The organism is Parashewanella sp. 2304DJ23-3 (assembly GCF_056591695.1).
Map to the genome: position 1 here is coordinate 288,235 of NZ_JBWQOH010000003.1, position 57,671 is coordinate 345,905.

The 57,671-nt window shown below is 37.8% G+C and carries 48 protein-coding genes and 2 tRNA genes (2 of these 50 only partly in view); 12 read left to right on the top strand and 38 right to left on the bottom strand.

The window, feature by feature from the left end; all coding sequences use genetic code 11:
• The 13 genes from AC1EU2_RS09335 to AC1EU2_RS09395 form a co-directional block, all read right to left on the bottom strand.
• Window positions 1–335: the 5' portion of an efflux RND transporter permease subunit gene (locus AC1EU2_RS09335; protein ID WP_480297998.1), read on the bottom strand. Its footprint begins 1,972 nt before the window's first position; 335 of the gene's 2,307 nt are visible here — the first part of the coding sequence; the start codon lies at window positions 333–335; its stop codon lies beyond the left edge, outside the window.
• A 15-nt stretch (window positions 336–350) separates the two neighbouring features.
• On the bottom strand, window positions 351–1,337 hold the full coding sequence (locus AC1EU2_RS09340; RefSeq protein WP_480298000.1) for a WD40/YVTN/BNR-like repeat-containing protein: 987 nt from the start codon (window positions 1,335–1,337) through the stop codon (window positions 351–353).
• Between the two features lie 82 nt (window positions 1,338–1,419).
• Window positions 1,420–2,784 carry a DUF1329 domain-containing protein gene (locus AC1EU2_RS09345; protein WP_480298002.1) on the bottom strand — a complete coding sequence of 455 codons (1,365 nt, stop codon included), beginning with the start codon at window positions 2,782–2,784 and terminating at the stop codon, window positions 1,420–1,422.
• Between the two features lie 12 nt (window positions 2,785–2,796).
• Window positions 2,797–4,845, bottom strand: a complete 2,049-nt coding sequence (locus tag AC1EU2_RS09350) for a DUF1302 domain-containing protein (RefSeq protein WP_480298003.1) — start codon at window positions 4,843–4,845, stop codon at window positions 2,797–2,799.
• Window positions 4,846–5,165: 320 nt separating this feature from the next.
• Window positions 5,166–5,381: a DUF2835 domain-containing protein gene (locus tag AC1EU2_RS09355; protein ID WP_480298005.1), complete on the bottom strand. Its 216-nt coding sequence runs from the start codon at window positions 5,379–5,381 to the stop codon at window positions 5,166–5,168.
• A gap of 59 nt (window positions 5,382–5,440) precedes the next feature.
• The gene (gene pepN, locus AC1EU2_RS09360; RefSeq protein WP_480298007.1) at window positions 5,441–7,999 is read right to left on the bottom strand and encodes an aminopeptidase N; all 2,559 of its coding nucleotides are present in this window, start codon (window positions 7,997–7,999) and stop codon (window positions 5,441–5,443) included.
• A gap of 84 nt (window positions 8,000–8,083) precedes the next feature.
• A complete protein-coding gene (gene prc, locus AC1EU2_RS09365) occupies window positions 8,084–10,129 on the bottom strand; it encodes a carboxy terminal-processing peptidase (RefSeq protein ID WP_480298009.1) in 2,046 nt (681 codons plus the stop codon).
• 110 nt (window positions 10,130–10,239) lie between these two features.
• On the bottom strand, window positions 10,240–10,914 hold the full coding sequence (gene proQ, locus AC1EU2_RS09370) for an RNA chaperone ProQ (protein WP_480298011.1): 675 nt from the start codon (window positions 10,912–10,914) through the stop codon (window positions 10,240–10,242).
• Between the two features lie 258 nt (window positions 10,915–11,172).
• Window positions 11,173–11,631, bottom strand: coding sequence for a GAF domain-containing protein (locus AC1EU2_RS09375; protein WP_480298013.1), 459 nt, complete (start codon window positions 11,629–11,631; stop codon window positions 11,173–11,175).
• A 45-nt stretch (window positions 11,632–11,676) separates the two neighbouring features.
• Entirely contained in the window at window positions 11,677–11,958 is a 282-nt protein-coding gene (locus tag AC1EU2_RS09380) for a YebG family protein (RefSeq protein ID WP_480298014.1), read from the bottom strand.
• A 197-nt stretch (window positions 11,959–12,155) separates the two neighbouring features.
• The gene (locus tag AC1EU2_RS09385) at window positions 12,156–12,743 is read right to left on the bottom strand and encodes a YceI family protein (protein ID WP_480298016.1); all 588 of its coding nucleotides are present in this window, start codon (window positions 12,741–12,743) and stop codon (window positions 12,156–12,158) included.
• A 232-nt stretch (window positions 12,744–12,975) separates the two neighbouring features.
• Window positions 12,976–13,602 carry a DUF2987 domain-containing protein gene (locus AC1EU2_RS09390; protein ID WP_480298018.1) on the bottom strand — a complete coding sequence of 209 codons (627 nt, stop codon included), beginning with the start codon at window positions 13,600–13,602 and terminating at the stop codon, window positions 12,976–12,978.
• Window positions 13,602–14,408 (bottom strand): glucosaminidase domain-containing protein, encoded by an 807-nt coding sequence (locus AC1EU2_RS09395; protein WP_480298129.1) that lies wholly within the window; start codon window positions 14,406–14,408, stop codon window positions 13,602–13,604. Before AC1EU2_RS09395 ends, AC1EU2_RS09390 begins: the two co-directional genes overlap by 1 nt.
• A gap of 180 nt (window positions 14,409–14,588) precedes the next feature.
• On the opposite strand from AC1EU2_RS09395, the gene AC1EU2_RS09400 reads away from it, so the two are divergent.
• The 3 genes from AC1EU2_RS09400 to AC1EU2_RS09410 all read left to right on the top strand — a co-directional run bounded on the left by AC1EU2_RS09400 (window position 14,589) and on the right by AC1EU2_RS09410 (window position 17,515).
• Complete coding sequence (locus AC1EU2_RS09400; RefSeq protein ID WP_480298019.1) at window positions 14,589–15,494, top strand: gluconeogenesis factor YvcK family protein; 906 nt, start codon at window positions 14,589–14,591, stop codon at window positions 15,492–15,494.
• A 73-nt stretch (window positions 15,495–15,567) separates the two neighbouring features.
• Entirely contained in the window at window positions 15,568–17,106 is a 1,539-nt protein-coding gene (locus AC1EU2_RS09405) for a S41 family peptidase (RefSeq protein WP_480298020.1), read from the top strand.
• Between the two features lie 40 nt (window positions 17,107–17,146).
• Entirely contained in the window at window positions 17,147–17,515 is a 369-nt protein-coding gene (locus tag AC1EU2_RS09410; RefSeq protein ID WP_480298021.1) for a hypothetical protein, read from the top strand.
• Window positions 17,516–17,570: 55 nt separating this feature from the next.
• On the opposite strand, the gene rmf is transcribed toward AC1EU2_RS09410, so the two are convergent.
• From rmf to AC1EU2_RS09425, 3 genes are all read right to left on the bottom strand, one after another.
• Complete coding sequence (rmf, locus tag AC1EU2_RS09415; RefSeq protein ID WP_480298022.1) at window positions 17,571–17,747, bottom strand: ribosome modulation factor; 177 nt, start codon at window positions 17,745–17,747, stop codon at window positions 17,571–17,573.
• 249 nt (window positions 17,748–17,996) lie between these two features.
• Window positions 17,997–19,565 (bottom strand): methyl-accepting chemotaxis protein, encoded by a 1,569-nt coding sequence (locus tag AC1EU2_RS09420; RefSeq protein ID WP_480298023.1) that lies wholly within the window; start codon window positions 19,563–19,565, stop codon window positions 17,997–17,999.
• A gap of 375 nt (window positions 19,566–19,940) precedes the next feature.
• The gene (locus tag AC1EU2_RS09425; protein ID WP_480298024.1) at window positions 19,941–21,329 is read right to left on the bottom strand and encodes a Na+/H+ antiporter NhaC family protein; all 1,389 of its coding nucleotides are present in this window, start codon (window positions 21,327–21,329) and stop codon (window positions 19,941–19,943) included.
• A 218-nt stretch (window positions 21,330–21,547) separates the two neighbouring features.
• Here AC1EU2_RS09425 and dacB point away from each other — a divergent pair, with 218 nt between their 5' ends.
• On the top strand, window positions 21,548–22,984 hold the full coding sequence (dacB, locus tag AC1EU2_RS09430) for a D-alanyl-D-alanine carboxypeptidase/D-alanyl-D-alanine endopeptidase (protein ID WP_480298025.1): 1,437 nt from the start codon (window positions 21,548–21,550) through the stop codon (window positions 22,982–22,984).
• On the opposite strand, the gene AC1EU2_RS09435 is transcribed toward dacB, so the two are convergent.
• Together AC1EU2_RS09435 and AC1EU2_RS09440 are read right to left on the bottom strand one after the other, a co-directional pair.
• Window positions 22,981–24,732 carry an acyl-CoA dehydrogenase family protein gene (locus AC1EU2_RS09435; RefSeq protein WP_480298026.1) on the bottom strand — a complete coding sequence of 584 codons (1,752 nt, stop codon included), beginning with the start codon at window positions 24,730–24,732 and terminating at the stop codon, window positions 22,981–22,983. The genes dacB and AC1EU2_RS09435 overlap by 4 nt on opposite strands.
• A 218-nt stretch (window positions 24,733–24,950) precedes the next feature.
• Window positions 24,951–25,556 (bottom strand): riboflavin synthase subunit alpha, encoded by a 606-nt coding sequence (locus AC1EU2_RS09440; RefSeq protein ID WP_480298027.1) that lies wholly within the window; start codon window positions 25,554–25,556, stop codon window positions 24,951–24,953.
• Between the two features lie 29 nt (window positions 25,557–25,585).
• On the opposite strand from AC1EU2_RS09440, the gene AC1EU2_RS09445 reads away from it, so the two are divergent.
• Together AC1EU2_RS09445 and AC1EU2_RS09450 are read left to right on the top strand one after the other, a co-directional pair.
• Window positions 25,586–26,941: an MATE family efflux transporter gene (locus tag AC1EU2_RS09445; RefSeq protein WP_480298028.1), complete on the top strand. Its 1,356-nt coding sequence runs from the start codon at window positions 25,586–25,588 to the stop codon at window positions 26,939–26,941.
• 121 nt (window positions 26,942–27,062) lie between these two features.
• Window positions 27,063–27,139 (top strand) — tRNA-Val (locus tag AC1EU2_RS09450).
• 652 nt (window positions 27,140–27,791) lie between these two features.
• Here the strand turns inward: AC1EU2_RS09450 and AC1EU2_RS09455 are convergent.
• From AC1EU2_RS09455 to AC1EU2_RS09475, 5 genes are all read right to left on the bottom strand, one after another.
• Window positions 27,792–27,965, bottom strand: a complete 174-nt coding sequence (locus AC1EU2_RS09455; RefSeq protein WP_480298029.1) for a DUF1848 family protein — start codon at window positions 27,963–27,965, stop codon at window positions 27,792–27,794.
• Window positions 27,966–28,145: 180 nt separating this feature from the next.
• Window positions 28,146–28,973: an EamA family transporter gene (locus AC1EU2_RS09460; RefSeq protein WP_480298030.1), complete on the bottom strand. Its 828-nt coding sequence runs from the start codon at window positions 28,971–28,973 to the stop codon at window positions 28,146–28,148.
• Complete coding sequence (locus AC1EU2_RS09465; RefSeq protein WP_480298031.1) at window positions 28,970–30,196, bottom strand: ATP-grasp domain-containing protein; 1,227 nt, start codon at window positions 30,194–30,196, stop codon at window positions 28,970–28,972. The genes AC1EU2_RS09460 and AC1EU2_RS09465 overlap by 4 nt, the downstream gene beginning before the upstream one ends.
• A gap of 13 nt (window positions 30,197–30,209) precedes the next feature.
• Window positions 30,210–31,469, bottom strand: coding sequence for an MFS transporter (locus AC1EU2_RS09470; RefSeq protein WP_480298032.1), 1,260 nt, complete (start codon window positions 31,467–31,469; stop codon window positions 30,210–30,212).
• Window positions 31,470–32,668: 1,199 nt separating this feature from the next.
• Complete coding sequence (locus tag AC1EU2_RS09475) at window positions 32,669–33,448, bottom strand: S1 family peptidase (RefSeq protein WP_480298033.1); 780 nt, start codon at window positions 33,446–33,448, stop codon at window positions 32,669–32,671.
• A 222-nt stretch (window positions 33,449–33,670) separates the two neighbouring features.
• Here AC1EU2_RS09475 and AC1EU2_RS09480 point away from each other — a divergent pair, with 222 nt between their 5' ends.
• From AC1EU2_RS09480 to AC1EU2_RS09490, 3 genes are all read left to right on the top strand, one after another.
• The gene (locus AC1EU2_RS09480) at window positions 33,671–33,859 is read left to right on the top strand and encodes a type II toxin-antitoxin system Phd/YefM family antitoxin (RefSeq protein WP_480298034.1); all 189 of its coding nucleotides are present in this window, start codon (window positions 33,671–33,673) and stop codon (window positions 33,857–33,859) included.
• A 416-nt stretch (window positions 33,860–34,275) separates the two neighbouring features.
• Window positions 34,276–34,359 (top strand) — tRNA-OTHER (locus AC1EU2_RS09485).
• A gap of 232 nt (window positions 34,360–34,591) precedes the next feature.
• On the top strand, window positions 34,592–35,944 hold the full coding sequence (locus AC1EU2_RS09490) for a DEAD/DEAH box helicase (protein ID WP_480298035.1): 1,353 nt from the start codon (window positions 34,592–34,594) through the stop codon (window positions 35,942–35,944).
• Between the two features lie 97 nt (window positions 35,945–36,041).
• Here AC1EU2_RS09490 and AC1EU2_RS09495 read toward each other — a convergent pair whose 3' ends face one another.
• The 7 genes from AC1EU2_RS09495 to creD all read right to left on the bottom strand — a co-directional run bounded on the left by AC1EU2_RS09495 (window position 36,042) and on the right by creD (window position 41,741).
• Window positions 36,042–37,586, bottom strand: a complete 1,545-nt coding sequence (locus tag AC1EU2_RS09495) for a hypothetical protein (RefSeq protein ID WP_480298036.1) — start codon at window positions 37,584–37,586, stop codon at window positions 36,042–36,044.
• Between the two features lies 1 nt (window position 37,587).
• Window positions 37,588–38,490 carry an ABC transporter ATP-binding protein gene (locus AC1EU2_RS09500; RefSeq protein ID WP_480298037.1) on the bottom strand — a complete coding sequence of 301 codons (903 nt, stop codon included), beginning with the start codon at window positions 38,488–38,490 and terminating at the stop codon, window positions 37,588–37,590.
• A 338-nt stretch (window positions 38,491–38,828) separates the two neighbouring features.
• A complete protein-coding gene (locus AC1EU2_RS09505) occupies window positions 38,829–39,047 on the bottom strand; it encodes a hypothetical protein (RefSeq protein WP_480298038.1) in 219 nt (72 codons plus the stop codon).
• Between the two features lie 51 nt (window positions 39,048–39,098).
• A complete protein-coding gene (locus AC1EU2_RS09510) occupies window positions 39,099–39,227 on the bottom strand; it encodes a hypothetical protein (protein ID WP_480298039.1) in 129 nt (42 codons plus the stop codon).
• Window positions 39,228–39,448: 221 nt separating this feature from the next.
• The gene (locus tag AC1EU2_RS09515; RefSeq protein WP_480298040.1) at window positions 39,449–39,745 is read right to left on the bottom strand and encodes a hypothetical protein; all 297 of its coding nucleotides are present in this window, start codon (window positions 39,743–39,745) and stop codon (window positions 39,449–39,451) included.
• A gap of 1 nt (window position 39,746) precedes the next feature.
• On the bottom strand, window positions 39,747–40,079 hold the full coding sequence (locus tag AC1EU2_RS09520) for a hypothetical protein (protein WP_480298041.1): 333 nt from the start codon (window positions 40,077–40,079) through the stop codon (window positions 39,747–39,749).
• A 303-nt stretch (window positions 40,080–40,382) separates the two neighbouring features.
• Window positions 40,383–41,741 carry a cell envelope integrity protein CreD gene (gene creD, locus AC1EU2_RS09525; RefSeq protein WP_480298042.1) on the bottom strand — a complete coding sequence of 453 codons (1,359 nt, stop codon included), beginning with the start codon at window positions 41,739–41,741 and terminating at the stop codon, window positions 40,383–40,385.
• A gap of 201 nt (window positions 41,742–41,942) precedes the next feature.
• Here creD and AC1EU2_RS09530 point away from each other — a divergent pair, with 201 nt between their 5' ends.
• Window positions 41,943–44,606, top strand: a complete 2,664-nt coding sequence (locus AC1EU2_RS09530; RefSeq protein ID WP_480298043.1) for a hypothetical protein — start codon at window positions 41,943–41,945, stop codon at window positions 44,604–44,606.
• Between the two features lie 56 nt (window positions 44,607–44,662).
• Here AC1EU2_RS09530 and creC read toward each other — a convergent pair whose 3' ends face one another.
• From creC to AC1EU2_RS09545, 3 genes are all read right to left on the bottom strand, one after another.
• Window positions 44,663–46,123 carry a two-component system sensor histidine kinase CreC gene (gene creC / locus AC1EU2_RS09535; protein ID WP_480298044.1) on the bottom strand — a complete coding sequence of 487 codons (1,461 nt, stop codon included), beginning with the start codon at window positions 46,121–46,123 and terminating at the stop codon, window positions 44,663–44,665.
• 5 nt (window positions 46,124–46,128) lie between these two features.
• The gene (locus AC1EU2_RS09540; protein ID WP_480298045.1) at window positions 46,129–46,833 is read right to left on the bottom strand and encodes a response regulator; all 705 of its coding nucleotides are present in this window, start codon (window positions 46,831–46,833) and stop codon (window positions 46,129–46,131) included.
• Window positions 46,834–47,060: 227 nt separating this feature from the next.
• Window positions 47,061–47,972, bottom strand: coding sequence for a helix-turn-helix domain-containing protein (locus AC1EU2_RS09545; protein WP_480298046.1), 912 nt, complete (start codon window positions 47,970–47,972; stop codon window positions 47,061–47,063).
• Between the two features lie 114 nt (window positions 47,973–48,086).
• Between AC1EU2_RS09545 and exaC the strand changes: the two genes are divergently transcribed.
• A complete protein-coding gene (exaC, locus tag AC1EU2_RS09550; protein ID WP_480298047.1) occupies window positions 48,087–49,607 on the top strand; it encodes an acetaldehyde dehydrogenase ExaC in 1,521 nt (506 codons plus the stop codon).
• Between the two features lie 148 nt (window positions 49,608–49,755).
• On the opposite strand, the gene AC1EU2_RS09555 is transcribed toward exaC, so the two are convergent.
• Window positions 49,756–50,022 carry a hypothetical protein gene (locus AC1EU2_RS09555; RefSeq protein ID WP_480298048.1) on the bottom strand — a complete coding sequence of 89 codons (267 nt, stop codon included), beginning with the start codon at window positions 50,020–50,022 and terminating at the stop codon, window positions 49,756–49,758.
• A gap of 159 nt (window positions 50,023–50,181) precedes the next feature.
• On the opposite strand from AC1EU2_RS09555, the gene AC1EU2_RS09560 reads away from it, so the two are divergent.
• A complete protein-coding gene (locus AC1EU2_RS09560) occupies window positions 50,182–50,361 on the top strand; it encodes a DUF6435 family protein (RefSeq protein WP_480298049.1) in 180 nt (59 codons plus the stop codon).
• A gap of 89 nt (window positions 50,362–50,450) precedes the next feature.
• Here AC1EU2_RS09560 and AC1EU2_RS09565 read toward each other — a convergent pair whose 3' ends face one another.
• The 4 genes from AC1EU2_RS09565 to AC1EU2_RS09580 form a co-directional block, all read right to left on the bottom strand.
• The gene (locus AC1EU2_RS09565; RefSeq protein ID WP_480298050.1) at window positions 50,451–50,978 is read right to left on the bottom strand and encodes a hypothetical protein; all 528 of its coding nucleotides are present in this window, start codon (window positions 50,976–50,978) and stop codon (window positions 50,451–50,453) included.
• Window positions 50,979–51,321: 343 nt separating this feature from the next.
• On the bottom strand, window positions 51,322–52,560 hold the full coding sequence (locus AC1EU2_RS09570; protein ID WP_480298051.1) for a DUF1570 domain-containing protein: 1,239 nt from the start codon (window positions 52,558–52,560) through the stop codon (window positions 51,322–51,324).
• Window positions 52,529–53,260 (bottom strand): penicillin-insensitive murein endopeptidase, encoded by a 732-nt coding sequence (locus AC1EU2_RS09575; RefSeq protein WP_480298052.1) that lies wholly within the window; start codon window positions 53,258–53,260, stop codon window positions 52,529–52,531. The genes AC1EU2_RS09570 and AC1EU2_RS09575 overlap by 32 nt, the downstream gene beginning before the upstream one ends.
• A gap of 130 nt (window positions 53,261–53,390) precedes the next feature.
• Window positions 53,391–57,671 carry the 3' portion of a beta strand repeat-containing protein gene (locus tag AC1EU2_RS09580; protein WP_480298053.1) on the bottom strand. 459 nt of this gene lie beyond the right edge of the window, so the window shows 4,281 of its 4,740 coding nt (coding positions 460–4,740); its start codon lies beyond the right edge, outside the window; it ends in the stop codon at window positions 53,391–53,393.

Here is a 57,671-nt window from a genome sequence, read left to right on the forward strand (position 1 = left end):
AGTGATTTGACTTGAGCCCGATCGATACCTGGTATAAAAAATAATTGGTCGTGAACATCTTTTAGTGTTTTAAAGAAGTGTTCATTGAACACTTCCCCACTCACATCCTCTACTGCAACCATTACAGAATTTGCACCACCAAAATCTTTTTGATGCTTCAAGTAGGTCTGCATATAAGTATGTTGTAGTGGAATGTTTTTGGTAAAAGCAGCATCCATTTTGAGCAGGCTTGCCTGATAGCCCAAAAATAATGAAGCAAGGATAAAAAATGAAATTACCCAACCACGGTGACGAAAAAGGAAAGTTTCAACACCATTTACAAATTTTTCTAACATGAAACGTCCCTATTTTTATTTTTCTAAGACTGTTAAGCCATTAGTGCCAGCAAGCCAAATATTGCCATCTAACTCAGATACACTCAGTAGGTTCACACCTTTAATTTGTTTTAAAAGTTTCACATCATCATTAAGTCCTACTGAGTAAACAACACCAGAATTTCCAACAAGTAAAAGACCATTATCTTTTTTAAGAATACTGTGAATGGTTGAATCATTTGGTAATGCAACTTTTGTCCACTTAGAGAATATTTTATCCGTTTTGAATAAATTTCCTCTTAAACCAGCCACATAAATGTGGTCACCTGTTTCAATCGCACTGAACATCGAACCTTCATATGGAAAGTCAATTTGTTGAAATGAATGACCAAAATCATCAGAAATAGCAATTGTTCCGAGTTCCCCAACGATTAATAACCGACCGTCTTTTAACAGTGAAGTCTTATTAAAATGTGGAAGTAATGACCCTTTCTCTATTTCATAGCCTTCAGGATCAACGTCTTTCAATTCTTCTAAATAAGCTTGGTCATCAGGATGAAGAAGCTCTAGATGAAACTCTTCTCGCCAATTGTTTCCACCATCTTTAGTTCGATAGAAAAGGCCATAGGCACCGACGGCAATACCATGCTTCTCATCAAAAAAAGTGATATCTAGAAACGGTTTTTCAATACTCTGAGATTCAGATTGAGTTAACCACGTCTTACCACCGTCAGTTGTCTTTATAATCGTTGCATCATGGCCAACAGCCCATCCAAGTTGTGCATTCAACATGGTTGAATTTGTGAGGTTTACTGAAACAGGAGACTGAACCTGTTTCCAGCCATTTTCATACATAAAAATATGACCACGCTCTCCGACAGCAACATTTCGATCAATATCAGTGACAAGAGAAGACAAAGCTTTGGGTTGAATTTGAGGGTTTGCGATGGAGAGTGTACTAGTAAAGAGGAAACAGAAACTCAAGCCAAAACCGACTTTTTTAAAAAAGTCATTGTTATTCATATAAATACTACCTTGAATATTGAAATTATAATTATGGGTAGAATATGCCACTCTTCAATAGCAAAGAGTGGCATTTTAACAATTAGCGAATACCGCGACGACGTAGCGCTGACGGAGTAAAATCAGCATCAGTTAGCTTTGCATCGAAGTTGTACATACGACCTTCGTTATCTAATCCCATTGCAATATAACGACGAGATTGAAGATCATGGAATACTTCTAATGTACTCCACTGTGCAGGAACTTCGTAATAGTTCAAACCATGAGCAACGGCAACACGATATAATTGATCTCGGTTGTCATAAAGATCAGCCGCAGAAATTTGCCAAGAATCTTCATCTATATAGAACACGCGAGTTTTATACAAGTGAGAAACGCCTGGTTTCAGTGTCGCTTTTACTTCCCAAACACGATGTTTTTCCCAACGTACATATTCAGGGTTAATATGACCAGGTTTCAAAATTTGGTCATAAGTTAACTTGTCTGAATGAAGACGGTAATCATTGTAAGGAATATAGATTTCTTTTTTCCCAACAAGATCCCAGTTGTAACGCTCAGGTGAACCGTTGAACATATCGAAATCATCGGTCGTTCTTAAGCCGTCAGTTAATGTACCCGGGGTATCAAAAGCAACATTTGGCGCTTTGCGAACACGGCGTTGACCAGTGTTATACGTCCATGCTTGACGAGGCTCTTTTTGCTGATCCATGGTTTCTTTTACAAGCAATGCTGTACCTGCACGACGTGCTGGTTGTGTTACAACTTGCTTGAAATAGAACAATACATTATTTTCAGCCAGTTTCTCTGCGGTTTCATCAGGTCGAGTGTATTTGAAGTGAATTTCTTCGTCATACTCCACAAGGTTGTATGAACCGCCAGCAGTAGGTGCAGCTTGAGCACGAGAAGTTTCGATATCAACACCACGGAAACGCAAAATGTGATTCCAAACGGCTTCCAAACCATTTTGTGGGATCGGGAATGGAACACCAATTGCTGCGCCTTTTAAACCGTTTCCGCCATCGATTAATTCAGCACGTGTAGCATTAGCTTTCGTTGCGTCATAAACGTATTGAGGTGCAGCAGCACTTCGGCGAGTTTGGTAAACATTCATTTTGTATGTATCAGGATACAATTCAAATAATGCGTTTTGACCTGCAGTTAAAAAATCTTTGTACTTAGCTTTATTCGCATTTGTAATAGTGAATTCAATCTTATCATTCGGAAATGGATCGATATGATGATCACCTTTCTTAAAACCAGCTACAGGTTTAGTGATACCACCAGTCCATTTTGGAATTGAACCATCAGCATTACCTGCAACCTCACCACCAATTGGAGTTAATGTTGTGCCCAACTTCTTCGCTTCATCAGGTGAAACTTTTGCCAATGCTGCTGGAGTAGTTAAAGCCAACATAACAGCTAATGACAATAGGTTTTTCGTTTTCATTAGTATCATCCTTTAAATCGAATACTTAATGTTGAAAGATACATAATCACGATCTTCCAGTGCATTTGTTGTACCTACACCACCAAAGAAGTTGTTGTAGGAGATATCAGCTCCCCACTTGCTTTGATAATCAAAGTTAATCCCAACGGCAACTGATTTCTTACCTTCGGTAAATAAGAATAATGGGTCCGGCGTAATACCTTTAACGTCGTGTGAAAAAATGACTCGAGGAGACATGTTCACACCAGCAAATACATTGTTAAAGTCAGCTTTCGCTACAAAACGGTAACCCCAAGCGAAATCCGTTGGAAATGGATTAGTTTCTGGACCGTTATGTAAACCATTTAATAAAAGATCAGGAATTCCACCACCAGAGCGAGCTGTACCAGGTCCATTTAAGCGAAGTTCATCAGGATCCGGCATATCATGAATCCAAATACCACCGAATTCAGCGAGTGCTACAAGGTTATCCATGCCGAAAGCACGGCCAAACGAGTGCGTTAACGTAAACTGTGCTTGAGTAGTATCACTACGAATAAAGCCTTCAGCATATTCACCTGGACCTACGTCTTTAACATTTCGATTATATTGAGAAATGCCGCCTAATTCAGGACGGTGACCTGCTTTTGCCAATTGCTCAGGCATTGCAGCAAACAGTAATTCTACGTCATCAATTTGCAGCGGTTCATCTTGACGATGAGAAATTTCACCCGCTAAAGAGGTATCACCAATCAGAGTGTTAAAACTCAAGCCGTAAAGCTTAATATCATCAGGAAAAACAATTTGAGCTTTAGAAAACGTCTGTAAATTAAGCAGAGTATCGCGATCAATATTGCCTGCATTTCTGCCCAGAACAGCTAGATCGGATACTATGGCACCAGAACCAAAGTCAGCCGTTTTACCGCTAATTAGCGGGCGACGACTATTGTACTTCATGAAGTAGAAACCGAATTCAGTGTCATGAAGCTCAGGCGCATACCAACTTAATTTAATACCATACTGACCATCGTCAGAGGCTTTTCCATGGTCATCAACCAATGTAACTTTTGTTGTGTATGCTAGCGCAAGAGGACCGAGTTGCTCTGCTGGGACTTGCCCGCTAGCAATCATTCCACCAAGTTTGTTGTACTCTTGAAGCAAGAAATCAAGGCTGATATCTGGGTTGCCACTGAAGCCTAATTGAGCATTATTCAGGTAGCCGCCATAGCCAACAAAGTCATTGGTTCCAAAAAGAGAACCTGGCGTAGGGATCCAAATTGGTTCCCAATCATATTGATAGAATGCTTCTACAGAAACTTCGTCTGTAATACCTAAAGAAGCCCAAACCATTCCTTGTGGTCTAAAGGCTTCTTTAAGTTCTGCACCTGGTTGATTCAAAATGTTTAAATCAACAGGGTTGATTACACCAATACCATGTGGAATTAGTGTACTTTCACCCCAAGAAATAACTTGGTTACCAACTCGCACAGATAATGGGTTTTTGCCATCATTTAAATCAAAGTTACCGTAAACAAAAGCATCAAGTAGGCGAACATCTTTACACTGTACTTTTTCAGCTTGCTTATCTTCACAAGCATCATACTTTTTGCCTGTTAACGGATCCGCATAATCAAAACCTTTATCATTTAATTTGCGGTCATAGAAATATAAACCACGAGCAAATAAACCAAAGTTTTTATACTCTAGTGATAATTCATGCAAACCTTTAAAGATTTCTGAAAAAGTTTCACCACTCGTGTGAAGTTGATTACTTAAATCATTGTTAGTTGAATACGAACCAGAATTGGCCCAAATATCAGTACTTTGATGAATTGTATTTCCAAAAGCAGTATAGTTCGCCCAATTATAATTAGGCTGGTTTGCCTTACCGATTTGGTCTTTCCAATTTCTATCTGAAACTCGCCAACTTGCACCAGCGGTCCAAGTGGAATCGAATGTTCCAGATACTTCTCCCCAATCAAAAGAGGCTGCGTTAACGTTTGACAATAGTCCTAGAGACATTGCCGAAGCCACCCCCATGGCTAACGCAGATCGGCGAAAGCCGCGTTGAGTCTTGTTCATTGTTGTCATTCTCCATAACCTGCAAAATTTCCATTTGATAACCTCCACTTGTAATTCTTATGGTAAAAGTATCAAACAGGTGAACACATTGTTACAGGAATAAAGGGTGTTGGGCAAGACATAGAGACGATAAAAACGTTTTTATTTTTTCTTTATAAAACAAAGAGGAAATACATTTTCATACGTATGTTTGAATAGGTTGCATTCTTGTAAAGCACAATGCCATAAGACATATAACTATTTATTTTTAAAAGGAAATAAATAACACAGATCAGACCAGATATTTTTTAACATACGTCGTTGCGTTTAAAGTATTTACTCTAAAGCTTTTCAATTTTTTGTAACTTTCCATTATCATCTATCTGTATTTTGAAATTACCTACAATGCCTTGAGGGGTCAAAAAGGGCTTAAAATGATAAGCGTTAATGTGCAATATGCGCCCATATTGTTCACGAACCTCTACCCTTTTAGCTACTCCTTGATAGTAAGGCAAGAAGTTATCGTAACTAACTGAAAGTCTGAAATAAAATTCCATAGTAAAACTATTTTTGTTGAAATACTCGCCATTCGTTAATTAAATGGCGAGCTAAGACTTTATGCTAAAGCTTTTGTGACCTTCTCAAATAAATCTTTAGATAAATTTGGTAGATCGGCCAGCTCTTGCAACCCTTGTTTAATCATTGATTGACGCTGCTCATCAAACTTTGAGAACTGAATCATTGGCGTAATAATTCTGGCCGCTAATTGTGGGTTAATGTCATTCAACTTCTTTAATATCTCCGTTAAATAACGGTAGCCTTCACCATTGGCATTATGAAATTGCTCAGTGTTAGCCGCAGCAAACGTACCTATCAAGGATCTCACTCGGTTCGGATTTTGGAAACTAAATGCAGAGTGTGAAGCCAGTTCTTTCAAACGTTCGATGACATTATCAGCTTTATTCGTCGCTTCAAGCATAAACCACTTATCCATTACTAAAGGAGTTTGGTTCCATTTAGCTTCAAAAGCTGCCATCAGATGACTTCGACATGCAAGTTGTGAAATATTTGCAGCTTTAAGTGCGCCTAATGCATCAGTCATATTTTCAGCGCCATAAAACTGCTGTTCAACTAACACTTCATATTGCTCACCAATTCGACTCACCCAATTTAAACATGCATTTTTAAGTGATCTAGAGGCCGGTTCATCAGTAAGCTTAAGTAAATGATATCGAGCATTTAACTCGTCTTCACAATAAGCAGCAATTTCATCAATAACAAATTCACGTGCAGTAACTAGCTTATCTAAATCAACTGTTATCGCTTGTTCGACAAGTTCATTCGTTGTTGGAACCGTTAATATTTCCGCGACTAACGCAGGATCTAATTGACTATCAAGCAACGTTCCTTTAAATGCATCAAGAATAACCTGATTGACTTGCATACTAGCGTGGTTTTGAAGTGCCTCTACATTGCTCCAAACAGCATTGCTGAAAATTGAAACTGAAGCTTCCCAGCGTGCAACTTCACTACTCGCATAACGCATTAAGTTGACGAGATGGTCAAGTTCGAATTCAAAATCAAGTTTCACTGGTGCAGAGAAATTTTGAAGCAATGAAACGGTTGGTTTTGCTTTGATATTGCTGAATACAAAAGTTTGGTTATTTTCTGTGAAATTAAGAACCTCACTCACTAGAGATTCACCTGACTCCGAGATAAGCTCGACATCAAAGGGAATATGCATCGGTAAGTCATTGTTTCCAGGAATCACTTGTCGTTCTTGTTTTAAATGCAGTTTGTATTCTTGTGCCTTCGCATCAAACTCTTCAACTACTGAAACTGACGGTGTACCCGCTTGGCTATACCAATTCCGGAATTGCTTAAGGTCAACACGACTTGCGTCCTCCATAGCACTTACAAAATCATCACAGGTAACCGCTTGGCCATCATGACGCTCAAAATACAGAGCAATGCCTTTCTGGAAGTTTTCTTCTCCAAGTAAGGTATGCATCATACGAATAACTTCAGCACCTTTGTTATAAACTGTAACAGTATAAAAGTTATTCATTTCAATTACAGCTTCGGGACGAATTGGATGTGCCATCGGTCCAGCATCTTCTGCGAACTGATGATTCCTGATAACTTTAATTGCATGAATCCTGTTTACGGCCCTAGAGCCAAGATCTGAGCTAAACTCTTGGTCACGGAAAACCGTAAGTCCCTCTTTTAAACTCAACTGAAACCAATCACGACAAGTTACACGATTGCCCGTCCAGTTATGAAAATATTCATGACCAATGACAGATTCAATACCATGAAAGTCATCATCTGTAGCTGATTCTTTATCTGCTAAAACATACTTAGTATTAAAGACATTTAGCCCTTTATTTTCCATTGCACCCATATTGAAAAAGTCTACGGCAACGATCATATAAATGTCTAAGTCATACTCTAAATTAAAGCGTTCTTCGTCCCACTTCATGGACTTCTTAAGAGATTCCATAGCATGGTTAGCTTTATTTATATTACCTTTATCAACAAAAACTTGAAGCTCAACTTCACGTTCACTTCGTGTGATAAAAGTATCTTCGAGTAGGTCAAAATCACCCGCAACAAGTGCGAATAAGTAGCTTGGCTTTGGAAATGGATCTTGCCAACTAGCAAAGTGTCGACCATTTTCTAGATCGCCTTTTTCTAACAAGTTTCCATTACTTAGCAGATAAGGAAATTGTGCTTTATCTGCTTCAATTCGTACATCAAACTTTGCAAGCACATCGGGACGATCAAGGTAATACGTAATACGACGGAAACCTTCTGCTTCACATTGTGTGCAATATGCACCGTCTGACATATATAAACCTTCAAGCGCTGTATTCGCCTCAGGTTCAATCTCAGTAACGATTTCTAATAAAAAATCGTCAACGTCTGCTGAAATATGTAAACGGTTTTCTTCAAGCTTATGCTCAACATCTTTGCCATCAATTTTAACACTCACAAGTGAAAGCGATTCACCATCAAGCACTAAAGTGGCAGCTTCATTTTCTACGCGTTTGACCTTGCTTGATGCTGTAATCGTAGTAACTGGAGTATTAAGCTCAAATTTTAAGGCTATGTGTTCTACGGTATATTCTGGTGCACTATAGTCCTTAAGTAGTTTTGCTTCACGTTGTGACATAGTGGTCCTCTTAGGTATTTTTTAATTTTATCTTTCAGACAAAAAACGCGCAAAATGCGCGTTTTTTTTATATATTTGTTGGATTTACTTTTTCTTAGTTAAGCCAACTAAATCTAAAGTTATATCCGCTGTTTGCTCAAGAAGTACATCAGGTAACTCTTCTTTATCTTTAAGTTTAGATAACTCATCGAGGTCTTTTACTGGCTTTTGACCTTTTGCAATACGACGTTCATTAGCACGTTGTAACGCTTTATCATCTTCTTCTTTTTGCAATGCTTTGCGTTTTGATAGGTCCAAAGAAACGCTTTTTTCGTCTCGTAGTTTACGATACTCTTTAATGTCATCTCTGATATAACCAAACTCAACATTATTTTTGATACGTGCATCATAATCTTTGGTCAGTTCAGAAATTATCATCGGCGTAATATCGTTGAACTTATGATATTTAGCCGCTGGAACTTTATCCCATGGTAACGCATTATCTTCTTCAGATTCACCAAATTCACCAGGTTTCAGTGCACTTGGAAACATGATGTCTGGAGTGACGCCTTTCAACTGAGTGCTACCACCATTGATACGATAAAACTTAGCAATCGTGTACTGCACACTGCCTAACGGTTTATCATACAAATCATAAATGCGTTGTAATGGTTTATGCTGCTGTACAGTACCTTTACCAAATGTTGACTCACCGACAATTAAAGCTCGTCCATAATCTTGCATAGCGGCCGCAAAAATTTCTGATGCAGAAGCACTATAACGATCAACCATTACTGTTAATGGTCCTGAATAGGTAACACTGCCATCGTTATCACGATTTTGAACAACTTGGCCATTGGCATAGCGAACTTGTACTGCGGGACCCATATCTATGAACAGACCAGTCAGTAATGTTGCTTCAGTCAATGCGCCACCACCATTACCTCTCAAGTCGATGATAATGCCTTCAACGTTTTCTTTCTTAAGCTTGGCAATTTCTTTCGTTACATCTTTTGAAAGGTTTACATAAAAACCAGGAATTTCAATAACGCCTACTTTTCGTTTTTCGTACGCACCAACATCACCTTCAATAACTTTAGAGCTAGCTGCTCTATCTTCTAAACGAATTTTGTCACGAGTGATAACCACTTCAACGGGTTTAGCACTTGAACCTGCTTTTTTCTTGAGTACTTGTAAAGTAACTTTTGTCCCTTTAGGACCTTTGATGAGATCGACAACGTCATCTAAACGCCAGCCAATAATATCAACAATTTTCTCTCCAGCCTGACCAACACCAATGATTTTATCGCCCGCTTCTAATTCTTCACTTTTAGCCGCTGGACCACCTTTTACAAGGCTACGAATCATAGTGTAATCATCTTCAGCTTGTAATACGGCTCCAATACCTTCAAGGCTCAAGTTCATTTCTTGTTGGAAGCGTTCTGCATTTCTTGGTGACAGGTAACTTGTGTGTGGCTCGATTGAACGCGCAAATGAATTCATCAAAATTTGGAAGACATCTTCACTATTAGTTTGAGTCAAACGTTTAAGGGCGTTGTTGTATCGTTTAGATAAGATCTCAACAATTTCGCTCCATTTTTTATCCGTCAATTTTAGATTTAAAGCATCATATTTAACACGCTGACGCCATAACTCATGAATCTCTGCTTCAGATTTTGGCCAGCTAGCGTGCTCACGATCGTAATCGTATTTATCACCAACTTTATTGAAGTCAAACGGTTTATCATTATCAAGCAGGCTTAAAGCGTAAACAAAACCTTGATAGCGACGTTTTTGAACAAGATCATAAATCTTGTAAGCTTCATTTAGATTGCCACTGGTGAGCATTTTATCAAAATCATCTTGATACTGCTTTAACCCATCAACATCAGCTTGTGTGAGGATATTGCGTCGAAAATCTAAGAGTTTCAAATAACGATTAAAAATTTGCTCTGAAAAAGATGTATCAAGATCAAACTTGTGATAATGAGAGCGTGTGAATAAATCAGTGATTCGTTTACTTGAGACTTTATGTTGAGGTTCTTGCTGTAGATGGGGTAGCTCGTTGATTTGAATTTTTGGCTCGACTGCCAGGGCGTTGAATCCAAATACAAGTGTAGCCAACGCTGTGGCCAGTTTTAATTTTCGCATCAACAAGTTGCTCCTTACTTTTGATAATTTTTATAAGCTGTTTGCAAATATTGACTTAAGTATATATCGCAAACAGCTTATCTGCTCAAGCTTTTCCGCTATGAGTGATTTTAAAGTAAAATATGTTCAGGCTTAACTTTAACGCTTAAACCACTATCCAGCTGGACCATAATTTCACCTTTATTGATATCCGCGATAACGCCAGTTACAGGTGACTTACCAAGTTTAATGTTTACACGTTGGTCTTTACTAAGTTGTGACAACTCAGCTTGAACAAGTTTAGAAACATCGATTGCTGGTTTTGCAGGCTTTTTATCCTTAGATTGCACTTGCTTGAAGTTGCGATCTTTGCGCTGACGATTTGCGGCAGGCTTTTTAGCGAACTTTCTTTCAGTTTTTGGCTTATCACCGCGCTCTGCAGCTAACTTGGCTTCTTTTTCTTGACGGCGTTGCTTAGCACGTTCTTGGCTTTCTTTAAGCGTTTTTTGAGCATGTTCAATGTGCTCTGCTTCAAGTTCACCGCAAGGGTTACCGTCTAAGTCGACTCGAACTGCGCCTTCTTTGATACTCTTTAGATAGCGCCAGCTGCTGGTGTAACGTCTTAAAGCAACGCGTAATTGCGTCTTACTTACTTTAGGATCTTCAGCAAGCTTATCTGCTAAATCTTGAAATAGGCCGATTTTTAAAGGCTTAGCTTCTCCTTCAGCAACAAAGCACTGAGGAAAAATTTCATATAAATACGCCAAAATAGCATTAGTGTCGGTCAACTTTTCTGTTGATTCCATTATTACTTCCACATTTACTAGGACATCGGCCGTGAAAAGATTTGGTTTACGGCTCAGTCGTTTATCTTCGTCTAAATAATTAGACGTACAATTTTGATATGCTTCTTACAAAAACAGTAACAAACATAAACTAACAAAGTTAGATTTATCAAGCGACACTAAAGCAAAGCATAGCGCGAGTTCAAGCCGCAAGCAGCCGCCTATTATAAAGCCAGAGCTTATAATTGCGACCTCGAATTGAAAAAAAATGTTCGATAATTAGCCGAATAGACACTTTTCGAATGAAGACACGACCATTTCTAAGCCATTTTTATCTTCTTTATCGAACCTTGAGAGGACTGGACTATCAATATCCAAAACAGCAATCACCTTTCCGTTTTTATGGACAGGTACTACGATTTCAGAATTACTGGCCGAATCGCAAGCAATGTGACCTGCAAATTGATGTACATCGTCAACCAGTTGTGTTTCATCATTTGCAGCAGCTGTACCACATACGCCACGACCAAGCGGGATTCTAACGCAAGCTACTTTTCCTTGAAAAGGGCCTAAAACCAGCTGTTCATCACGCTGAATGTAAAAACCTACCCAATTGATTTGTTCAAGATTCTCATTTAACAGCGCAGATAAGTTTGCCATCGCAGCAATTTGATCAGTTTCGCCTTCAAATAGTGCCAAAACTTGACGGTTTAACGTGTCGTAAAATTCAGATTTCATTTTCACCCTTAAGTATTACTTCTTTTTGCTTAGCTTAATATCAAGCTATGCCACAACTTCCAAGTTCTTTTTAGGTTTTTTCACCATTTTAGGAGCTGTGCTACCACCTTTAAGAAGTGATAGTAAATCATCTTTGTTAGAAGCTAAATAGAAAGAAAGCTGTTCTATGGTATTTTCTTCAAGTTCAAGCTCTGATTGCTGAATAAATGGAAGTAAGTTATCAGCAATATCTAACATTTTGTCGTATGCATCAGCTTCCTTTTTAGACGTAAAAGTCATTTTTTCTACCCCTTCCCTTACAACAACATATTGAGTGATAACTGCCATTTTTGCCTCACACTGTATTTATAAACAGTAGATAGAGTGTCATAAAAAGACATTTAAATGCAAAAGGTTTGTAATAAAAAATGAAATTCGTCGATACATTCTAAAAACTGAAAATAAAATAAATGCCGAATAAAAGTTCACAAAACAAAAAATGGTATCGCAAGCATGAATAAACGTCATGCTTGCAAAGAAAGGAATTAGTCCTTATTCAAAACTAGAACAAAGGAAACTGGAATTGCAGCAGATATACTTGATAGTTTTGCAACTTCTTTTAAAGATTCAATTCCAGAAACTAAATTAAAGTCGGAAGCATTAATAATGGTCGGTTTTAAACTCGTTACCATGGCTTTGTTATCAGTTAGCTTGGCGACGTAAGCTTTAAAATGTAATGTTTGTATTAAACCATGCAGCGCAACTTGACCCTCTGTATTTATTATTTGGGTATCTCCAGGCTCCATATTCTCTAGTAACTTACCTTTAAGATTGGCTGATAAAATGACTTTTGGATATCGACTAACATCAAATAGCATACTCTGCATTCTCTCGTCTCGAATGGCTATTCCCGTATCAACACTTTTAAGAGGGATCGTGAGTTCAAAATGCCCCGTGCCAGTTAAATTTCCATTAACTGATTTAAACCGATGCACTTCTCCGATGGAGTTCTTTTTTACTGAAACAAAGCTTACAACTGATTTCGATGAGTCAATATTCCACTCATGAGCTTGTGCACTAAAACCGACGGACATAGAAAATAGACAAAGTAAGGTAGAGATTGCTTTCTTCATGATTTCATCACTAAAGTATTCGACTAACCAAAGAGTAGCAAAATTAAGCTCTATAGAAAAATATCATATTGAAATATGTTAAAAAATTATACTGGGCAAATTATCGACATAGATAGTTAGTATAAGGTCGTATCTATCCATATCAGATTTTTTAAGATGATTTAATACCTCACTTTAAAAAGTAGCTCTTTGAACCTTCCGATTTATCGAAAGGTTCCAAGCAGACTGTAATCTAATTTACCTTGGCATCAATCCAAGGGCTAACTTTTAATGGTCTCTTAGAAAAGCTCAATTGTTTTAATGTACCCATTTCAGTCGTTGAAAGTTTAAATATACTCTTGGTTCCCTTAAATTCACCATCAACTTTAATCTCACTCGGTGAAGCAAAAGTAAATGTCAGCCCATCAATATCATCACTGAAATATTTTAAGGGAAAACCCTGCATACTGGACATCAATGCATTCATCTCTGAGTAGATGTTATCTAATTGCTTCTTCGCATATTGAGTTTTGAGTGACGTGGCATTCACTTGTATTTGAATTCCACACTTTTTCGAGTCGCCAGCCAAATCCAAATTAATGAGCGCTCTATCGCTTTTAAGCTTTTCGTTATAAGGAAGAAACAGCTCTTGGTGTTCTGAAAAACTTAAAGGATACTTCTTCCTTTCGGTTGTGATACTTCCCGAATTAATTTTACAATCATCCGTTTGGGGTAAATAAAACCCCATTTTCACAAGTGAATAGCTCCCCTTGTTAACACTTTTCATTCGATTAAAAAAATCTTTATATTCTACGGATATTGAAGTCGCACTTGATGTGAAACTGACGAACAAACTTGCTAGAAGGACTTTCTTAAACATCACTTTTGTACCAAATATTTTTTGTTATGACGCAACATATCTAAAAGCTCATCAATATAAGCTTCTTGCCTTTCGGAATAATTAACAAGCCCGTATACTAATTCAGCAGCATCTGGTTGTTTTCCTTGCTTACGCAGATCATAACGAATTGAACGAAATAAACTATAAGCTGCATTTGAGTTTAAATTTTTCATATAAGAAGCAATAGAAGCTTCAACAGAAGGAAATACTGTCACCTCGTGAGTTAACCCATCAGTACGCGATGATGGAATTAACCCGCAGCCTTTTCGATAACACCATTGCCCAAAAAAGTTTAGACCTTCAAGTGCAAACCTTGAACTACCCCATCCAGACTCATTAGCAGCTTGAACGAGAACTAAAGATGATGGAACCGTATCGACTCTTTTGAGAAGTTCTTTAATCGTATTTGAGTCGAAACGTCGGTAACTTAATTGATACTTTTTTGCTAACTGAGTGACTTTAAATTGAGTGCCGTCATCAAGAATGTTCCCTGAAATTAGAACTTTTTTCACAGACTGTAAAAAATTACGCTCTTTGGTAATTAACGCATTTTGTTCTTCAATAGCGGGACTTAAAAAGTCAAAAAATGCTTTTTTTCTGGTTGGGATATCTCTTATCTTTTGAAAGTCAGGGATGGAAGTTGTTTGTGATTTATTCTTTGGAGCAAGAATGAGCTCTTCAACTTCACTTAAAGAGGTCGGTAAGAAATGAACTCGGAAGCCATATATGATAACGAGTACGGCTCCAATTGCTATAGTAAACTTTCCTATTTTACCGCTTTTCAATAACATATTATAAAGTTAGCCGTTCTTTTAATTGTAATTTTGTTTAATAGTATATTGAAAATGAACGGTAACCACAAAATTATGCTCTAGATATGATCTGTCTCAATTTCATGTTATGGAAACTTTAACAAAAACGTCATATAATTTATCTTTGTTTTAAGATTATGACAGGGTTTCGTTGTGTCTGAAGTACTTATCTCGCCAAACAACAAGGTCGTAGCGATTGGCGGAGGTCACGGTTTACCTCAAGTTTTAAAAGCTTTTTCCTTCCTAGGCAACAATTTGTCAGCGATTGTCACTACCACAGATAATGGTGGTTCGAGTGGACGTCTTAGAAAAATAAACAACAATATTGCTTGGGGAGACATTAGGAATTGCATTGCAAGTCTCGTCAATGACGAATTAGCGCAGGAATTACTGTCCTTTAGGTTTCCTGGTAAAATTGAACTTGGTGGTCATAATCTTGGCAACATAATTTTCACTGCCCTTGAGCAAATGGGTAATACTCCTAGCTCTGCAATTCAGTTGATTAAAAACCTTCTAAATATCAAAGCAAATATTTTTCCAATGACAGAAGAAGTATCAGATTTAAAAGCGATACTTGAGGATAATTCAGTCATTATTGGTGAAACACAGATAGATGATCTGCAACGTTTACCTCAAAAAATAACTTTACACCCAAAAGTTCAAGCTCTAAACCCTGCAATCAAATCAATTTCTGAAGCCGATATTATTGTTTTGGGACCTGGTAGTTTTTTTAGCAGCATACTGCCACCACTTTTAATTAAAGAGTATGCTCAAGCCATCAGTCAGTCTAAAGCAAAAATTTTTTTTATAGACAATATCTTACCAGAGCAATCCTTAGCAAAACTCATGTCCTTAACGGATAAGACTACTTATTTAAATACTTTAATAGATAGAGAAATCGATTACATCATTTCTACCAATCGAGAAAAAAATACAGTCAAAAATTTAATCACTACCGATGATATAAAACTAGCAACCAACTATCATTGCTCTCGATCTCTAGCTGCTGTTATTAGCCATTATTATTATCGTATTGATAAAGCGGCTTTAGCTATTTAATATACAGCCTAAGTGTTGAATTAAGTTTTAAATAATGTAAATTTCGTTAGATAACATATAAACGGAGTTTACAATGTTTAATAACAAGTTATTGGTTCTGTTATCCTCGACCTTACTTTTCGGCTGTGGAGGGGATGGTTCATCGTCTAACGCGCCAACCTGGACACAAGATACATTTGAAGCCGCCTCCAAATTTAAAGATTATTGTGAATCGCCTCGTCTTGGTGACTTTCCAGATCGAAATGGCACATCGATGCATGAAAAATTATGGCTTCGCTCTTGGGCAAATGACAGTTACCTTTGGTATGATGAGGTTGATGATATCAACCCTACTCCGTTTAATGTCTCTGAATATTTTGAAAAACTGAAAACAACAGAAAAAGACGAGTTTACAGGAAAAGACAAAGACAACTTTCACTTTACTCGTAATACAGAAGAGTACAGAAAACAAACTCAAGCAGGCGTTTCATTAAGTTATGGCATGAGTTTAAAAGTAATCAGTAAAAGCCCTCCAAGAAAGGTCGTAGTGTCCTATGTGGAGCCAGACTCAATTGCAGAAGCTAATGGCATTATTCGAGGCGATGAGGTGATACAAGTCAATGACGTCGATGTCATAAACTCTAGTGACGTAAACATAATTAATGCAGGCTTATTCCCTTCTGATACTTCTCAAGAATATCGTTTTCAGTTTGAACATGTCTCTTCAGGTGAAGTGAAAACAGTATCGATGCGCCCAAGCGAGCTCGAACGCTCACCCGTTTTAAATGTTAAAACAATTCAGCGTGATAATGACAATATCGGTTACTTTCAATTTAACACGCACAACAGTCCATCTGAAAAAGCGCTTAGAGATGCTATAGCACAACTATCGGGCAATAATATTGATGATCTCGTCATTGATCTACGTTATAACGGTGGCGGTCTATTAGCTGTTGCAAGTCAGTTGGCTTATATGATTTCGGGTGCAAACTCTAATAATAAAACGTTTGAACTTCTTAAATTTAACGATAAATACCCAAACACAAACCCTGTAACGGGCGAAAGAATTGATCCCATTCCTTTCTTCAACCAAACACTTGGTTTTTCAGACGGTCTTACAAGTGGCTTATCTCTACCAACATTAAACTTAAATCGTGTATTTGTGTTAACGACGGAAAATACTTGTTCGGCTAGCGAAGCACTGATAAACGGTTTGCGTGGTATTGATGTTGAAGTAATTCAAGTTGGAGGTAAAACCTGTGGTAAACCCTATGGTTTTTATCCTGTTGATAATTGCGGAACGACTTACTTTAACGTTCAGTTTCAGGGCGTGAATCACAAAGGATTCGGAAGCTATGCCAGTGGGTTCGAACCAAAACAAGCTAGCCCTATCACTGGTTTTCAAATCCCAGGGTGTGTAGCTGTAGATGATTTTCATCATCAATTAGGCGATGAAAGTGAAGCCATGTTAAGTTCAGCGTTACATTATCGTTCAACGGGCAGCTGCCCAATTATCGCTGCTAGTTCAGCTTCTCAAGCTCAGAGTACCGAGCAAGGTACTCGAGACAGCAAACTCGATATCTCTGACCCTAAAGAACTTACCGAGCAAGTTATGAACAACAAGATTTATTAATGTGAAGGGGCTGAACAGCTCCTTTTTTAATGGATATATAATGATGAAATGGATTTATTTTATAGGTTTTGTTTTTGCTTTTTTTGTTTTAACTGGATGTAAATCTAAAGAAGCCAATAGTCACTTTAAACCAGCTGTTTTAGTTGAGAAATCAAATCAGAATATCGTTTCTAGCGTCATCGAGAAACAATTAAAACTGACGTCATTTCTAATGTCAGAAACAGCATTTTTAACCTCATCAGAGATAAGTATAGATTCACCCCTTATTTTGATTAATGGCGTCCTTACAGATACTCGGACTCGTTCAACAACTAAAATCCAACTTTTAAAAGCCAGTGATACTTGTTATTTAAAATTTGGAAAGGGTGATCCAATAGTAATTAACGGTATTCAATGCATTTCAAAATAAAAAAACGCCAGAAAAAATCTGGCGCTTAAATGTTACGATTATAAAATTGTTTTGATTATTTAATTGGAATTCCATTTAACCTATCATCAACACCTTGTCTCCATCCTCCTAACCATTGAGAACGGGGATCAGGGTTCAAATATGGACAATTATCCTTAGATCTTCCACACATACCGGCTTGGAAACCTTTTGCAAATGCACGCTCTAAGCGATCACGTTTTTGTCTTTTCATATTCATGTCCTCAGTTACAGCAATTTTCCGTAATATCTAGCTAATAACTGTTTTGTTTAATCTTGCTTGTTACGTGTAATAACAAGAAGTTTTGAACAGAAAAGAAACGTCAAACAAACAAAAATCAAACATAAACAGAGCTTATAATTATAACTTTTAAGGATTATGGTCAAGCATTTTTAGATTAATTTTTGAGCGATCTGATTAATTTACGTACTCACACTTCTATATTACCTTTCCGTTGAGAGCTTATTTTATGGCAAATCGACTTATCAACGAACGGAAAATACCGACTGTATTCTCTAACTTGTGTGATGCCTCAAGTGATTGTGCTGACGCTTCTCTTGTGTGGTTAGAGCCATCAGCAATATCTACAATCTGTTGGTTGATATGATCAGCTACTGAACTTTGCTCTTCAACTGCCGCAGACATCTGAAATGTCATATCGGTAATTTGCTTTACAGCATCTCTAATTTCACTAAGTGCATTTTTAGTTTTATCAACAACTTGAACACCATCCCCCGCTACTATTTGCCCCTGCTTTGCGGCTTCAACAGCTGAACTTGCTCTTTTTGAAAGCTCTTGAACAACATTGTGAATTTGATCTGTCGATTCTCGCGTTTTAGATGCTAATGCCCTCACCTCGTCAGCGACCACACTAAAACCTCGCCCATGCTCACCCGCTCGAGCAGCTTCAATAGCGGCATTCAATGCTAACAAATTTGTTTGATCTGCAATTGTAGTGATTAAGTCAGCAGCTTGACCAATCTGACTCGTTGAATCAGCGAGCTCCTGAACCGTTACTGCAATCGATTTAACGGAATCATTCAGATTATGAATCACTTTCAATGCATCACCTGCTAAACTGACGCCTGAATCAACATTATGAATGGCCGTTTCAGCGCTTGATGAGTTTGACTCAATCTTTTCAGCGACTTCTTGGATAGCTTGAGACATTTCAGTAATTGCTGATGCAATCTGTTGTGTTGCTGCACCTTGTTCTTCTACAGCAGACGCCGTCCTTTTCGCCTCTGTTTGTGTAATGTCAGTAATTTCATCCAAACTCGTGACGGAATCATTAATTCTTGTCAAAGCAGTTCTTGAGCGTGCAATTTCTGTCGCTAACACCAATTTAGCTTGTGCTGCGATTCCACGTTCAGGAAAATAAGTCTGAGCAACCTCTACATTTGAATATGACTGTGGGCTGATTTTCATCAAACTCTTCCACTCAGATTGTCTAAAGAATAAAACCCAGAATATACTTAACAGTCCAAAACCAGCCGAGATTAATCCAGCGGATGGTGAGTGGAAAACAGCGAGTACTATCGACGCTAATATTGCAGGAACGGATACAGACAAGGTTTGACCGACAAAATCTTTTAACTTCTCAACCCAAGAAACCGAATTCTGCCCATTTGAAAGCCTTTTATACGCCTTTTCTGCTCTCTTTTTCTCTGATTCATCAGCCGCAACTCGTACGGATTCATAGCCGACCAATTTATCTGCTTCGAATACCGGGGTTACAAAAGCACTAACCCAATAGTGATCACCATTTTTACGCCTATTCTTAACAAGTCCCATCCAAACTTGACCTTTCTGAAGTGTGCTCCACATCTCAGCAAATACAGGTTTGGGCATATCTGGGTGGCGAATAAGATTATGAGGAGAGCCAATCAACTCATCACGTTGGTAGCCACTCATTTCTACAAATGCTTCATTACAATGTTTTATAATCCCTTTCGCATCAGTTGAAGATATCAGCCTTTCACTACCTTTGAATGGGTACTCGCGATTGGTAACAGGTAAGTTTTTACGCATTTAAAATCCCTTTAAATCTCGTTTAACTTTGATTGGATTCACTCAATATAATCACTTACTTTTTGTAATGACTTGAGCTAGGCAGTTAAAGTATAACAAGACATTAGCACTCTGCTTAGAAATCAGTATGCAGAGTGTCTAAATAACAAAAAAAGAATTTTAACAGTCATTTGCACATCATGATATCGTCAATTATTTATCTCCAGAATAACACCTGCAGAACCACAATCTACTTAACACCCCTTTAACAGTTCAAAAATCCTATCTTGTTACAAAAGTCAGATACATAACCCATAAATGCCAAGCTTTATAGTTTTTATGAACAGCGCCACCAAACTGACGCCACTGTAATATTTTTGTAATAATTGATTATTATTAAGCCATTGCGATAAAACCAATAAACGCTAGGGTCGCAGCGATTAATGTATAAGGCAGTTGAGTCACGGCATGGCTCACTAAATTGCACCCTGAACCTTGTGCAGCGAGTACCGTTGAATCCGAATAAAAACAAGCTTGGCTACCAAAAGACGAGGCCGATAATAGCGCCCCAATAACTAACGGTATATTTGCATCCATCGACTGAGCCAACGGCATAACAATTGGAATTGTGACAGCAAAAATCCCCCAACTCGAACCCGTTGCAAATGCAAGTACTGCCATAGAAAGAAACACCACAGCAGGCAATAATTGAGGAGTCATAAACCCTTCAAGTGAATAGATCACATACTTGGGTAGCAACAATTGATCACAAACATCTTTAAATATAAATGCAGCAACAACGGTACCAATTGCAGGAAGCATACTTTTGAAACCATCAAACATCTGCTCCATCATCTCTGATAACGGCATGAGTTTCTGACAAAAATAAAATGGTAAAGTTATAGCTAAAGTTGCAAGTAATCCCTTCCAAACATCAATATCAAAGTAAATCGTAAATGCAATCAAGAGTATAATCGGGACTAAAAAGTTATAAAGTTTGCCATGTGGCTTTGCTTGTTTGAACTCGTCCTCGATAGCCTGCACAGCATAGTCGTCAGCAGTATGAACGTCGTTGCTAAATGGTACTTTTTGTTGTTCAATTCCAGCTTGTGCTTTTAATTCAGCATTTTTCATTGGGCCAAATATAGGTATAACGCCCATGATCACGAGTACTACTACGAATAGTGATAACAATGGGTAAAGCATATATGGAATAGCTGAAGCATATACAGCAATGCCCTCTCCGGTTGATGCAATACCATTATCAACTAATAAACTCCCAAAAAATACAGCCCAGGTTGAAAGTGGAACTAAGACGCAAATTGGCGCTGCTGTTGAATCTACGACATAGGCTAACATCTCTCTACTTATTTTATATTTGTCCGTCACCCTCTTCATTGATTCACCGACAGTTAATGCATTTAGGTAATCGTCTATGAAAATGACAACACCTAAGCAAAAAGTCATGACCAATGATGACTTCCTTCCTTTAGCGAGCTTTAAGGATGTAGTACCAAAAGCACTTGCTCCGCCTGTTCGAACCAAGAGCGAAATCAACGCACCAAAGCTTCCACATACAAGAATTAACCAACCTATTGTTTCATCACCCATAACGCTGAGTGAAATATCAGCAAGTTTACTGAGAATAAATTCAGGATTCGGTTTAAGTAGTATGAGTCCAGATATAGACCCAATAATTAATGATAAAATTGGCCGCCTTAGCCAGATGGCTAATACTAAAACAACAACAGGTGGAATCATGCTGATTGCTGAAGGTTCGGTCATTTTCTATAACTCTCTATTGTTATTGTGAAAAGACGTTATTAAGACGTAACGTACATATTCTTTTAAGCTAAATTGGAAGCGAAAAATAATCGGCTAGCACTAGTTAGTCAATAAAAAGTTATTGATGAGTAAAATTAATCGATTTTTGAACAGTTTCTTTTGCTATTTACGTGGGTACTTGCATACTTGAGCTAATAACTTTAGTTACAAAGAATGAAATGATTAACCAAAAAGCATTTAAGCCAATTTTATTATTGCTCTTTTTATTCTCATCACAAGCTTTAGCAGTAGACCCATTAGACATTCTAATTACAGCCGTTAAGCCTAAGAGCTCCTCTGTCTCAGTTGCTGTTTGGGACTTAACCTCTAATAAACCTGTATATAGCTATAATTCTCGTCAATTAATGTTACCTGCAAGTACTCAGAAACTCTTTATTGCATCTTCAGCCCTCAAAGAGTTGGGGCCCAAATTTCATTATCAAACATCAATAGAGAGCAATGGCAACGTAATCAATGGTACGTTAATCGGAAATTTATATATAAGATTTGATGCCGATCCAAGTTTGACCACAAATGACTTATATACGTTATTACAACAGGTTAAAGCGCAAGGAATAAAACACATTTCGGGTGATGTGCTTTTGTCCGCACCTCTCAAAAAATCCTCGAGAGCAAAAGGATGGGTTTGGGATGATTTAGGGATTTGTTTTGCAGCTCCGATCTCTGGATATATTCTTGATAAAAACTGCGTTACTGCAGAGCTTTTACCGACGAAGGGAAACAAAAGTAAAGTACATCTTTTTAAACATGTTCCACTACAAATTACCAGTAATGTGTATTTTGACCCAAAACACGTCCAACAAGATTGTCAAATGGAGTTAAATAAGGTTTCAATCAACCATTATGTTATTGATGGTTGCCATCAGATTAAAAGGAACGTGCCTTTAGAAGTCGCAATCCCCGATCCACAACAATTCGCTTTAGACTTCGTAGCTCAGAGTTTATCTGAACTTGGGATACGAGTGTCAGGTCGGATTTCGAACAATAAAATCAACCTCATTTCTAATAATTTGCATATTGGAAAAGTGATTGCCCGCCATAACTCTGAAAATCTTCCTGCTTTACTTAAAGAAATGCTATTAAATTCGGACAACATGATTGCAGATACATTGACGAAGAAGATTGGTCAACTTGAATTCAAAACACAAGGTAGCTTTGTCAACGGTACCCGTGCGATCAAAAAAACGATGAAGAGTTTAGGCGTAGATATTTCTGATGCCGTACTTGCCGATGGTTCAGGCTTATCAAGATATAATCTAGTTTCAGCTCACCAATTATTAGAAACCGTTAAGGCAATTCACAACACTCCTGCTCTAAAGCTATTGACGCACGCTTTACCTGTTGCCGGACGAAGTGGCACGCTTCTCAATAAGCATGCTTTTAACCACCCTCCTTTAAAAGATGTTATCACAGCTAAAACGGGCTCAATGAGTGGTGTCAGTTGTCTTGCTGGATACATCAATATTAGAGGGAAGCATCATTATGCTTTCGCAATTTTAGAAAATGGTATTAGTCATCAAGACTCAAAAAAGCAGCCATTCGAAGCTGCTTTCTTAAAAGGGTTTATAGAGCAGGTTAAAAGTGGGAATATCTAAAACTTATCCACCTCAAGATTCATAATTCCTGTTTTCATAACTGAAAGCTGCTCAAGTAACCCTGTAGCTTTGGGCATAAAAGTATCAAAATAATACTCGCAAAGAATACTTTTAGTTTCAAAACAGACTTGTTGACTATCTACTGATTTTTCAAGCATCAATAACCAAAAATATCCGTAAATGATATAGCCTGTGGCATCTAAGTAATTAACTGCATTGAGGTTAATTAGGTTTACATCTTCTTTGCTTTTGATTGCTATCTGCTCACCTACATTTTCAAGCTTTGAAAATAGCTGCAGTAATTGCTTAACTTTTTTATCATCACCCACTTTAAATAAGTGCAGATCTTTCCTAAAAGAATGCAAAAGATGCTTTAACGATTTCAGCTCATCTTTCACTACCTTACGGCCTAGAAAATCGAGCGCTTGTATCCCATTTGTTCCCTCATAGATTTGAGCGATTCGGTTGTCTCTGACAATTTGCTCAATACCCGTTTCCCTTATGTACCCGTGACCACCAAAAACTTGCTGGGCTGCAATGGCACTTTCTAAGCCTCGATCGGTAAAAAAAGCTTTTGTAATGGGCGTTAGGAGTAATGCTAGATTTAATGAATTGGTTTGGCGCTCACCTTGTGCATATTTACTCAAATCCAACTGCTTTGCGGTAAATACAGATAATGCTCTACCTGCTTCAGTTAAACATCTAATATTCAATAACGTTCTGCGTACATCCCCGTGGTGAATCAGAGCACTAGCCGCTATTTTTTCACCCGATGCAGATATAGCACTGCCTTGCACCCTTTCTTTTGAATATTTGCTGGCTAATTGGTAGGCAAACTCTGAATTGGCTAGTCCTTGAATGCCTATAGCAAGACGCTCGTAATTCATCATAGTGAACATACAAGCTAATCCTTTGCCTTCTTCACCGATTAAGTACCCTGCCGATCCCTCATAATGCATCACACAAGTTGCTGAACCATGAAGTCCCATTTTATGCTCAATTGAACCAACGGTTACGTTATTGAATTCACCAAGACCTTCGAATTGATTGCAGTGAAACTTAGGAACCACAAACAGTGACAGTGCATTTTGGCCTTTAATTTTAGCTAACACTAAATGCACAATATTTTCGGCTAGATCATGTTCTCCGGCTGTGATAAATATTTTGGAACCTGAAATGAGGTAATGTTCATCCTGTTGTACTGCAGTCGTTTTTAAGTGTCTCAGGTCAGAGCCTGCATGAGCTTCAGTCATCGCCATTGCTCCAGCCCATTCACCGCTATACATTTTAGGCAGGAAAAAGTTTTTTAATTTCTCACTTCCGTGTGATTCGATGCAAAGTGCTGCGCCACTGGTTAAAGAATTGTATAAAGTGAAAGAATTAGAAGCAGAATAAAACATTTCATCAGCCAGAACGCCAAGCATTTTGGGCATCCCCATCCCCTGAAACTCATCATTGCCGCACAAACCTATCCACCCCCCAGCTGCAACTTCTTGATAAGCTTCCTTAAAGCCATCGGGGGTGACGACTGTTTTATCAACAAGTTTGACGCCTTGTTCATCTGAGTTTCGGTTTAATGGTGCAATTAACTCCTCACTCAGCTTACTTGCCTCACTCAAGATTGCTGAAGCAGTTTCACTATCAAGCACATTTTCGAATTTGGGTAATTGCTGCCATACATTATCGGCATCAAATACATCGTTTAATAAAAATTCCATTTCATTGATAGGTGCTTGATAAGGGTACATTTTAGAATCCAATAAAAATTTAAACACTTGTTTAAATTTAAGTGTATCTCAACTAAAAAACAAGCAGGAATTCATTATATCGAATGAAGAAAGGGGTTTATATTTGTAAAAAAGGAAACTTTTAAAAGCTTGCCTCTCAACTGAAATTAAAAATGGACTTAAGTAGATTTCAGAAAAATCATATTGAAGCGAGGTCGTTTAAAATACCTCGCTATATATCAAGATTGCTTCAAATACCTCTCAACAGTATTCACAATTGTCTGTGTTTGACTGTCGATCTCAATATTAAATGCATCTCCAACGGTGTAGCTTTCAAGGTTTGTAAGCCTCAGCGTTTCTGGTATCAAGTGTATAAGAAACTTATTTTCTTTAATCTTTCCTACAGTTAGGCTGCACCCATTGATTGCAATAAAACCCTTATACATAATGTACTTCATCCACTGTGAAGGAAGTTCCACCTCAATATTATAGTGCTCATCAGTATTAGAAATTTTTACTATTTTAGCTTGAGTTTGGATATGACCTGATAAAACATGCCCTCCAATCTCACAGCCAAAAGTTAAGGAGCGTTCAATATTTACTTTATCCCTCACTTTTAAAAAATTTAAATTTGTGAGCGCTAAAGTTTCTTCCATCACATCGAAAAAGACACTATCATTCTCGTGTTTTGTAACGGTAAGGCAAACCCCATTAACCGCAACACTGGCACCTATTTTAAGCCCCTGAGTTAAATGCGATTCAATGTCTAGCTCTAAAACTTTTAAGCCGGGTTTTGCTTCTATCGAAACCACTTTACAAGTGGCTTGTACAATTCCAGTAAACATATTTCTTCTCTGATTTATTTAGGAATTTTATGAATCATTCAGGCTATCAAGTCAAACGCTTGATCCAACTTGCCCTGCCTATTCTCATTGCGCAAGTCACCCAAACACTAATGGGGTTTATTGATACGGTAATGGCTGGGAGAATAAGTGCAACAGATATGGCTGCAGTCGCTGTAGGCACAAGCCTATGGACCCCTGCAATTTTATTTGTCCAAGGCTTGCTACTAATCTTTACACCGTTTATTTCACACCATTATGGTGCCAATCAATTAAAAGCCATTCCAAAACTTGCTTATCAAGGTGTTTACCTTGGTTTAATTGGTGCTGCCATTGTAATTTTACTCTTGAGTTATTCAGAAGTATTTTTATCTAAAATGTCTATAGAGCCTGCTCTAGCTCAATTAACTCTCGGGTATATCGATGGTATAAAATGGGGCGCACCAGCATTCGTATTATATCAAGTTTTACGATGTTGCAGTGAAGGTATTTCATTCACAAAGCCAACTATGATCATTGGTTTTGTAGGATTGCTGATCAATGTTCCTGCAAATTACATTTTTATAAATGGCCACTTTGGAATGCCTGCACTAGGTGGTGCTGGTTGTGGTATTGCCACAGCACTTGTTATATGGGGAATGTTCTTGGCCATGACCATTTATGTTCTCTGCAGCCAAAAATTTAAACCTTTAAATCTTTTTTCTCATATTTATGCTCCTGACTTAAACATGATGAAGGAAATGTTTATTGCAGGTATGCCAATTGCAATGGCACTACTTTTTGAAGTCAGTTTATTTGCCGTGATTGCGCTCCTTCTTGCACCGCTAGGTTCAAATGTGGTGGCCAGTCATCAGATTGCTTTAAACTTCTCATCAATAGTCTTTATGTTACCTTTATCAATTGGCATGGCCGTTACCATTCGGATCGGATATTATTTGGGTAGAAATCAGCCAGAAATCGCTAAAACGGTAACCAAAGTCGGGTTAATGGTCGCATTTGGTTTGGCTGTAGTCACCGCTTTAATCACTGTCATTTTAAAAACACCCATTGCCTACCTTTATAATGATAACCCTACAGTAGTATCACTGGCTGCTGGCCTCATGTTTTTAGCCGCCTTGTACCAGTTATCCGATTCAGTACAGGTAGTGGCCGCAGGCGCATTAAGAGGCTATAAAGATACTAAAAGCGCTTTCTATATTACGCTTATCTCATACTGGGGGATCGGAATGAGTCTCGGCTATGTTTTAGGAAGAACAGATTATATTGTTCCAGCCATGGGCGCCGAAGGTTTTTGGATAGGGTTAATTGCAGGCTTATCTTCAGCTGCGATATTATTTGCATTCAGACTTATTGTTATTCAAAAAAGACATAAAATACCTGAAAACTGAAGCAGAATTGATCAATATGAGCGACAAGCGAGCAATCAAATTAAATTTATTAATTTATTGCTTGCTAGCAGCTTCAACAATGCATATTATAAGCGCCGTTCAAACGAACACTTCAAAATATACAACCGTAGCTCAGTTGGTTAGAGCACTACCTTGACATGGTAGGGGTCGGTGGTTCGAATCCACTCGGTTGTACCAATTCTTTAAATTACTTTTTTCAATAAAAATTATTTTTTTGATTAACAAAATCAGATTGTAAATATTATTTTAATGTAACTAATATATTGTATTTCATATAGTTACACCTAAACTTGAGAACCTATTCAAGCGATCACTGCCAGTCAATTTTCTATTAATTCGTCCAGTTATTTGTGTGATTTAAATGTAAGTTTATCTTCAGAGAACTCTGTGAATTTACAATTGTGACTTATTTTGACCAACTCATGGGCGCAATTACATTTCAGAAACGTTTCTAGGTGACAACAACAGTAATAACCATTTTAACTACTCAACAAGATAGACGAGGATAGCTTGGTAATAAAATCTGCTTCAACCTGAATCATCACACATCCTTGCTTGAGCAACTAACGCCACATTAAGGTGTAAGCAACGCTACCACGAAGCAAACCATTACACCTTAAACACGAAACCCAACGATGGAACTGAAAATGTCAAGCGTTGGGAATCACTCTTAAATGCGTTGTTATACAACTCTCTAGAACAACGAGGTTTGAATCTCTATCGGCTCATTAAAATGCTCAACCCCTTTAGAGTCTCCAACCAAACCAGATGGATCATGTTTTTTAAAATTGTTATTAGCTTGCCCCTTGTTATCAGTTGCGTAACAGTATTAGCATCCATGCAAGCACGTATTATCCCTCCCAATATCGACACTTTTTACACATCCACACTCCAATCGTTGATTCTTGTCCTTACCATCTTTAATAGAAATACCAAATATATTATTCATAAGGTTATAATCAATACATTTACCTTTTCCTATCCCAAGGTGACTCAATTCCACACCTTCAGAACATGTGGTTATACTCAGCCTGTACTGATTGCGAAATGATATGGGAAGGTTGGGATACGCTTCAATCTTACGATGATGGTTACCGAGTAGCAAAAGAAATGCTGGCCGATGGTGAGATACTTTGAAATATGATCAAGAGACAGCTATTAAAAGTACTGCGAGATGTCGGGGTCATTCATTATTTGCAAGCCATAAGCTTAATGCGGCAATACTGGCAATAGAAAATGCTAATAAGTTAAATTTTTGGCTATTGATCCAGAAATCCAGCAATAATACTAATACGGGTATCACACTAATAAAATTAGAAAATGTTATTACAGGTATATATTTAATACTGTTCTGACTAAAAATGTTAGGTAATAATTGATTTGTCCATCCTATAAGTAACATCAACTTGTAATCATCCCAGTGATAATTTATTGTATTATGGTTTAATGTATGAAGGCTATAAATTACACATACGATAATACTTGTTAATAAATATCTTATTAATAATAATTGTGCTGCTGTTATTTTCCAATTACACATGTATTTTTTAGAACAAACCCAATAATAATGTAATAAGAATCCAGACAATGTTGCTAAACTGATATCTTGAATATCAGCCATTTTTATTGTATAAAATCCGCCACAAATAAAACAATAAAAAAGTATAAATTTATATCTTTCACCAATAATAGCACCAGCGAGCGCATTACTAAGAAACATTAGAGTTAAGGCTATAATAGCTGAGCTATGAATGGCTACAACATAAAAAAAATACCAACATAAGGAAATTGATGATGTTAATAATAAAATTTCCAAAGGGTATTTTTTAAAAAATGATAACGATTTTGGTAAGCCTGTTAAATTAATAAGTAGTAAACTAATGCAGGCTGTAATAGTAGTAACGCAATAAAGTGTCAACTCATCAACTTTTTGACCTACAGTGTGAACATAAATAGTTGATAGCGAGTAACATGCTATATAGCAAATAGCTAAAACATATCCTCTAATCATTGGATTATATAACTCCCATTTTTTTCTATTTCTCGTATTTTTTTAGTATCCTGTTCAATGTTATTTATCGATTCATCAGAAAGAAGAATAAAGGCTAACGTATTACTAAGAGACAAGTCTGAAACTCCACTATTAGCTGATTTTAATACAGTGATTTCATCAAATGTTCCTAAATTTTCAAACACACCAGTGTTTAAGGAATTATAACTAAACCCTAAATCATTTAACACCACAGAACGATAATGTTTACCGGAATCTATTTTTTTTATTTGCCTATTTTGAAGAACAGAACAACAAACTAAAGGTTGATCAATTTTATATTTTTTTAGACACATACAATTAGCTTGATTAGACATTCCAGATATTCTAGGATTCAGTTCAATCAAGTTAAATTGCTTACCATTTCCCATATATTCATTATGAGAAAACCCATACTGGACATCAAGTGCGTTTAATACTTTGTAATTTAATTCAGTTAACAATTTTGAGACTTCGTTATCATGAGATAAAATTTCTAGATATTGATATACAGGTTGGTCATTAATGAATTTTTTAGAATATTTGAATACAGCGGTTGTAATATGGTTTTCATCATAACTAAAAGTATCAACAAAATATTCGCACCCACGTACAAGTTGTTGCAATATAAGATCTTGATCATTGTTATAGTTAGAAAGATATGTTTTTAACTCATTCAAATTAGAAATTATTTTGACTCCTTCTGAACAATTACTATCTTGATTTGGTTTAACAATAGCATTTTGATGTTTAGCAATGAAACTATTTAAAACAGACCAATTTAATTCATCATTAGCCTTGATTAATGTTTGCTCAATCCATGGAAGGTTAGCCATATGTAAACTATCATTCATCAATGCCTTTTTGTAACGCTTTTCTGTGGTAGTAATACTATTACTTTGTTTTGGAAATAACTTCGACAATAACATGTCGCCATAGGGCAATGCTGTCTCACAGCCGATAAATCCGTATTTAATATCTACATTTGTTAATTTGGTTGTTAACATTTCTATATCATCATCTAACGAATTATGTAGATAAATAACCTGATGAAATTCATTTACGTTAAAACTATTTGCATAATATTCTTTTAGTTTTTTCTTTGTCATTAAAGCGATAATTTTGTAATTATTTTCAGAGAATGTTCTTACTAAATTTTTCGTTGAAATTATAGGATCAATAATTACAATATATTGTTCATTCATATAAACACCCTTATCATTTAAATGACTCTTTTAGAAAGAAGGCCGATACTAAAAGTAATAAAATAGAGCTAATAGGTATAGTCGACAAAGCAATTTTAAAATCATGTAATTGATATATAGTTGCTTGATTAATACTTTTACCTTTTGATGCTGACTCCATCAAAAAACCAACTAATGGTTGACCAATTAAACCACTGCTTACCACCATAAAGTTATTAAATCCTAGTGCAGCGCTTGTATTTTCAGACGGAAAGATATCTTTAATAACTGTAAAACTCAACACCTGCGTTGAGCTTCCAAAACCAATCATAAATAAAGTTATGCAAAAGAGCCAAATGGGCAAATTAAGATATATTGTCATAGTAGAGCCTACTATGCTTATGCAACTAAATAATAAAAAAGGTAATTTACGCTGTTTAAGTTTTTGGGAAATCCATCCAATGCTAAGTGAGCCAAAACAGACTCCGACCCATAATGTAGCAATTAATTGAGAACTATAATATGCATCAATTTGGTACTTCTCTGAAATAAAATGAATGCCCCATAAGGCGGCAAAAACTGTTATTGGAAACCATGATAATAATCCACATAATCCTACCCAATAAATTTGTTTTCGAGTCAAAATGTTTTTAATTATAAGTAAGATGTTATTTTTTGTTTTTTTTTCTGATGTTAAATAATTCTGTGGTTGGTCGCGTACTAATAAAATAATTAGTACTAGTAATGCCATACCAGCATAAAATAAATATAACATGGATGTTCGCCAACCATATATTATGGTTAGTTTTGAGATAACAATACCGCTAAATATGGAACCAATAGCACCAAAAAATTGTGTAAGACCAGTAACATAAGGAAAGTAGCTTAATGGTAACCAGCGAGAAGATATGATTAAAGGAGCTACAAAGGCTATTGAAGCGCCCATTCCAATAAGAAATCGACTGATAGTAAGCATTGCAGGATTATTTGCATAACTAAAACCTAATACTCCAATTACACAAATAGTCGTAAAAAATATCAACACTTTCCTAACACCGAATTTATCATATAGCAAACCTCCAGGAAATTGCATAAAAGCATAAGATACATAGAAAAATGCTAAATATATCCCTAAATCTTTTGCCGTTAATTGTAAGTTGCTCATCAGTAGCTTAGTCATAACCGATGGCGCAACTTGTGCGGTGTAATCATATAAATAAAAACACATACAAATAAAAGTAATGATTAATCCCTGCAGAGAACAAGTGTTCTGTGGTTTTTTCTTGTTGAGCATAAGTTTTCTCTTGGCTATGTTTCTCTAAAGTGCTGGTACTTCTGTAACTGATTGAAGATGGGTTGTATTAAGCTAAATAATAGTTTTATAAACGCACTATAATTCAACATGCTAGAGATCTAACAACACTAAATATGAACATAGCCTTTCTCTTTATTAAAGTTACTTACGCAAACTTAGTATGTGATTAATTTTTGTTGACCATGATCATGCCTGTAGAAGACTTTATCATTTCTGGCTCTTCGTCCTAAGACCCATTATCTCAAAAATAAACTCGTTAAATTCACACTAAATGACGAAGACCCATATTTCACAATGAGATGAACTTTTATTTATTAAGAACTGAGGACAATACGTGTCATCTGGAATATCACCACATTGTTCAACTTTACTGGAAAAAAATCAGTAAGTGATTTTATATTAAGTTTCTATAGTCGTTTTAGCTCGCTTATTGGGAAATGAGAAGTATGTGTGCCCCTAGCTGTATAATAGTCAGCATCCACATAAAAAACTTTCTTGGCTAGCTAATCTTATACTAACGTTTAAACTCATAAACTACGCAACAAAATTGATTGTTTAAGATACAATATATTACATTTTGTACTTGAAAATTAAGATTTGATTAAGACTGGATTAAGATTTGTTTAAGTTTTATGTAAACTTTAGGTCAAAGGATGATAACATTTAGAATTAATGCTCTAACGCATTTTGGGGCAAAAGCGTTTTATCCCACGCTAATGGCCATCATCAAAAATGTTCGTTTTTGCTTTTGAAAAAGCACAAATGAAAAGGTCTGTTTTTACGATAAGAAAAAGATCACTAAGAATCAGTTTTATAGGTTTTTATTAAAGTCAGATAAAGTGAGCAAACCAAACCGATAGAATTACTTAATCTGAGCAAAGAAAGTCATAGTTGCAGTTAATGTGAGCAAGGCCGAATTTATACAGTCATTTATATTGAGCAGAAAGTAACGGATAAATGCGAGCAAGTGTGCTTATGGAAGTGATCAGCTACAAGTAACACCCTAGACTATTCTCAGTACTCAATTGAAGAACTTGAAGATGTTTTAAGAATTATCGATAAATCCTCTTATCTTGAACGTTATGCAGAAGCTAAAGCTGCTCTATATGACAAGCTTAAAGATCCTGCGTCAAAATGAATTGACGAGTCAGCTCATGAAGAAACCCCAACCCCAAAGCCTATTTCGTCTCTGTTGTATTATTAGAAGAATGCTCTGCAATAATATGTTGAATCCATTCTGCGAAATATGAAATGCGAGAGTAATTTTCAATTACTCCATATTTTGCTTCTTGCCATTTTGTAGGCTCAGCGTTTTGCCATGAACTCACACCTAAAATATAGAGAGTATTACTAACTTTAAGTAGAGCAGGTCCCCCAGAGTCACCTGGACCACTAATACCTTCTAACGGTAAGGCGTTTTTAGTGCCATCAAAATTAAAGCGGATCCACTGACCACTTGTTTCTGTGACAGTATTTTGTGCAGCCCTCAAGTTATCATCTGCACCAATAACCCCAATTGTACCTGTACCAAAGTCACCGCGACCAATAAAAGTTAGGTTTTTATTAAGCTCATCGGCGTCTTCGTATAAAGCTGCAATTTCACTACCTGAAACTCCTGATTGTAATTTTACAAGAGCGATATCATTTGGAAATTGTTGTTCTTTCCATTGCGGATGTTTAATTACCTTTTTTATCTTATAATTTGAGTCTTGAAATCGTACCCTACCATCAACCTGTAGATAGTTCGCTACATGAGCCGCAGTAACCACCCAATCATTAGCAATTAAAGTTCCTGTACCTTCAACAATTTCCTTACCTTTGTAATTTCCATAGAAGGTCACTATTGATTTATTGTTTTTTGCAAAATCTCGATACTTACTATCATCGACATCATGTCTCATAATTATTGCACCAGACATAAATGACAATGCAAATAAGAAAATTAAACTCCATTTCATATAGCATCCCTCTAACGCTTGCTTAACGAGAAAATAGCTGTAAACAACAATACGAAGTGCAGCTTATGAGCTAGCTCTTTTGTCCCCTAGTTGAACCACTTTTTTTACTGATTACTCCAAGCCAAAATAACCTAATTAAAGACTATTTTAAAGAGCTATTACAGGACCACTAGAATTTTAGCCGATGTCGCAGTAAGTATCACTCAGTTGAAAGCAACCCCAATGAAAATGGCTAAAAGTACTCACTGTGCAGCAGTAGCTGTACTAAACCGAAATGACCCAGCTTTCTACTGCGAACCAGGTGAAGCATATGAGATGATGTTGAACAGATTAGAAGAACTCGAACTACTTGCTATCGCTAAAGAACGTGAATCAAAAAAGAGCACTTCGGTGAATATTGATGACCTATAAGCTGGTTTAAAAAAGACTGCAAGTAAGCAAAGCCAATGCTTGCCTCAAAATAGTTAAAAATCGACTCGACATTAGCATCCGTCTTATAACTGTTCACCTCAAAATCATAATGACCAAAAGCATCAAACAAGATGGAATCAAAATTCATATGATGGATAGTTGATCTGCTGCTAGACTAAACCAATCTATCACTAGTTACATTTTTGAAACACTAATTACACATTACAGGGAATACAAAGCTAGAGCGAAACGGGTTTCTATGACTCTAAAGTGGTCAAATTTGGAATTTTGAACTTATGCCCATTTAGTGACCATAAATTTCGATGTTATCGTCAAATAAACTCAATTATTCATAATTACAGCAAGGGGTATTTTTCTCAAAACCCTTGCTGTTAAAGGCTTTCAGAGGTTTTCCGGCAATTGTAAATGGTTTATAATTCAAGCTCTGCAACGTATTGACATGGTAGGGGTCGGTGGTTCGAATCCACTCGGTTGTACCAGTTTTATTATCTTATGTTTTTCTATTTTTAACTCAGTATTTCATTAGTTTATTAAATCTATATTTATCAATAATTGCCGTATTTTATTTCACTTTGTGCTTCTGCGTGTATAACTTTGGTCTTATATTAAAAAGGTTTTTACGGAATTTATGGCGCAATTAGTCAACTTACTGTACTCTACCGCACCTTCTCTAGATCCCTGCCTGTTAGTGGCTGTTCGTAGGTTTATTTTATGAGCTTTAAAAATCTTGGTTTATCAGACCCAATCCTTAGTGCCGTTTCAAAAAAAGGATATGAAAAACCATCCCCAATTCAAGAACAAGCTATACCACCCGTACTCGCAGGAAAAGATGTGCTAGCTGCGGCACAAACAGGTACTGGCAAAACAGCAGGTTTCACACTTCCACTTCTGGATAGATTAGACAATGGTAATAGAGTGCAACCAAATCAAGTTCGCGCACTCGTATTAACCCCTACTCGTGAACTAGCGGCACAAGTTCATGAAAGTGTAGAAGCTTACGGAAGAAACTTAAGACTACGATCTACTGTTGTCTTTGGTGGTGTAAAAATAAATCCTCAAATGATGAAGCTAAGAAAAGGTGTGGATATTTTAGTTGCTACACCAGGCCGTCTACTCGATTTGTATCATCAAAAGGCACTAAACTTTAAGCTGCTAGAAGTGTTGGTATTAGATGAAGCCGATCGCATGCTTGATATGGGCTTTATTCATGACATAAAAAAAATTCTCGCTCTGTTACCTAAACATCGCCAGAATTTAATGTTTTCAGCCACATTTTCTGATGATATTCGCGCTCTAGCGAAAACTATTGTTCATAATCCAGTTGAGATTTCGGTGACGCCACCTAACTCGACCGTTAAACGTATCGAACAATGGCTTCATGTTGTAGATAAAAGTCGTAAGATGCGTATCATCATCAAATTGATTAAGCAACATAACTGGCAACAAGTACTGATTTTCAGCCGCACTAAACATGGTGCTAATAGAATCACTCGAAACTTAATTGAATCAGGTATCAAAGCGGCCGCCATACACGGTAACAAAAGCCAAGGCGCAAGAACAAAAGCATTATCCGAATTTAAATCTGGACAAGTAAAAGTACTCGTTGCGACAGATATTGCTGCACGAGGTCTCGACATAGATCAACTGCCGCAAGTGGTTAATTTCGACTTGCCAACAGTTGCAGAAGACTACGTTCACCGTATTGGCCGCACCGGTCGAGCTGGTGCGATAGGTTGTGCTGTATCACTCGTTTCGTCAGAAGAAGCTAAGCAATTAAAAGATATTGAGAATTTGATTCAGGAGCTCATACCTCGTAAAGTAATCGAAGGTTATGAGCCCACTCACAATGTACCAGAAACAAATTTGGTTAAGCCTAAACCTAAGAAACCTAAAAAACCAAAAGTGAAGAAGACAGGTGCTGAGTCTCAGAAAGACCAGACTCAAAGCAGTGATAAGTCGCAAAAGCAAAAAAACTACAGAAAACCAAACCAAACTAAGCGCAATACAAGCCAAAATAATAACAATAGAAAAAGTACGGCAGCGAAAAAAAGAATAAGAGACTAGAGGCCGTTCCCAATCAACATTTCGATAATTATTGGGAAATGTGATTATCCGTCATTTAATCATGATGACGGATAACCAAAACTCAGAGATGTTGTCTCTATGTATGTATACCCTGCCTCTTTCTTATCATGAAAGAGAATACCAACAACGCAACAGAAATTAATACATAGGCAGTTGGAATACCACTTTCCCAGCTTGTTAGATTATGAGCGCCAAAGAAATCTAGATACAAAGCCCCCTGAAGCGGTCCCATATACCATAATACTGGAAATACAGCTTCAAACATTCGTTTTGTCCCAAACATTGATCCACAAAACATTGCAAACGCCACCATAAAGCTAATTGCCATGAAAAGTTGTATGATCAGTGTCCACTCACCAAGACTACCCAATCGAACTAAACTCCCCACGCTTGCTCCTAATAATAAAAGCCATGCGCTAAAGTAAGATGCAAAACTTTGTATCGTTGAGGACTGTCGGCTGTAGGCTATTAATTCAATAGTGCCAGCTTGTTTTTCGAATTGACCTAATTGCGAAATGACCAAAGAACACCACAGCCATGCAACAGGTAAAATCACTGTTGTTAATAATGAAATATCTACAGCTAATTGTGCAATATTTAAACCTATTAGGCCTATAAACCAATAAATGCTTCGTCCTTTCAATAACAACTTAAACTCTAAATAGACTAATTGAGTAAAAGACGTGTATTGCGTTAAGTGGTGTAAACACTGATCTAAAGTTTGATGAAGTTTAAATAAAAATTGGGTAATCACTCCATCCTGTTGTGATTTTTTAGGTTCTGTATTCAAGCGGAATCGATCAAAACAAATATAAGCGATAATCAAAGCCAAAAAGCTTATGCCAAACAGTGGCAACATGCCCGTAAAATCATGAGACTGAGGCTCTACTCCTTCCCAAACAAATGTTTTGATCGGATTTGAATCGTCTTTTGCTGCAATACCTAAGTTAGTTGTCCCAGTCTCCGAGGGAAAACGGGTCTCAACTTCGGTATCCAAAGCTTTCATCATAGCGCCAACGCCAGTTACACTCTCCAATGTATACGCAATTGAACCGAACCAAAAAAGGCAATAAGCTATATTACCAAAGCTTCCCCTGAGCCATTTAATTGATTCAAACATCAAAGCCACGGATGCAACAGCAACTAACATCGGCCAAACAAAAATCACTTGAGGCCAAATGAGTAACCAAATTTGTACATCTTGAGTTTCGTCATAATAAAGCTGTACTAAAAGGCTACTCAACACCATTACGACTGCAAATGAAGTTAGTACGACTAAATTGGTAATCCACTTTGAAAGAAGGTAATGATGTTTACTGACTGGCGTTGCCGCAATAAGCTCACAAGTTTTCGATTTTCTATCTAATTCAATGGAGTTCTTTACCAGATAAAAACAAATTAATGGCAAAAGCAATGTATTGAGCATAGCTAAACACAAACCAATCCACGCACTGTTGTAGATCCCGCGATATCCGTTAATTATCAAGGTTTGGTATTCTGAATCTGGCGAAGGGAAAAACAGTAGCGTCAAGGCTGCCATGACTAGCAACGTGACCTTATAACTCTGCTGACGCATTCTGTGCTTTAAATTACTTTGAATCGACATCCATAACAAAGACATACTAAACCTCCTCTGTTTCTAACTGCTTTGTTCTATTAGAGGTGAAATACAAATAGGCATCTTCTAATGTAGGGCTTCTTGATACAGCCTTAGCAATAGGGTTAGAGGGCGAAATGATATCAACTTCAATACCATCAGCAACTCGTTGGCTGTGGCTCACTATTACATTTCGTTGCAGGTCATTAAGTTCGCTTTTCGATACAACCGCACGCCAACATTTATTTGCTGTCGGTTGCACGATAGTGAATGGCGTTCCGGATTTCATCAATTTCCCAGATTGCATTATCGCAATTTGATCAGCGATAGATTCAATATCCGAGACAATGTGTGTCGAAAAAATAATACAGCGATCTTCTGAAAGTTCTGTCAGTAGTTGCCTAAAATTATTACGTTCGTGAGGATCTAATCCAACAGTAGGCTCATCAATAATCAACAACTTAGGATTATTAAGTAAAGCTTGAGCAATGCCTATTCTCTGCTTCATCCCACCTGAATAGCCACTTAGTGGAAGACTTTTTACGTGGGCAAGATTCAACCTATCAAGTAGATTGTTTATCGTGTCAGTGGCTTTTGCCCTATCAATCCCTTTAATACTGGCCATGTAACTCAAAAATTCAGAGCCTGAAAGCTGATCATAAACCCCAAAATACTGAGGCAAATAACCTAAATCCTGCCTTAAGATTTGAGGTTGCTTGATGATGTCTTCGCCTTGCCAGTAAACTTCACCACTTACAGGTTTAGTAATTGTTGCTAGAATACGCATCAAGCTCGATTTCCCGGCACCATTTGGGCCTAACAGTCCTGTTATCCCCGTTTTAATTGTTAAATTAAGCTGGTCTATGGCGAGTTTATGAGTTTTACCGTCTTGGTATTGATGACTCAGTGATTTAATTTCCAATTGCATCATTTATCCTTAAATTCATAGCGTCCTTTGTTTGAGCAATTTACAAGCCAAATATATAACACACTGTAATACAGGTAATTTTTAAAAATAACATCATTATTCGTATTCAAATTTTGGTTTCATTTACTAATTTTTCGTGCAAATTGATCTTACAGTTAACTGCAAATGCAGCCATTCATTTAATGTATATAAAACAGCTCGATGCACTGTAAAACTGGAGCCAAGCAGTCTTGACGAAAAAGTGCTCACAAAACGCTGAACTTTATAGATTGGATAATGGAAGCAACTCAGAGTGATAAAGCTCAGCGATTCACTGAGCTTTATACATTTTTATCGTTTTAAGACTGTTCTTCTGTACTCGCTTGCGAAAGCAGCGTGAAGCTTCCACTGCCTAAATCTGCTTTTAGCGTTTCGTCTTCGTCTCGATTTCGGCTGCTATTCGGGTTAACGTACACTTTAGCCGACACTTTATATTTTCGTAAATTGCTTACACCTCGTAATTGAACAGGAACCATCTGTCTTTGTGCACGTCTTTTTGAAATACGTTGCTGAAGCACAAACACTTCTCCGGTATCAACAGACTCTACGATGAGCTCAACGATATCTCCCTAAACTACGGTTTCAGGCAAATCGACAATGGCTTTGTTATTACTCGAGCCTTCAAGATGCTCTGAAATGATGAGTTCACCTGTGCCATGAAGTGCTGAAACATTTGCTCCTAGCACTAATGCAAACAAGGACTATTTCGCTTTCCTTTTGAATTCCTTGTTTAATTTCCAGTAAGTTCTTTGCGACGATTTCCGAAAAGATGCTCACCTTTATAAGAACTCAAAATGAAAGCTATGTTTCAGTAAAAAGAAGGTTAAACCTATATAGCACTGATTTAATTAAATAAATGCCACCTCAAAAAAAGATACATCAATCGTTAATGTACCTTCTCTCTGTAAAATATGTGATTCTAACTAGGACATTTTTCTGATTGAATTGAGTAAGTTATGGTATGACCAAATAAATATCGACTAGAAAGGTAATCATTGACGGTTTGCTCGCACCATTCTAATGCCTCAGCTTGATCTTTATACCCTTTACCTTTCGCTTTCCAGCATTGCTGCTCGTCGTGCTGACGGTCTTCTACATAAAGCGCAAGCGAAGTCACAATTTTACATGACTTATATCTAGGTGAAGCTTTATCAGAACTTGAACCACCGCATGCTGTCAATGCAAGACAAGCACCTAAAATAAATGCCTTCTTCATATCAAGCCTCAGTATTTTCAAGTTTAAATGATTCATTGATTATCACTTGACTACCACATTGCACTTCAAAGTAGTCGTGAACCAAATCAGTCAACAGTAATTCAAGATATGAATAACCTTCGCAATGAAAAGACACACCAGATGATGGTGAAAGACTTAATTCTTTGCCATAGATATCAATTTTTACGGTTTCACTTGAACGATTTTGAATTGATAGTTTATTGGAATCGATTGAATTAACTTCAACATTTTGGATTGGAGAAGCTAATTGGCTTGCTACTGCTAAATTAGCGGTCATCAACCCTGCTAATAATGCCAGCCCTAATTTTTTCATTATTTAATTGTCCCTTTACAACTGTAATTTTCAGTAAAGCTTTGGTTAAAAAGATCAAACCTTAGCTTTACTGAACGGGATGTTATTTGTTTTTAAATTTAGGGCAATAATTTATTGATAAATAACCAACAAATGTGATCGAAATCAACTTTTTATTAAAGTTATAACAACTATTTATTTTCTTTATTACAATCAATCACTCTTTCTAGTAACGTTTTGCGCAGTCGTTTTCGAATGATCTTTTTTCTATCACTCCTCTGATTAAAGAGGTTAAAAACAATTTTATTGTTTGCTTTACAACCTTTAGCGCATCCAAGCATCATTAACCTCATCAGTCACTTCTTCTAACTTTTTCTCATTTTTCTCATTACGCTCATACCAATCAATATGTCGTGTTAACACCATCACCAAACTCAAAATAACAAAACACAGTAAAGTTCCCATCAACAATGCATAGCTTTCAGCTTGAAGCAGGCCGAATAACATTCCGTATAGTGCGAGCAGTGATGAACCAAATACGACACCGTGTTTTGATTGTTGTAACACTCCACTGACATAAACACTCAGTAATACGGTCGAAGCTATGGCTGAAACAACATACGCCCAATTAAAGCCAATATGCTCACTTAAAGAAATCAATAAAAGATAGAAAAGTGCTAACGCTAAACCAACAAATCCGTATTGAACCGGATGCACAGGTCTTGCCTGAAATAGTTCGAATAAGAAAAAACTAGCAAACACTAAGGTGATGACCAATAACGAGTAATTAACCGCTCGATGAGATTTTAAGTAATGATCGACTGGCGCAATCAAATCTACCCCCATTTGACGGTCCGATAATTCATGGCAGGTATCATTTGCGGTAAAACAGTGCGAAAACAACTGTGCGATATTGGTTGAAAAGTTATTGCTCGTCCATTGTGCACTGAACCCCGTTTCAGACACGTTTGATGTAACTGGCAAGTAATGCCCGATAAAGCTAGGATGCGGCCAAGCAGAGGCAAGTTCAACGGTTGAACGATTACCAATCGGGGTAACTTGCAACTTTCCCATGCCTTGCAATAAAAAATTGAGGTCGAAGTTTAATGGTTTGTCTAACGCTAATGACTCTAATGCCAATTCACGATGAAACCCTTGAGGTATTTGATTAATGCTCGTACCTGGAGAGAATTCGACGCTAGTACCATTCAGATTCATATCATCAAATCTTATCAACCCTCTGCTGTCTTTAACCCCTACAATGAGGCTAACGCTGTTAATTTGGTGGTTACGTAAATCCTCAATGATTTTCAAATTAAAGCTTCCTTTTAAAGCAGTCTGAGCTTTAAACAGTTGCGCGTGATAGATGCCTCGATATTTTTCGAAACTGTCAAGCTCTCCCTTCATCTGAAAAGCATTCGGTAAAATGATTTTTTTACCGTCTTTACGAAACATTTTATCGTCATGAATACTCATTTCGGTGTAATCCACCACGATGAATGGCCCAACGATGTTTTGCTCACCACTGCTACTTTTGCCGATATCATTTCTAACATCATTCAACCGATGTGAACGCTCATCGATTAAGTTACTTACCATAGAAACAGGAATTTGTAATAAGACAAGCAAAAGCAGCACAAAACCGAATTTTGTGCCAAGTTGGTTATTGAGGATCTTCTTCATGTTTTCATTCTCCTTAATTTATGACTTAACAATAAATCAGTAAATTGGAGAACAAATGGAGCTAATGTGGAGTTTTTATGGAGTTAACTGTCTATATCTTAAAATTTATTAATTTTACTGGTTAGTCCGCTGAAATTCAGTTGTGTACCTATTGTCTATGCTTTAATTGAACAAATTATCTAATGACGATTGAAGTTAACAATGGCAACAATTGAAGCACTAACAGTTAATCAATTAGCTTCGTCGTTTTGCAATGAAGAGGCAACGAGTGATAATAATAACACTCGTTTTGAAAGCAGAGATGCAAAGTCAAAGCAAAAAGATAAAAAAGTAGAGTTGTTTTTTTCTTCACAAAGTTTACCTCGTGCTCCTGAAACATCAAAAAATACGGAAACAAAAAGGCCAATCAACCCCCACAAAATTTTAATCCTAAAAAGAGGCGCTTCTGAAAGCTCATTGTTCGAACATGAACGAATGGCAGGTAAAATAAAAGCAACCAAAAAATCTTTCTCGGATTCGTTAAAAAGAGTAAGAACCCGCCTTGAATCAATACCCGAAATGGCTGAGACAGAAGATGCAATCGAAAAACACGAAGTAAAAATGAACAAAGAGTGTGCTGAAAGAACAAAAAAAGCAGCTAAGAAAGCACGCCAAAAACTAAATCGACAAAAAAATAAATTAGTAACAGAAACTAAAGAAACATTATGTAGCTTAGAAGTAAGCCATACAAGTATGGAGCTACAAAACAAAGATGTGAGGCATAATGACCAACATTCACAGAGGGAAAATAACCGTATTAAACTTAAACAAAGAAGAATGCAATTAAGACAAGGAGGGAAATTAATCCCTGTAACAGAATCTGGTAAGTCTGCATATACACTATCTACTGAACTTCAAAAATTTATTCATCAAGATTTATCAGCACATAGTTTCACTGGAACAATCAAACTAGAGCTTGCAATTGATAAACTTTTTAATTTTTATGAGCAACTACTCTTTATTAGTATGGGAATTATTTCAGACACGGCTTATAAAGATGATCTTGAACAGACTGACTTGATGGATATATACATTTGCTCTGCTTTCGCATTTACTGCATTCGATAGATTCAAAAACCAATGTGAGAGACAAAAATCGTCCTATTCCCGATTAAGTAGGCTTCAGCAATATCGTGTAGCTGGATACTCATTTTGTTGCCTAGAAATAATAGATAAATTGTCAGCAAAACTTTCGAGCAAGTCTCAATTAAAATTAAACGAAGATACAAATTTACAGCACCTTTATATTTTAGATAAAAGTATATGGTTCCAAGAGAAAAAAAGAGTCTTTGAAGGTTTAATAATCTTAATTGGAATCGAGATCGCAAAACAAAGTGATTTAGATCTAGAGAAATCCATATTTGCTGTTAATGAACAACTCAGTTCAAAAATCTGGAATGATATCTTTTTACCTGAAGTTGAAACGTTTCAGCTAACTGACTTTGATTTAATTAGGCCTGATGAATATTGGCATTACAGGTTACGGTTTTGCACTAAATATCAATTATGGCGTGCTTTCGGTTCGCTAAATCAACAAGTCTTAAATATTAGGGTCAAAGGAGGAACAGCCTTAGCCAACTCAGGTTTTACACACACTAAAGAAATTATTCTGCATGTAACTCTTGAGAGAGTGCGACGTTTAAAGTTTGTATTTGAAGGCAATCATTGGGAGACAATAGAAATACAAGAGCTAGACTTTTTAATGAATGCCGTCTCTGGTGAAAAAATATTAAGTCATTTGAGTAAGCTTTATCACAAAAGTATCTCAACAGATGAAAACTCACTTAAGCTTCAAGATGCCGAAAAGCAAATAAGTGATGCAATAACATTGCTAACAACTTACGCTGAAAGAATCAAAACTTCAGCAATGCAATTTCGTGAATATGAAAAGAAGTTTTATGAGTGGCAACTTGAAATTGCGATTGAGCGTGAACAGGACTTAAAAAACTCCCAACTATCTGAAGCACAAAAGTTTCCCCCTAGGAATAGGAAAGCGAAAAAGCGAGGTAAACCTTTAAAAAGCAAGGTTACAGCAAAGGAGCCTTCCCTTGAAGCACCCTCTATTTCAAAGTTACCTGTTACATGTAAACCAACTCAAGTTGCTGTACCACAGCACCCACAAAGCTTACTGTATCGATTTCAAACCATGCCATGCGCTCAAAGACGAGCATTTGCCCCCAGCATTATAAAACAATTCAAGGAACAGCTGCAGAGAACAAAAGCATCATCAAGTGAAATATTTGAAATAAAAGTAGCCATTGCTGACTGTTGTTTACTGGAATTGGATAGTCAGTTCAACTTTATTCAACAATATTTCAGTTACATTAATCGATATCGACAGTTAATTAATGAAGACTTTGAAGGTGCTAGAGCGCTAGAGGACAGTTTCAAAACCTCAATAAATAATCTTCCCAAGCGTTATGAACAAGTAAACCTATTGACGACTGAATTTACTCGTTTAATGGGCTCAATTAGCATCAAAGAGAGTGAAAGTGAAGCTTCAGAAAAATCACGATGCCTTCAATTCCTAAAAAGTGATTTTGATAGAATTTCAAAAGATATTAATAGGTTACCAAATATTCAAAAAGAAATTATAAAAACATATAAAGAGCGGGGTATGCGCATAAGGCAATATTTCGCTGCATCTGGTTATTATTTTGATAAAAGTAAACCTTCACCAGCTGCAGTACAACTCAAGAAAAACATTGACTGTGCAGTTGAAGCATCAGTAAAGTTTGAGACTTTCATGGAAACTTTAAAAAGCAAAGCAGATCAACTTAAGCTGCAATATTTTGATCGAATTCAAATTGCAGATAGAGAACTTTGATTTTCACTCTTAACAACTTAATTCTTATTCTTCGAAAACCTTACTTTGAAGATTTCTTAGGCGCTGCAACTTGTTTTGTTTTGATATAAAAATTTCAAAGTCACTTTTACTCCCTGCTCCACGTTTTCAATTTTCAATGAGCCGTTATGCAATTTAATCACTTGCTCAACAAAATTAAGCCCTAAACCTGTACTCTTAGCCCCGTTATCTCGAGCTAGAGAATAAAATCTTTCAGTTAAACGTGGCATTGCATAATCAGGAATATGTTGGCCGCTATTAAAAATAGTAAGCTGCACATTTTCATTAATCAACTCAGCATGCCAGTGAATTTCACCAGAATCATTGGCGAAGTCCAACGCATTATCCATCAGGTTAAATAGAGCTTGTTTCAGAAAAAACTCATCACCTGACACCTGAGTTGTTGTATCAATTTCTGCAATACACTTTATTGACTTTGCAGTTAACCGACTTTCTGACGCACTGATGATATCGGCAACTGTTTGTTGTAGTGAAATAGGCGCAGATACATCTAACTCAGGCTGTTTTTCTAACCGAGCCAGTTCTAGCAGTTTATCAATTAAAGACTGCATCCTGTCGCTTTCACGCTCAATGTTATTGGCAAAACGCATGACCTTTTGTTTTGGTAGCGGTGTTTGTAAAATTTCGCTGGCACCTTTAATCGCAGAAAGCGGACTTTTAAGCTCATGAGTCAACGTTTGAACGTATTCTTCAACGTATTGTTTACCATCGAGCTGATTTCGCATGTTTTCTAAAGAATTACTGAGAGTTCGGTATTCATAAAAGATTCGAAATGTGGGCTTTTCAGCACGCTCCCCCTTACCCATTTTTGTTGCGTAATGTTCAAGTTTGTTAAGTGCAGAGTGTATTCGCCAAGCAAACAATGCTCCTACAATCAGTACGAGTACACTCATAAATAACAACCACAACCAAACATTACGTTTGGATGAGTCAATAAACGGCTGAACCGATCGGTTCGACTTTGCAACAGTAACGCTACCGATAATTTGCCCATTATGATAAATCGGAGCCGCTACGTGCATCACTGTCGACAACGGATCTTTAGGGTCTTCTATGCTGCTGCGAGCACCATATTTTCCACGTAATGTAAGGTAAACATCGTTCCATTGTGAAAAGTCTTGCCCTATATCTTGCTGCCACGAGTCTGCAATTACAATTCCTTGTTTATCAGCGATGTAAATTCGATGATTGATGGCTTTTTTACCAACGTTCCAAATACGGGCTTGAGGCTCGCGCTTGCCATATGCAGTCAAAAGTTTCGAAAAACGACTTTGCGATAATTGACCATTTGCCACGCTTTCTTGCGCTAACACTGCCAGTAAATTTGCCATATCCACTAAGGTTTCTTCAGTGGTTTGCCTTACTGTGGGTTTGAGTTCTTGAGTGATGGTCTTACTGACCATGTAAGCCGTAAAGCCTACGAGTACAAAATAAAGCGTAAATAAACGTAATCCAAGAGGAATTTTAGGCCACTGCATTCAATTTATCCCTGAGTATTGTTGCAGTCAGAGCTATAGAAATAACCAAACCCACGTTTGGTTTGAATACACTCAGACCGCCCAAAGGGTTTTAATTTATTGCGGATTGCTTTTATGTGGGTATCAATATTTCGTTCATACGATGCTTCTGGTGCCATATCAGCGGCTAACATCAATTGCTCACGGCTCAGTACATTGGCTGATATAGAAATTAATTTATTGAAGATTTTAAACTCAACAGCAGTCAGACCAACCGCCTGCCCTTTTATAAAATAATCGTAATTATCGGCAACAAGTCCATCGTTATGACTAGCTTGAATCGGCGCATTATTGACTGTTACCCCTCTAGACTTAATTCTCAGTTTAATGCGAGCTAACATTTCCCTTGGGCTAAAAGGTTTTGTTACGTAATCATCAGCACCAATTTCTAAACCGACAACTCGATCAATTTCATCATTGCGTGCAGTTAAGAAAATAATGGGTAAATCAGAAAACTCACGAATAGCCTTACAAAGCTCAAATCCATTGCCATCGGGAAGACCAACATCGAGCACCAATAACGCTGCTGAATATTGCTTTAAATAGGTGAGACCTTCACCTGCTGTAGCAAACCACTGCACTGTATAACCATCAGCTTCTATGACATGAATTAAATTTTCCGCAATCGCAGGTTCATCTTCGATAATAACTACGGTTAATTGCTCACCCAATGTTGAAACTCCATTTTTTTAATTTTTTTGAGAATGAGAATATACCACGGATAATGCTGTATTAAATTCTTATACTTTCAAAAGACAAAGGTGTAAACACCATTACCAACTTTCTTAAGCAGAACTTAAACTTAGTTCATAAAAATTGAAGTCTTTTGATGCATTCAATATGAAGATCAGATAAACAAGCTCAAAGAAGGTCTTGAAATTCATTTTGTTAAAGACAATTAATTGCTTTTATACCCTTCCCTAAACTCACTCGGACTTAAACCGTAAAAGTTCCTAAAACAGCGACTAAAGTGGCTGGTATCTGAAAAGCCTGAATCAAAACACGCTTTAGTAATTTTATTATTTTTCTTGAGTAACTCTGCCGCTTTTTTCAGTCTCGCCTGTAATTGAAACGCCGCAGGTGTACAGTTGAAGTGAGTTTTGAACTCAGTGAAAAACTTGGTTCGGCTCATACCCGCGACCTTACACAGCTTATCGATATCGATATGAATGTCTAAATTTCGATGTATATAGTTAATGACGGCACTCAAACCGTTCGCATCTGGTGCAGCTTCGCTGTAGTCGAGTATAAAATTACGTGTCTGCTCTCTTAATAACCTTACCGTCAATTCAGTAATCGCCAAATCAATCATGTACTGTCTATCTTGATGATTCTCTGTGTACATCTGCACAATGCGATTTAATAAATGCTGAGTCGATGCCGCATGATTGATATGAAGTAGTCGATGATCATATTGCCAATGACCAAACTCACGCTCCAATGGGCTTGCTGACTCTAATTGTTCGACCACTCGATGAATGCGTTCCATCGATATTTCTATCGCAAGGCATGTAGTTGGATCATCAATTGAAGCTTCAGGGAAATCAATTTCTACGGTTTGATTTGGGGCAATAACAAAGGATTCATTGGGGAGAAAATCACTCTCGTAATTGGCGTTATCGTCGTGCATCACCTTTCTGCCACTAACCATTCCACAAAAAAGAAGTTGGTCAGATTTCAGCTTGACTCGATGAGCTTGCTCATAGGTATCATAAATGCCGAGTTCTGTTTCCGATGCAGTAAAGCTCAGCTTACTTTCAACCAATACCTTTGGATTATTACGCAAACTGGATAACTTTTCAGAGATCATTTCCGTGCCCTTTTGTACTGAGAGTCAAACATTGTGAACTTTCAGCAAAGATAATTCCATTTCTTGCCATTACGTTAATAAGAAAAGTCGACAATTACAATAGTAAGGACATCTATGATCTACTCTACTCCTGGTACAAACGGTTCCGTAATTCGCTTTAAAAATCAATATCAAAACTTTATTGGCGGTGAATGGGTACCACCTTGTGAAGGCCAATACTTCAATAACATCAGTCCGGTGAATGGAAAGTCATTTTGTGAAATCCCTCGTTCTTGCGCTAAAGATATTGACCTAGCTTTAGACGCTGCCCATGCTGCTAAAGACGCATGGGGTACTACTTCAGTGACAGAGCGATCAAACCTACTGCTTAAAATTGCTGATCGAATAGAGCAAAACATTGAATATCTGGCGGTTGCAGAAACGTGGGACAACGGTAAAGCAGTACGTGAGACGCTTGCTGCAGACATTCCACTGGCAGTAGATCACTTCAGATACTTTGCAGGCTGTTTACGTGCGCAAGAAGGTTCTATTGGTGAAATCGACGAAAAGACAGTTTCATACCATTTTCATGAGCCACTGGGTGTTGTTGGACAAATCATTCCCTGGAACTTCCCCATTCTTATGGCAGCGTGGAAGCTTGCTCCAGCCTTAGCCGGCGGTAACTGTGTGGTATTAAAGCCCGCTGAGCAAACACCAGCTTCAATTCTTGTACTGGCCGAGCTCATTGAAGACATCCTGCCTAAAGGCGTGCTTAATATCGTCAACGGTTATGGCGAAGAAGCAGGTCAAGCACTCGCCACCAGTACACGTATTGCTAAAATTGCCTTTACGGGGTCAACACCTGTTGGTTCACACATTCTTAAATGTGCAGCTGAAAACATCATCCCATCCACAGTAGAGCTGGGCGGTAAATCACCTAACATCTTCTTTAAAGATGTGATGGATCATGAAGATGAATACCTAAGTAAATGTATTGAGGGTGTCGTGCTCGCCTACTTCAACCAAGGTGAAGTATGTACCTGTCCGTCACGTTTATTTGTTCACGAAGACATTTACCCGAAGTTCATTGAAAAAGTTATCGAGCGTTCTAAAGCGATCGTACGTGGTAACCCACTAAACACCGAAACCATGGTTGGCGCACAAGCGTCACAAGAGCAGTTCGATAAAATCATGGGCTACATCGCCATTGGTCAACAAGAAGGCGCAGAAGTGTTACTTGGCGGTGAAGTTGAAACGGTTGATACCGAACATCAAAACGGTTTCTACATTCAACCAACACTGCTTAAAGGTTCAAACGATATGCGAATTTTCCAAGAGGAAATTTTCGGCCCAGTGATATCACTTTGTACCTTTAAAGATGAAAGCGAAGCCATTGAGTTGGCTAACAGCTCTGAGTTTGGTTTAGGCGCAGGTGTTTGGACACGTGATATGAACCTTGCCTATCGAATGGGACGTAAAATTGAAGCCGGCCGAATTTGGACCAACTGTTATCACATGTATCCAGCTCATGCGGCATTCGGTGGTTATAAAAAGTCAGGTGTCGGCCGCGAAACCCATAAAATGGCCCTTGAACATTATCAGCAAACTAAGAATTTATTGGTGAGCTATGATGTGAACCCATTAGGTTTCTTCTAGAGTTCTGAATTACGGCCTTTATTTGCACTAAGGAATAAAGGCCGAATAAGTAAGGTTTTCGATGTAGAAGCTCTGATATGAGAAGTAATAGGTAACACTGTTAACAGGAGCAGACTACCCACTATCGGCCAAAACTATTTAACTTCAATTAACGCCCAAGTGGCCCAGCATAAGTGTCACTGATACTGGTATCGTTCCCCACTTTACGTTTTGGTTTTTTGATAAAACGATCTTCTTGATTAAGATAAATGGCGAGGATTGCACCAATAAAAGGAACTAACCAAATAAACAGTAATTGATACACTCGCCGCATTTTATTTTCGAAATAGGTACGAAATACCACCACCGTAGCAATGAGATTGAACAGACTAATAATGCCTAGAAGTATGTATACATAAAGATAAACTTCATTCATAAACGAACCTCCTTGAGATAAGTTATGCTCACTAAAACGGATCCATTACATTTGCCCTTTCTAGTGATTTTTTGTTTTTATTTCAACTGAATAAATTAGTGAAAACCGAAACACACTACATAACGTATAACCTAGATATCAAACTAAAGGTTATTAGATATGTTTTCAATATTTAAACGAGATCCAATTAAAAAGTTAGACAAACTGTACGAACGTAAACTTGAAGAAGCCATGCATGCTCAGCGTAACGGCGATATAAAATCCTACTCAATGATCACGGCTGAAGCCGAAAAAATAAGAGTACAAATTTTAGAACTAGAAGCCTCTGAAAAATCATAGCAACCTGTTAAATGACTGATAGTTTCTTAGTAAAGTATCTGTTAGAGCAAAACTAAACTTAGTTTTAGCAGTCACGATTAATTGACTTGTTAATGACTGTTACACTGCACCTCAAAGTTTGACTTTTTTAATGTTACCAGCTTTAAATTTACCATTAAATTCATGAAAGCTATACCCACACCTGCTAAGTACCAAGGGGTAAATACGGGATCAGATGCTGCTTGCAAAATTATCCCCCATGATTCAAGTAGCAAAGGTTTTAAATTTGCCAAAGATACATCAGGGAAGTTGCCTCCAGTAGTCATTGTATAAGAAGCGAAGGCTAAAAAAAGGTAAATAAATATTAGGTTAAATGTAATTGATGGAATGCTCAAAAGAGACAGCCCAGGCCAAGACCAGTTGGATTTAAGTTTATTTAAAATGGACACTAGTACAAGAACTAATATAAGAGATACGGCTAAATAAACTTGATAAAGTGGGTCTGAAATTGGCTTAAAACCAAATAAGATCATCATAGTTATGTGATAGACAAACATAAGTTTAAAATCCAAGGATACATTGTTAGTGTCACCATCCTTATTTTGTTCATCCTGTTTTCTTTTTATTGATTTGAACATCTATAACTCCAAAAACAGTTAACATCCATTTGCCCTTGCTGGCAAACTGGTTTGGGGTTTAAGCCAATATAAATATAATATTGCTTGATTTGAATTGTTTAAGCTTAATTTTTGAATCACGAAGTGTTTGTTCTGCTCCGGCTACTAGCCAAAAGTTTTTAGCAATTTCGACGTAAAAGTAACCCAATAATTTTTCAAATCCTATTAATTCGAGCAACAGCCTGTTTTATAATGAAAAGTTATATTATCGTAATCTTTTAACTCAAGCAAAACGAGATTTAACATTTCGTGCGAGTGAAGCGTTCATAATGAAAAATCAATAATCTCTAACTGCCAAGAATCATTAAATACTCACTATCGTTGACAGTGACTGAGTTTGATATTTTCCTTTCTTAAGCCATTGTTTCCAGTCATACTCAAGTACACTTATTCCGCCGGGATACGTCGATAACAAGGCATTGATATCGAGAGCGCGGCATCTATTTTTAGCAAGACTTTTAAACAATCGATTTGCTAATCTTTTGCCTTTTGTTGTACTCATCAAGTAGTAAATCAATGAATGGGAGGCAGAATACATGGTTGGTCGCATTTTGCCTTTCCAATGCACACTATCTTCATTGGTCAGTGTGTTTAAAGAAATATTCCGTACTGAGCGATTTAAATACCAGTTGTCAGGTGTAATCACAGCGTTAAACCCATTTACACTGAGGTCTTCGAAATATTCTGCAAGCCCTTCATTTAGCCAGCGAGGTGTATTACCAAATAAACCTGAATTAATAACATGTACAGCCTCATGCAATGCAGTTGCTTTTGCTTGCCTTTGATTCTTATACCAAATTGCCGCTAAATTATGACTCGGACTGTAGAAGCCTTGGCTGGCTGTTACTGACGGAGCCATCGTGCTTTGGATGAGTTGATACTCTCGCTTAGAGTGGGCAAAGGTTAAATTGAGCTTTACCGGCTTTAAGTACTTTTTACCAATATACCCTCCCACTATTTGGTAGATTTTCTTCACCCCAATGGTAATTTCTTTCTCGAAGTTCATTGGCAATTGCCGATTAGTGGTAATTTCCAATTCGAATGGGTCTAACTCGATACCATAATGATCAAGAACTTTTATGTTGTCTTCGCCACCAAATAACTTATCAGAAAAATGAGAAACGCCATTATCATCAATCCAAGAAAATATTAAGTTACCTTCTTGTTTACGCTTTCGGGCTGCTACTTGCTCTATCGTAAGTACAGCATTGGTGCATGATGAGTTATGAACCTCAATGTAATCATTTCTGGGTACAGCTTGTTTACTTTGTTCAAGATGAGTTTCTATTGCAGGTAGTTTGATCTCAACATCGACGGTTTTAAAATCAAATTCATTAGATTGTTGTTCAAAAAAGTCTATCGCTTGTGTGACAAGATGCGTAACTCGATTATTGATCCATTTTCCTTGAAAGTGATCGACCCAAATAGCTATAGCAACGACTACTACAATAAACAAAATGTATCGAACTAACTTACTGTCCATGTTCCAAAAAGTCTCCGTGTTATTGATTTTATCGTTTACAAGGAACTTTAAAGTCGACATGGTAATGCTCGTCATGCCTCACCCATGATCGTCGTGTCGAAAACTGCACATGCTTTTTGAGGTAATGCCCATATTCAGTATCAAACAACTTAGGTTGTAGATTTGGGTCGAAAATTACCCTCCATAAATCATAGCCTTGGCTTTTAGCATTTTTATGAAGCGCAGTAATATGAGCGGCTAGAGCAACATAGTCGATGGTTAAGTTTTCATATCGGCCTTTTGCATCAAACTCAATGTCGTAACCGAACCGGTTTAATGGCGACGTCGACAAATGAACGGAATTGCTCTGCTCGTCAAGCATAGGTGTCATGAAATCCACCGATAATCCATTTTGATGCGTTTTATGAGGTTTAAATTTTCCGCCAGATTTAAAACCTGTTTCTGCATATTTGAATACTTTTTGGGGAAGTTCTGTCTTTAACTGCTGGTAGGACGAAAGAATGATGTTTCTCACCGCTGAGTGAACGTAAGTTCGACCTGCTAATCGTGCAATCCGGCTGTAACCAACAAAATTGTCCCCAGTGGCAGGCAGTTGTACACCATTCGTCAAACTTCCGTTTGCGGTTGAACCATAACAAATACTCGATTCAGCCTTTGAAGCGATAGGAATAAGTAGTAACAGTGTGGCTATTACACATAGGATCCGCTCTCTGTGTTTCCTTACCAATGCCAAATCTGTGTGGCTTGCAAAAAATTCCATATTTTCGTTCGGCAGTTATTATTGTTTAGAAATTAACAGAAACATCAAAATTAAGAAACTGAAAGCAAAAGAAAAAAAACCGCCTCAACTTTAACTTTGAGACGGCTTTATCATTACCACTTTGATTATGTTAAGCGAAGGCTAAGCCTTGTCTAATCTGTGAATTGATGTCATTAAATGCATTTGAAACTAACCCAGAAGCTCCAGTTAATCCACCTTGGAAGAAGTCAGTAACCCAAGGGTTGTTCGGGTCGAGTACTGAGCCATTTAAATGATCGACTATGCTTTGACCACCTGCAACCAGTTCTGAAAAGTCAGGTACTTCAAAACGGAAGTCAGTGTAGAACTGAGCATCATTTTCAGCCCAATAGTTCACAAGATCATTGTAAGCAATGCTTTGATCTCCAAACTGAATAATATCGTCAGCGCCGAAGCCACTTAGGTTCACTTCACCAAAGCTTTGATGATTGTTAACAAGGTTCAGTACATTATTTTCAAGGATTAAATTATCCAATGAAATATCGAAGTCTAAGCCTAGGCTGCTGATATCTAGGATATCTGCACCTTCAGAATCTTCGATACTAAAGCTACCACTGTCAGCATAGAAAGCGTATGTATCAGAACCTGCGCCACCTTTAGCAACTTGATGTCCAAAACCAGAAGCAAAGTAATCGTTACCTTCTCCACCTTCGAGTGTCAAAACGTTATCAGTATTAATCCAGTTACTGATTGCATCAATGTAATAGCTAGTATTGGCTTCAAGCAATGAGTTTAATCCTTGATATAAAATGCCCAGATCACTCGCTAAGCCTGAATTAGTCAGTAGATCAAGCGTTCCCCAACCAAAGCTTAAGAAGGCATCGTTACCTGAGCCACCTTCACCTTGTCCATCTGTACCAAAACTAAAGAAGACATCATTACCATCGCCACCGTCCATGGTGACGTTCCAGCCAACATTGATGAAGAAGTCGTCTCCTGCACCACCGTTAAGCGTGTTATCTTTACCGATGGCAATACCAATATCGTTACCTGCGCCTAGATTCAGTGTGTTCTCCATTCCAGCAACAACGGCAAAGTCATTGCCTTCACCACCGTTCACCAAGTTACTCTGACCTACGGCGTAAAGTGAATCATTGCCTTTGTCACCAAATAATTGGTTTTCACGGCCTAAACCGATAATAACGTCATCACCAGTGAAGCGGCTGTCGCCTTCTCCTTTTAGAGTGTTCTGATCACCAACGGCAAGAATGATGTCGTTATCCGCGCCACCAGAAATCGTGTTGGTTTGGCCGATTGCGGTTAAGGTGTCGTTGCCTGCACCACCACTGATCACGTTGGTTTGACCAATAGCAACAGCCAAGTCATCAGCATTAGCCCCCACTATCAAGTTGCTTGCACCAATGCCAATTAGGGTATTCGCTGCACCATCGCCTGCTTTAATGATGTTGTTATTACCAATTGCTACGGCTAAGTCATCGCCATCTCTATGGTTGATTCTATTTTGATCACCAATGGCAATAGAAATATCACGCCCAGTACCTGCGTCAATGAAGTTGTTTGCCCCTAATGCAATCATCACATCATTATGTTTACCGCCATACAATTCATTGTCTCTGCCACCAGCGAGTACAAAGTCATTACCATCATTACCGAACCAACGATTAGTCAGTCCTGCCACCAATGCCATGTCATTACCATCGCCAGACTGGACGAAGTTATTTTCTCCAGCGACGATCGCAGCGTCATCGCCACCACCCAGCAATACTTTATTCGTTTGACCCGCCACTAATGCCATATCGCCATTATCAGAAAGCAGATCATACTGAGTGTCTAAGTCGGGTAGATATTTAGACCAATCCACGCCCGGTATATTGGGGAAGTTGAACGACGGTAAAGAAAGCGTTTTCTCTTGCGAAGTCAGGTTTTCAACACCAATGACATCATGTAAGTCAAATTCTGGTGTACCAATTTCTGGGATTTCAAAATCTGGCACCTCATAGCCGTAAAAGTCTCTACCACTCAGCTTTTCACCAAGCAGTGAACTAAAGCCTGCAAAACTAAACGAGTTCAGGCGAAGGTTCGGTGCAGTGAGCGAACCGATATTGAAGGTCGGTAATCTAAACTCTGTTGAACCACGCTCACCCGAAGATTCAGGCGTAGTATCTATATCGTTATCAATGTGATCAAGCAATGGTTTAAAGAACTCAAAGTCTTGAGTCTGTTGACCGACAATGTAGTTAATACCCACTTGGTTTTGTTCAGTTGACGTTTGCCCAGGTAAATCCGTTAGATTAAAGTTGCCGTTTGCAAATATTGAAAAATCATTATTTGCAGCCGTCTCTGATGAGCTTCTTACCCACGCATCAATGTCTCCACCAATAAATGACGTACCTTGACTCAAGCCACCCAGCAATTGACTGAGTGCGGCGCCTGTGCCGTCGATACTGAAGTTGAAGTCGTAACTTCCTTCAATATCAAAATCACGAATATCCACATTCATATCGCTGAAGCGAGGCAACGTAATCGAAGGGATAGTGATGTTCGGAATTTGGAACTCAGGTGTCGAGAACGTCGGCAAATCAATGCTCGGTAATCCGTACTGACCGAGGTTGCCATAACGATACTCAAGATTAGCCCCTCTTAATTCCGGTGCATCTGGAATATCGAAATCAAACTGAGGCAGCGTAAGCGTTGGAATACTCCAGTCTGGTGTGTCTTGTTGTGAAAATTCAAGATCTGGGAACATCAACGCAAGCTGACCGCTTAAACGCACTTCAGCAGATGCAGTTAGCCCCAGTTCAAAATTACTTGCGTAATCACTATCAATATATTCACTTAGATTTGTGTTGTTAGAATAATCAAATGCGTACTGGCCACCATTTGGCAAATCTTCAAGATTAAACTCAACATCATTGTCCGTTGCCACCCAGTTATCACGTCCTGCGACTATGAGTAAATCTGAACCGCTGCCAGCTGCGACATAATTGCTTTCGCCAGCAACCAGCAGCTTATCATCGCCACTTCCTGCGAACACGACGTTAGTTTGTCCACCTACAATTGCAGTATCATCACCACCTTCAAGTAAGATGATATTCTGACGACCACCAAATATCCCAGTGTCATTTCCCCAACCTGTCGCAACGACGTTGGTTTCACCTGCAACTAATAGGGTGTCATCGCCACCGCCTGAAAGCATCACGTTATACTGGCCTCCAGCGACGATCGTATCTCGGCCATCAGCAGTAGACACCACGTTAGCTTGCCCTAAAGCGATAGCAAAATCATCGCCTGAACCTGCAATTTGAACGTTATACTGACCTGCCGCAAATAAACTATTGTTACCGTCACCTGCGAGCTGTATGTTTCCTTTACCCGCTGCAAGCATGGTGTCATCGCTGGTTCCTGCCCATTGCACATTTACAAGTCCTACGGCGGCGAGTGCGTTATCACCGTCACCCGCAACCTGAACGTTACCGACGCCACCCGCCAGTAATAAATCATCACCACTACCAGCAATTTGCACGTTGGTATTACCAATCGCAACAACAGTATTGTCACCACCACCGACAACAGCAACATTGTTCATACCGAACAAGCCCATAAAGTCATCGCCACCAGCAGAGAAAGCAAAATTATATTCACCAACAGAAACTAGATTGTTGTCACCATCACCCAGCAAACTGGTGTTGTACCGACCACCAACTGCAACATGATCATCGCCATTTCCGCCCCAAATAGCATTGCCATAACCTAGGGCATATATTTCATTACGACCATCACCAGCAATAATGGCGTTCGCACCACCGCCAGCGATGATGGTATCGTCATCATTACCTGTTTGAATTAAATTGCCACCACCAAGTGCTTTTACGACGTTATCACCATTGCCTGCAATCAAAATGTTCGCCACACCACCAGCCGTAATATCATCATCTCCAGATCCAGTAGCAATAAAGTTACCCGCTCCTAGCGCATTAATTTTATTGCCACCGTTACCTGCAAGTACAATGTTCAAACCACCAGCGGTATTGATGTTGTTCTGACCATCACCCGCAAGAAGAATATTCGCAACACCACCAGCATTAATGGTGTTATTACCGTTACCCGCTAAAACAAAGTTACCACCAGCAATCGTACTGATTTTGTTATTTCCATGTCCTGCAAGAATGGTGTTTGCTAGACCGCCAACACGGATGTCGTTATTACCATGAGCCACTTGGATTACATTTAGACCGCCTAGTGCATCGATATCATTATTACCACCGCCTGCACTGATTATATTAGCACCACCGACTGCTTCAATTCGGTCATTGCCCCAACTCCACGTCCAGCCAGTTTCAATAACGTTCGCACCACCAGCGGCGTAAATTTTGTTATGACCTGAATCATCTTTAATGTATGCCCCACCAGC

Coding starts and splice junctions, on each gene's coding strand:
- dacB (WP_480298025.1), top strand. CDS start 21,548: ATGATTAACCAAAAAGCATTTAAGCCAATTTTATTATTGCTCTTTTTA.
- AC1EU2_RS09475 (WP_480298033.1), bottom strand. CDS start 33,448: ATGAAATGGAGTTTAATTTTCTTATTTGCATTGTCATTTATGTCTGGT.
- AC1EU2_RS09515 (WP_480298040.1), bottom strand. CDS start 39,745: ATGAAGAAGGCATTTATTTTAGGTGCTTGTCTTGCATTGACAGCATGC.
- AC1EU2_RS09440 (WP_480298027.1), bottom strand. CDS start 25,556: ATGTTTACTGGAATTGTACAAGCCACTTGTAAAGTGGTTTCGATAGAA.
- AC1EU2_RS09555 (WP_480298048.1), bottom strand. CDS start 50,022: ATGAATGAAGTTTATCTTTATGTATACATACTTCTAGGCATTATTAGT.
- AC1EU2_RS09465 (WP_480298031.1), bottom strand. CDS start 30,196: ATGAATGAACAATATATTGTAATTATTGATCCTATAATTTCAACGAAA.
- AC1EU2_RS09405 (WP_480298020.1), top strand. CDS start 15,568: ATGTTTAATAACAAGTTATTGGTTCTGTTATCCTCGACCTTACTTTTC.
- AC1EU2_RS09490 (WP_480298035.1), top strand. CDS start 34,592: ATGAGCTTTAAAAATCTTGGTTTATCAGACCCAATCCTTAGTGCCGTT.
- AC1EU2_RS09435 (WP_480298026.1), bottom strand. CDS start 24,732: ATGTACCCTTATCAAGCACCTATCAATGAAATGGAATTTTTATTAAAC.
- AC1EU2_RS09355 (WP_480298005.1), bottom strand. CDS start 5,381: ATGGAATTTTATTTCAGACTTTCAGTTAGTTACGATAACTTCTTGCCT.
- AC1EU2_RS09375 (WP_480298013.1), bottom strand. CDS start 11,631: ATGAAATCTGAATTTTACGACACGTTAAACCGTCAAGTTTTGGCACTA.
- AC1EU2_RS09480 (WP_480298034.1), top strand. CDS start 33,671: ATGAAAATGGCTAAAAGTACTCACTGTGCAGCAGTAGCTGTACTAAAC.
- AC1EU2_RS09385 (WP_480298016.1), bottom strand. CDS start 12,743: ATGAAGAAAGCAATCTCTACCTTACTTTGTCTATTTTCTATGTCCGTC.
- AC1EU2_RS09380 (WP_480298014.1), bottom strand. CDS start 11,958: ATGGCAGTTATCACTCAATATGTTGTTGTAAGGGAAGGGGTAGAAAAA.
- AC1EU2_RS09495 (WP_480298036.1), bottom strand. CDS start 37,586: ATGTCTTTGTTATGGATGTCGATTCAAAGTAATTTAAAGCACAGAATG.
- AC1EU2_RS09425 (WP_480298024.1), bottom strand. CDS start 21,329: ATGACCGAACCTTCAGCAATCAGCATGATTCCACCTGTTGTTGTTTTA.
- AC1EU2_RS09350 (WP_480298003.1), bottom strand. CDS start 4,845: ATGAACAAGACTCAACGCGGCTTTCGCCGATCTGCGTTAGCCATGGGG.
- proQ (WP_480298011.1), bottom strand. CDS start 10,914: ATGGAATCAACAGAAAAGTTGACCGACACTAATGCTATTTTGGCGTAT.
- AC1EU2_RS09410 (WP_480298021.1), top strand. CDS start 17,147: ATGATGAAATGGATTTATTTTATAGGTTTTGTTTTTGCTTTTTTTGTT.
- prc (WP_480298009.1), bottom strand. CDS start 10,129: ATGCGAAAATTAAAACTGGCCACAGCGTTGGCTACACTTGTATTTGGA.
- rmf (WP_480298022.1), bottom strand. CDS start 17,747: ATGAAAAGACAAAAACGTGATCGCTTAGAGCGTGCATTTGCAAAAGGT.
- creC (WP_480298044.1), bottom strand. CDS start 46,123: ATGCAGTGGCCTAAAATTCCTCTTGGATTACGTTTATTTACGCTTTAT.
- AC1EU2_RS09340 (WP_480298000.1), bottom strand. CDS start 1,337: ATGAATAACAATGACTTTTTTAAAAAAGTCGGTTTTGGCTTGAGTTTC.
- AC1EU2_RS09530 (WP_480298043.1), top strand. CDS start 41,943: ATGGCAACAATTGAAGCACTAACAGTTAATCAATTAGCTTCGTCGTTT.
- AC1EU2_RS09545 (WP_480298046.1), bottom strand. CDS start 47,972: ATGATCTCTGAAAAGTTATCCAGTTTGCGTAATAATCCAAAGGTATTG.
- AC1EU2_RS09560 (WP_480298049.1), top strand. CDS start 50,182: ATGTTTTCAATATTTAAACGAGATCCAATTAAAAAGTTAGACAAACTG.
- exaC (WP_480298047.1), top strand. CDS start 48,087: ATGATCTACTCTACTCCTGGTACAAACGGTTCCGTAATTCGCTTTAAA.
- AC1EU2_RS09420 (WP_480298023.1), bottom strand. CDS start 19,565: ATGCGTAAAAACTTACCTGTTACCAATCGCGAGTACCCATTCAAAGGT.
- pepN (WP_480298007.1), bottom strand. CDS start 7,999: ATGTCACAACGTGAAGCAAAACTACTTAAGGACTATAGTGCACCAGAA.
- AC1EU2_RS09470 (WP_480298032.1), bottom strand. CDS start 31,469: ATGCTCAACAAGAAAAAACCACAGAACACTTGTTCTCTGCAGGGATTA.
- AC1EU2_RS09345 (WP_480298002.1), bottom strand. CDS start 2,784: ATGAAAACGAAAAACCTATTGTCATTAGCTGTTATGTTGGCTTTAACT.
- AC1EU2_RS09460 (WP_480298030.1), bottom strand. CDS start 28,973: ATGATTAGAGGATATGTTTTAGCTATTTGCTATATAGCATGTTACTCG.
- AC1EU2_RS09565 (WP_480298050.1), bottom strand. CDS start 50,978: ATGTTCAAATCAATAAAAAGAAAACAGGATGAACAAAATAAGGATGGT.
- creD (WP_480298042.1), bottom strand. CDS start 41,741: ATGAAGAAGATCCTCAATAACCAACTTGGCACAAAATTCGGTTTTGTG.
- AC1EU2_RS09520 (WP_480298041.1), bottom strand. CDS start 40,079: ATGAAAAAATTAGGGCTGGCATTATTAGCAGGGTTGATGACCGCTAAT.
- AC1EU2_RS09575 (WP_480298052.1), bottom strand. CDS start 53,260: ATGGAATTTTTTGCAAGCCACACAGATTTGGCATTGGTAAGGAAACAC.
- AC1EU2_RS09445 (WP_480298028.1), top strand. CDS start 25,586: ATGAATCATTCAGGCTATCAAGTCAAACGCTTGATCCAACTTGCCCTG.
- AC1EU2_RS09570 (WP_480298051.1), bottom strand. CDS start 52,560: ATGTCGACTTTAAAGTTCCTTGTAAACGATAAAATCAATAACACGGAG.
- AC1EU2_RS09500 (WP_480298037.1), bottom strand. CDS start 38,490: ATGCAATTGGAAATTAAATCACTGAGTCATCAATACCAAGACGGTAAA.
- AC1EU2_RS09390 (WP_480298018.1), bottom strand. CDS start 13,602: ATGTTTAAGAAAGTCCTTCTAGCAAGTTTGTTCGTCAGTTTCACATCA.